Genomic DNA, 55,479 nt, shown 5'->3' on the forward strand with positions numbered 1-55,479 from the left:
CATGCTCAAGAAGGAAGGCGTCGAGGTGAAATACGCCATTCACCCGGTCGCCGGCCGCATGCCCGGCCACATGAACGTGCTGCTGGCCGAAGCCAACGTGCCCTATGACGAGGTGTTCGAGCTCGAGGACATCAACTCCGAATTCGCGCAGGCCGACATTGCCTTCGTGATCGGCGCCAACGACGTCACCAACCCGGCGGCCGAAGAGGACAAGACTTCGCCGATCTACGGCATGCCGGTGCTCCAGGTCTGGAAGGCCGGCACGGTGATGTTCATCAAGCGCTCGCTGGCCTCTGGCTATGCCGGCATCGACAATCCGCTGTTCTACCGCGACAACACCATGATGCTGCTCGGCGACGCCAAGAAGGTCACCGAGAACATCGTCAAGGCGATGTGACGGGGGGAGGGACCGTGGCCATCAATTAGGAATGGCACCAGTCCGATCGCATGCCGCCCAAGGCGTGCGCGAGCAGCGTGTCGCCTGGCACGCTGCCCACAAGGCGGCGTGCAGCTGCCGCGACGTTCCGGCGAGCCTGCGACCGACGTCATGAAATTGCTGCGGAGCCGTCGCAAGCCCTAGTCTCAAGCGAGGGAGCGGCCGCGCAATGATGAGCATTGTCAAGTGGATCGCCATCGTGCTCCTGACCGTCTATTGCGCCGGTCTCCTCGTGCTGTACGTCCGCCAGCGCGAGATGCTGTTTCCGATCCCGCCCGCCGGCCGCACCGCACCCGATGCTGCGGGCCTTCCCGAGGCGCAAGAGCATGTCCTGACCACGTCTGATGGCGAGCAGGTCATCGTCTGGCACGTGCCGGCCAAGCCCGGTCGTTCCGTGATCCTCTACTTCCACGGCAATGGCGATTTTCTCGCCGGCCGCGTTGGTCGTTTCAAGGCGATGACCGCCGACGGCACCGGCCTCGTTGCGCTGTCCTATCGCGGCTATGGCGGCTCGAGCGGGATGCCGAGCGAGCAGGGCCTGCTGCGCGACGCTGCAGCCGCCTACGCGTTCACCACCGCGCGCTATGCGGCGGAACGAATCGTCGCCTGGGGCTTTTCGCTCGGGACGGGCGTCGCGGTCGCGCTCGCCTCGGAGCATCGCGTTGGAAAACTCATCCTGGAGGCGCCCTATACGTCGACGGCCGACATTGCGGGGTCATCGTTCTGGTTCGTTCCGGTCCGCCTTCTGATGCGCGACCCGTTCCATTCGGACCAGCGCATTTCGCGCGTCACGGTGCCGCTGCTCGTCATGCATGGCACCAATGACCTTGTCATTTCGATCGTCTTCGGAGAGCGTCTGTTCGCGCTCGCCCGCGAGCCCAAGCGGTTCGTTCGCATCGAGGGCGGCGGGCACGACGATCTCGATCAATATGGCGCGATCGAAACGGCGAGAGGCTTCATTGGCGGCTGACGGCTTGGCTCAACGTTACATCCCCGCGCTCGCTGCCTCCTGCTTGACGCTTCTGCCGCAGAATGCGCTTGCCGCGACCGGCCTCGATGGTGCCGCGATGCGCTGGCCCTATGCGCTGCCCTTTGCCGGCTTGTTGCTGTCGATTGCAATGGGGCCGCTGCTGTTGCCGAAGATCTGGCATCACCACTACGGCAAGATCACCGCCGCCTGGTCGCTGCTGGCGCTCGCCGCGCTCGTCGTCTTTGCCGGCGGCGCGGCGACCTTGGCGGCGCTGGTCCATGCCATGCTCGCCGAATATCTCGGCTTCATCGTGCTGCTGTTCGCTCTCTATGTCGTGGCCGGCGGCATCCTCATCACCGGCGACATCAAGGGCACGCCGGCGGCGAATGTCGGCATCCTCGCGCTCGGCACGCTGGGGGCGAGCATCGTCGGCACCACGGGTGCCGCGATGATCCTGATCCGCCCCTTGATCCGCGCCAACCGGCAGCGGCGCCACAACACCCATGTCGTCATCTTCTTCATCATCCTGGTGGCCAATGTCGGCGGCGCGCTGAGCCCGCTCGGCGATCCCCCGCTGTTCGTCGGCTTCCTGCATGGCGTTGACTTCTTCTGGACCACGCGGACCATCTGGTTGCAGACCGCACTCGTCGCCGTCCTGCTGCTCGCGATCTTCGCCGTCGTCGACGTCTGGCGCTTTCGCAGTGAGCCGCCGCCCGCCGACACAGGCCGGGGAGAGCCGTTGCGCATCCGCGGCCTCGTCAATCTGGTGCTGATCGCAGCCATCGTCGCCAGCCTTCTCGCTTCGGCGATGTGGAGGCCCGACATTGCCTTCGACATTTTCGGTACCAAGCTGGAGCTGGAGGACGTCGCGCGCAACCTGGCGCTGCTGGCCATCGCGGCGCTGTCGGTGTGGCTGACGCCCGACGAGCACAGGCAGGCCAACGGCTTCACCTGGGAGCCGATCCGCGAGGTCGCAAAACTGTTCGCGGGCATCTTCGTCGCCATCATCCCGGTCATTGCCATGCTCAATGCCGGCCATCACGGCGCGTTCGCCTGGCTGCTGTCGGCGGTGACGGCGCCGGATGGCGCGCCGCGCGAGGTCGTTTATTTCTGGTTCACCGGCCTGATGTCCGCGTTCCTCGACAATGCGCCGACCTATCTGCTGTTCTTCGAGCTCGCCGGCGGCAATCCGCAGGTGTTGATGCATCAGCTCTCGGGCACGCTCGCCTCGATCTCCATGGGAGCGGTCTACATGGGAGCACTCACCTATATCGGCAACGCGCCGAACTTCATGGTGAGCAGCATCGCCCGCGAGAACGGCGTCGCGATGCCGAGCTTCTTCGGTTATCTCCTGCGCGCCGGCGCCGTGCTGATCCCGCTGTTCCTGTTGCTGACGTTCCTGCCGGTCGCACCGATCCTGCACTGGCATTGAATCCGCCGGCCGATTTGCTATTGCTCGCTTTGTAGTTGGAGCCGATGGATGAGCGCGCATGATCCGATGCCCCGGTCGGCCTGGGTCTTTCCGGCGCTGGCCCTGCTGTTGTTCGCAGCCGTCAGCGCCACGGATTACGTCTTCACGCTGTCGTTTGGCGGTCTTCTCTTCACCGTCGTCCTTCTGGTCATCCTGTTCGGCACGGTGTTCGCGGCGGTTCATCATGCCGAGGTGATCGCGGAGCGGGTCGGCGAACCCTACGGCACGCTGGTGCTGACGCTCTCGGTGACCATCATCGAGGTCGCGCTGATCACCACGATCATGCTGGGCGACAAGCCTGCCCCGGCACTGGCGCGCGACACCGTGTTCGCCGTGGTCATGATCGTCTGCAACGGCCTCGTCGGGCTCTGCATCTTCATCGGCGGCCTGCGCTATCGCGAGCAGGGTTTTCAGCTCTCTGGCGCCAACGTCTATCTCAGCGTCCTGTTCGCGCTCGCGACCATCACGCTGATCCTGCCGAACTACACCACCACCACGCCGGGGCCTGTCTATTCGGCGGTCCAGCTCGGCTTCGTCGACGTGGTCACGCTGGCGCTCTATGCGGTGTTTCTCTACACCCAGACGGTCCTGCACAAGGATTACTTCGTCCACGAGCGGGCGTACGCCGGCAGCGGCGAGGTGCATCTGTCGGGCAGGATGCTGGTGCTCAGCGTCGTGCTGCTGCTGATCGCGCTGCTGGCGGTCGTGCTGCTCTCCAAGAAATTCTCGCTGGTGGTCGACGCCGTCGCGGCCAAGATTGGCGCGCCGCCGGCCTTTGCCGGGCTTCTGGTCGCGCTTCTGATCCTGATGCCGGAAGGCGTCGCGGCCGTCTCGGCGGCCCGCCAGAACGACCTCCAGAAGAGCATCAACCTCGCTCTGGGATCGTCGCTGGCGACCATCGGCCTGACCATTCCTGCCGTCGGCGTCGCCACTTACGCGCTCGACAAGGAGCTCGAGCTCGGCCTCGGCGCCCAGGGCAGCGTGCTCCTGCTGCTGACCTTCTTCCTGAGCATGCTGACCTTCGGCACGGGCAGGACCAATGTCCTGTTCGGCCTGGTGCATATGGTGGTATTTGCCGTCTACGTGTTCATGGTTTTCGTACCCTAGAAGGAGCTCCCGGTGCTTGCCGCCCAGTCCGAGGTTCAGGTCGACAACGAAGAGGTCCGGGTGACGGAATGGCGGCTTGCCCCCGGCAGCGCCACCGGCCATCACACCCATGGCATGGACTATGTGATCGTTCCGCTCGCCGCCGGCGAGATGACCATCGTCGCGCCCAATGGCGAAAGGTCCAAGGCGCAGCTTGCCGCCGGGAAATCCTATTTCCGCAAGGCCGGCGTCCAGCATGACGTACTTAACGAAACCTCAACTGAGATCGTGTTCCTTGAAATTGAGCTGAAACGCTAGGGTCGCGCCACCGTTTGCCATCGATCCGTCGCAGTTGATCCCTCACAATGCCCTAAAGTTCCCGCATCAGGTCGCGCGGGGAGTGTGGTCGGAATGCTGAAATACCTCGCAAAAATTTCGATGGATATTTTCCCCTCGGTGCTCGCGACGATCATCGGGGCCTACATCGTCAATCATTACATCAACGCCAAGCCGGCCGCCGACACCCCAGCCGCCGTGACCGCGCCTGCCCAGACCGGCAGCGACGGCAAACCCACCGATACCGCCAACCTTCCCGCCTCCGGCGTCAAGGCCAAGGGCATCCCCGAGAAGAGCGTGACGGACAAGGCGGCGGTCGAGAAGCCGGTCGATCATCCGCCGGCCGCCGAGACCAAGGCCGCAGACGTGGCTCCCGCTGACACCGGTCCGCGCGGACGACCCTCTGCCCGCGACAAGGCCGCGGCGAAATCCGCACCGGCGGCTTCTGCTCCCGTGGTTGAGGCCAATTCGGCCCCGACGGCGGCTTCCGCGGCTCCCGACGCCAACGATCTGGCGCGTGCTGCGATCGAGCGCCTGCGCAAGTCGCCCGAGGGCAAGGCTGCCGAGGCCAGGTCGTCGGAAACCAAGCCTGCCGAGGCTCGCGCGTCGGAGACCAAGCCGGCTGAGCCTGCGGTGCGGGACGCCGCCCGCACGCCGGAGGCTCCGCGTGTCGTGAATGTGGAGCCGTCTCCAGTCCGTCCGCTGCCGCCGCCGATCAATGTCTCGACGCCCTCACCCGAGGCCTATGGCAATGGGGGCTCCAATCCGCCCTACACGGCCTCGATCGGCAACGATGATCCGAATCGGGTGACGCCGCCGGCCGACATTCCCGTGCCGGTCATCGCACCGCCGCTCGACCTGCGTGCCGATGCGGGCGCCGCCCTGCCGCGGCCGAAGAAGACCAATGTCGCCGACGAGATGCTGTCGGGCATGAAGTCGATGTTCAACGCCGTTCTGCCCAAGAGCGCCACGCCCGACTAGAACTCCGCTCAGCCTCCGCCAAACCGTCAGCCGCCGACGCGGGCGAGACCGCTGCGAGCGGGTTCGTCGCGTGGACGAAGCGCAACCGCCTTGGTGTAGGACGCCGCCGCCTTGGCTTTGTCGCCCAAGCGCTCATAGACCTGACCGCGCGCGGTCCAGACCTGGGCATTGTTCGGATCGGCCTCGGAGGCTTCGTCGAGATCGGCTGCGGCCTCCTTGACCTTGCCGAGCGCGAGATAGCTGTTGGCGCGGCCCAGCAGCGGCTCGGCCTTTTGCGGGTTGAGTCCGCTGGCGGCGCTGAAATCGGCGATCGCGAAGTCGTGCTGGTTGTTGCCCTGGTAGATCAGGGCGCGGCCATAGAGCGCCTGCGCATTGTAGGGATCGAGGCCGATCGCGCGATTGAACTCGTCGAGCGCTGCCGCGGCCTCGCCTGACTTCGCCAGAGACTGAGCCTTCGCGGTATGGGCCTGGGCTTCGGTGACGTTGCCGGCGCTCACCGCGCTCTCGGCCGGCGCGGCGGCCTTGGGGGCCTCCTGCGGCTTGTCCTTCTCCGGCATCAGTGATCCCAGATCGAACGAGCAGCCGCCCAGCACGATCCCCGTCAGGGCCGCCGCGAGCGGCGGCTGCCAGATCCGGCGCCGTCGCGGAAGGCCGCGCTGGGAGAAAGGGGAGGCCATCTACGGTTGGCTCGCGCTAGAGCTTGATCCGACAAGTCCTCAAAACAATAACGCGGGCCTGGGGCCCGCGTCATCGAAAACTAGAGTCTTGCTGAATCGGCTCAGCGCGGTCCGCGCGGACCTGCGCCGGGGCCGCCACGACCGCCGCGATCACCGCCCGGGCCGGCGCCGAACACCGGCTTCGGCTTCATCGGCAGCAGGCCTTCGCGCTGCAGCTTCTTGCGGGCCAGCTTGCGCGCGCGGCGCACGGCTTCGGCCTTTTCGCGGGCCTTCTTCTCGGAGGGCTTCTCGTAATGACCGCGGAGCTTCATCTCGCGGAAAATTCCCTCGCGCTGCATCTTCTTCTTCAGCGCCTTGAGGGCTTGATCAACATTGTTATCGCGAACGAGAACCTGCACGCGGCATCCTCTTCAGGTGGATCGGATTTGAATTCTGGTAAGTCAAAGGGGATGGCGAAACGCGCAAGCCCTTAACCTTGAGCGCGCGGATGTATCAGACAAAACCGCAGATGTCCACCTGCCAAGCGGATTTTCGGGCCAAGTTCGGCCATTAAATGCGGCGAAAATACCTCCATGCGGCCCCGATTTGGGCGATTTGGCGCCGAGGACGGGGCCGCACCGGAGCTTTGTTCCGGAATCTTTGCAATGAGGGACTACAATGGACATCAAAAAATATGCTGCCGAAGCCATCGGCACCTTCTGGCTGACATTCGCGGGCTGCGGAAGCGCGGTGATCGCCGCCGGCTTCCCGCAGGTCGGGATCGGGCTGGTCGGCGTGTCCCTGGCTTTCGGATTGAGCGTCGTCACCATGGCCTACGCGATCGGCCACATCTCCGGGTGCCATCTGAATCCGGCCGTCACGGTCGGTCTCGCCGCGGGCGGCCGCTTTCCGGCCGGCCAGATCCTGCCTTATGTGATCGCCCAGGTGGCGGGCGCGATTGTCGCCGCATCGCTGCTCTATGTCATTGCGAGTGGGGCGCCCGGCTTCGACGTCAGCAAGGGCTTCGCCTCCAACGGCTATGGCGCGCATTCGCCCGGTCAGTACAGCATGATGGCCGGCTTCCTCACCGAGGTGGTGATGACCATGATGTTCCTGTTCATCATCATGGGGGCGACCCATGGGCGCGCGCCGGCGGGATTCGCACCGCTGGCGATCGGGCTCGCGCTGGTGATGATCCACCTCGTCAGCATTCCCGTCACCAACACCTCGGTGAACCCGGCGCGCAGCACCGGCCCGGCGTTGTTCGTCGGCGGCTGGGCGCTGTCACAGCTGTGGCTGTTCTGGGTCGCGCCGCTGATCGGCGGCGCGCTCGGCGGGGTGATCTATCGCTGGCTCAGCGAGGAGCCCAGCGGCATCGTTGCGGGTGTGAAGACGGCGTGATCGCAATCACCCGACGGGATTGCAGCTCTTGCTGCGATCCCGTCACTTGTTCCGGGGCGGCCTGACTTCGGTCACGTGGCCCATCTTGCGGCCGGGGCGCGGCGCGCCCTTGCCGTAGATGTGCACGGTCGCGCCCGGCACGCTCAGCCACTTTTCGTAATCGTTGATCTCGTCGCCGATCAGGTTGGTCATGGTGACGACCTCGCCGTGGCGCACCGGCTTGCCGAGCGGCCAGCCGGCAATGGCGCGGATGTGCTGCTCGAACTGTGAGACGGAGGCGCCGTCGAGCGTCCAGTGCCCGGAATTGTGCACACGCGGCGCGATCTCGTTGACCAGCACCTTCGGTCCGGTGCCGCCTGCCAGCACGAACATCTCGACCGCGAGCACGCCGACATAGTCGAGCGCGCTTGCGATTTTGCTCGCGATGCTGCGCGCCTCCTCGGCGAGCGCGTCAGGAATCGGCGCGGGCGCACGTGATATCTTCAGGATGTGGTCGCGGTGCTCGTTCTCGGTGACGTCGAAGCACTCGACCTCGCCCGTGGCCGCGCGCGCGGCGATCACGGAGATCTCGCGCTCGTAGGGCACGAAGGCCTCCAGGATCGCCGATTTGGTGGCGAGGCTGGTCCACACCTTCGCGATGTCGTCGCCCTCGCGGATGATGGCCTGGCCCTTGCCGTCATAGCCGAAGCGGCGGGTTTTCAGCACCGCTGGAAGGCCGATCCTGGCGATCGCCTCGCGCAGCGAGGAGACGGAGGTGACGTCGGCGTAGGCGGCAGTGCCGATCCCGAGCTTCGTCACGAAATCCTTCTCGGCGAGCCGGTCCTGGGTCGTCTCGAGGATCTTGCGGTTGGGCAGCACCGGGCGGCGCGCGTCCAATACCAGCGCGGCTGCCGCCGGCACGTTCTCGAATTCGTAGGTGATGACGTCGACATCATGCGCGAACAATTCGAGCGCCTCGACGTCGGCATATTCGGCGCAGGTCGCGTTCAGCACGACGTCGAAGGCCGGCGAATCCGGATCGGGCGAGAACACCTGGCAGCGCAGGCCGAGTCGCGCCGCGGCCATGGCCAGCATCCGGCCCAATTGTCCGCCGCCGAGGATTCCGATGGTGTCACCGGGCTTCAGCTTCACGTGCCTGGTGTCCGTCACGCCTTGTCCTCCGGCCGCTCGGCGACCGCCTCGGTCTGGGCCTTGCGCCAGGCGGCGAGGCGATCCGACAGGGCCGGGTCGGACAATGCCAGCACGGCCGCTGCCAGCAGCGCGGCATTGATCGCGCCGGCCTTGCCGATGGCGAGGGTGCCGACCGGAATGCCCGCGGGCATCTGGACGATCGAATAGAGCGAATCGACGCCCTTGAGCGTCTTGGATTCGACGGGAACGCCGAAGACGGGAAGTTCCGTCAGCGCCGCCGCCATGCCGGGCAGATGGGCCGCGCCACCGGCGCCGGCGATGATAATCTTGTAGCCTGCGGCCTTGGCACCCTTGGCGAATGCGAACAGCCGGTCGGGCGTGCGGTGGGCCGAGACGATGCGGCTGTCGGCAGCAATGCCGAGCGCGTCAAGCGTGTCGGCGGCGTGCCGCATCGTGTCCCAGTCCGACTGGCTTCCCATGATGATGGCGATCGGCGCGGTCATGACGTCAATTGTGCCCAGAAAAACAGAGAGATAGGCCAGATTAATGATTCCGGCCGGCGGCTCGCAAGGCGGTGGCAAGGAGAAGGGAATCCACTATCCTGTCTTGGTGAATCCCCGCAAGCCTTCATTGAGCAGGATGCCCATGAAGAAACCGAAAAGGGCGAGCCCTGTGAAGGCCAGAAAGGGCCGGAACATCAGCGCCGCCCGATCCAAAGCCGTTTCGAGCCGCGCGGCCAAACCGGCCTTGCGCAGAGCGCCGGCTGCCGATGACGGCAAGGCGATCATCCGCGGCCTCAGGAGCAAGCTCAAGGCGGCCCTGCTGCGGATCTCGGAGCTCGAGGCGGCCGCCGATACCGATTTCCTGCTCGGGATTCCCAACCGGCGCGGTTTCGAGCGCGAGCTCGCGCGCGCCATCGCCTATATGAAGCGCTACCGCGCCAGCGGGGCGCTGATCGTGCTCGACGTCGATCGGCTGAAGCCGATCAACGATTCCTTCGGTCATGCCGCCGGCGATGAGGTGCTCAAGGCGATCGTCGCCACGCTGACGCGACAGGTCCGCGCCTCCGACGTGGTCGGCCGGCTCGGGGGCGACGAGTTCGCGCTGCTGCTCTGGAATCTCAGCGAGACCGATGCGAAGGTCAAGGCTGCGGCCTTGGAGCAGGCGATCGACGAATTGTCATTCGTTTTTCGCGGCCAGCACGTGGCCGCGGGCGCCTCGGCCGGCGTCGCGCTGCTCGGTCCGCAATCCGCTGCAGGCCGCGCCCTGGAGGAGGCGGATGCCGCCATGTATGTGCGCAAGGCGAGCCGCCGGCACGAGCCGCGGATCAGGCTGGTCGGCGGCGAGCGCTAGTCTAGAGGGTGGCAAGATCTTCCGGCACGTTGCCGAACTTGCGCAGCAGCGTCGCGTCGCCGAATTCGCCGGTCATGGGATCGCCGCTGCGGCTGAACGCGATCGCGCCGATATGGCCGGCGCCGCGCGCCAGCATCTCTGCGCGTCGCAGCGCCGCCGTCGAGGACTGACACTCCTCTGCAGCGCCTGCGACGGGTGATCCGTCGTCATCGATCAAGAAGGGCATTGCAACGTAATAGGTCACATCCGACACGGCGTTGCTCCAAGGTTGAAGATTATGCGGCGCTGCTCTTGCTCCGCATCTTGCTGCGCGAGATCTCCGGAATGCAGCCGGCTGAAATCGCCGCCTGCAATTCCTCCAGCTCGGCTTCCAGATATTCGTTGGCCATGATCAGCGCCTTGATGGTGCTGCGCAGATTGCCGTCGCACATCGCGATCGCCTGATCGCAGGCCTGTTCGTAATGGCTGTTGTCGAAAAGGGCGGTTGCCGACATCTGCGTTGTCCTCGTGTGTTGTCCTTGAGCGTTCTCTGAGGTGTGAGGCGCCCGCGAATGTTCCTATTTTGTTCTTATTGAGTCAAGCGGATTCGGAAGCGGCGGGGCGCCGCGCAAGACCGGCTCACGGTCAGGCGATGATGTCGGGGGTGATCTGGTCTTCGATGAACGCGATGCGGTCGCGCAACAACAGCTTGCGCTTCTTCAGGCGCTGTAACCGCAACAGGTCGGGGGCGGGCGATTGATGCAATGCATCGATCGCCGCATCGAGATCTCGGTGTTCCTGCTGCAACCGGGTGAGCTCGGCTTCGAGCTCACGCTCATCTTCATTGGTCATGTCTGCGGTGGCCGAAAACCGATAGGCGTGAGATCCGGGCTGTGGATGCCCTGTGGAAATTATCGTCCTTGCGCCGCGTGATCGCAAGCGATCTGCGATCCCTCGTCCCCGATCTCCAGCAACATATTTCTGCAGGGAGCTGCGGCGGTGCGTCGGCGTATTGATATCATGGATTTTTCCGGCGTGGTTCCCTTAGTCACGCTTCGTTACATATGAACTTTCAAAAATGACGCTGCAACGACGGATACCCATCGACAGGACGAATCGGTGATGTAGACTTGGTTGTCCGGATCGAATCCTAAAGGTTCAACCCTACCGAGGAGGTTTCGAATGACAATTCAGGCACATCTCGTTGAATTGGAACGGAAGCACAAACTTCTCGAAAACGAATTGCACGAAGCTCTCGTGCACCTTTCAACAGACGACCTGCAAATTGTTGAGTTGAAGCGCCGGAAGTTGATGGTCAAGGACCAGATCGAGCGTCTGAAGCAATCTGGCGACACGCTCCACTAGTAACCCCCGTGACAGTGTAGAGTTGATCACGTCCTTCACGCAGGGATGAGAGCATCCGTGCTCATCCCTGCTGCAAGGTGTGTACCGTGCAACACGGTTGTGCGGCGCTCACTCTTGCTTGGACCCGTGGCTCTCGACGCGCACACTTATCCGCTTCTCGAAACACTGTCGATATCTGCGAGCTCGGCGACGTGATCGGCGATCGCGAGCGAGGACGTCAGTCCCGGCGATTCGATGCCGAACAGATTGATCAGGCCTGCAACGCCGTGATCGCGCGGGCCCTGCATCAAGAAATCCTGCGTGGCCACGGCCGGCGGCACGATCTTCGGGCGGATGCCCGAATAGCTCGGCATCAGCGCGCCGTCAGGCAGCGTCGGCCAGTATTTGCGGATCGCGGGATAGAAGCGCTCGGCGCGTGACGGATCGACCTCGTAGTCGATCGTCTCGATCCATTCGACGTCAGGCCCGAAGCGCGCCTGTCCTGCCATGTCCAGCGTCAGGTGCACGCCCAGGCCGCCGGGCTCGGGCACCGGATAGATCAGGCGCGAGAACGGCGCCCTGGCGTTGCAGCTGAAGTAGTTTCCCTTGGCGAGATAGGCCGGCGGAATCCGGTCCAGCGGCATGCCGTCGATGCTGCGCGCCACATGCGTTGCCGACAGCCCCGCGGCGTTGACGAGGAGGTTGCATTGCAGCGTCATCGGTGCCTCGCCGCCGGCATCGATCTCGATGAGGCCGGCCGCCGCCTTGGCACGGATCAGCGGGGTGTGAAACGCGAAAGCTGCGCCGGCGTCCTCGGCTTCGCCGCGCAGCGAGAGCATGTAGGAATGGCTGTCGATGATGCCCGTCGACGGTGACAGCAGCGCGGCGTCGCAGGCGAGCGCCGGCTCCAGCGCGCGTGCGGCCTCGCCCGAGAGCAGCTGCATGTCGAGCACGCCGTTGGCCTCGGCATGCGCCTTGATCGATTGCAGCTTCTCGGTCTCCTTCGGGCTGGTCGCGACGATCAGCTTGCCGCAATTTTTGTGCGGGATGCCGCGCTCGGCGCAGTAGCGGTACAGCGCGTGCTTGCCTGCCACGCACATGCGCGCCATCCAGCTCCCGGCCCGGTAGTAGATGCCGGCATGGATCACCTCGCTGTTGCGCGAGGAGGTGACGGTGCCGATCGCCTCGGCTTCCTCGAGCACGATCACCTCGCGCCCGGCCTGGGCGAGCTTCCGGGCCACCGCGAGCCCGACCACGCCGGCTCCTATGACGACGCAATCGACCCTATCCATGGTTGTCCAGGATACCAGTTGGAAGCACCGGTGGCGCACGGTCCGGATGCGGCGGCGCAGGCGGGGCTTCCGTTAAGAAGTCGTTTATCATGTCAGGGCAATTGCCGCATTTTATGTCACATTATTCTGTTGTGTCGACAGGCGTTTACCCGATCCAAACCCGCGAGGCCAGACAATCCGACGTTGAAATCGCGGGTGGCTGATGGCTGAGAAGAACTGGCACGTGGGCAGCACGCTTTCGATTGCTGTGCACGCCCTCCTATGCCTGGCCGTTACGGGCGCGCCTGCGCGCGCCTTTGCGGCATCGGACAGCCTTGCCGTTCCGGGCGATCTCACCAGGCTTGATCCCGGCGTGATCTGGGAAGCCCTCATCGCGGGCATCGTGGTCTGCTCGTTCCTCGCCGCGATCGGGCTGTGGATCCATTCCTCGCTGCGCCGGTCCAGCCGTTTGCAGCTGCGTCGCAACGCCTTCATCTCCTCCGCCATGAACAACCTCAACCAGGGCGTGGTGATGACGGATGCGCAGCGCCGCGTCATCTTCTGCAATGACCGCTATCTAGAGATCTATGGCCTGACGCGATCCGACCTCCGGCCCAACATGACCGGTTGCGACATCCTGAGGCTGCGCCGCGAGCGCGGAGTGCTCGGCGTCACCGATGACGAATTTTACCAAAAGGCATCGAGCGCCAATGGCCTGACCACGGAACTGCCGGACGGACGGGCTATCCTGGTGAAGTATTTCGTGTTGCCGAACGGCGGCTCGGTGGCGACCCATCTCGACGTCACCGAGCAGCGCAACCTGTCGCGGCAGCTCGCCTCCACCAAGCAGTTCCTGGAATCGGTGCTCGATCATGTGCCGGCCTGCGTGGCGGCCAAGAACATCGAGGACGGCTGCTACATCTTCGCCAACAGCGCCTATGAGAAGTTCTGGGGATTGTCGCGGGACTTCGCCGTCGGCAGGAATGCACGGGAGCTGTTTGCGTCGGCCTCGGCGGCCAGCATCGAGGCCGCTGACCAGGCCGCGCTCAATTCGCCGGATGGCCAGCACCGCAATGAGTTCGAGGTGGATCGTGCCGGCGCGCGGCGCATGGTCGCCTCGATCCGGATCGTGGTCCGCAACGAGAGCAACAAGCCCGAATTTCTGCTCATCCTGTTCGAGGACATCACCGACCGCCGCTCGCTGTCGCAGGAGCTGGAGAGCACCAAGAAGTTCCTCGAGCTCGTGGTCGACAACATCCCGGTTGCGCTGATCGTGGAGCAGGTCAAGGACGGCCGCTATCTGCTCGCCAACCGCAGCGCGGAGACGATCCTCAACCGCAGGCGCGAGGAAGCCACCGGACTGACCGCGTCCGACATCTTCAACGCCAAGGAAGCCAAGCTGATCGTCGCGCGCGACGAGGCCGCGATCAAGAAGCGCGGGATGATCACCGAGGAGCATCCGATCTCCACCAAGGGCGGCCTGCGGCTGTTCCTGACCCGCCGCGCCACTGTGGTCAACGATGCCGGCGAGCCGCAATATCTGATCAAGACCCACGAGGACGTCACCGACCGCCGGCAGACCGAGTCGCGCATGGCGCACATGGCCTATCACGACGGCCTCACCGATCTGCCGAATCGCGCCGCCTTCCTGCAGGCTCTGACCCAGATGATCGAGGCTTGCGAGGGCACCGGCGAGGAGTTCGCCGTGCTCTGCGTCGACCTCGACGGCCTCAAGGAGGTCAACGACGTCTTCGGCCATGCGCTCGGCGACAAGCTCCTGATCGAGGTCGCCCATCGGCTCCAGGATTCCGCACGCGGCGGCGTGGTGGCGCGCCTGTCCGGGGACGAGTTCGGCCTGATCATCGACGGCAAGCAGCCCGAGGCCGGCCTCGCGCTGGCGCAGCAGATCGGCGAAGCCGTCGCGAAGGATTTTCAGATCGACGGCCGGCCGGTCCGCGCCGGCATCACCACGGGCATGTCGGTCTTTCCCCACAATGGCACCGATGGCGCCTCGCTGCTCGCCAATGCCGGCGCGGCGCTGTTCCGCGCCAAGCAGAAGTCGCGCGGCACGATCAGCCTCTACCAGCCCGAGATGGACCAGCAGATCCGCGACCGCCGCGTGCTGCACCAGGACCTCTCCATGGCGGTCAAGAACGGCGAGCTCTCGCTCGCCTTCCAGCCGCAGGGGGCCGCGGGCCACAGCGTCGCCGAGAGCGAGATCATCGGCTTCGAGGCGCTGGCGCGCTGGCAGCATCCGGTGCGCGGCCAGGTTTCGCCGGCCGAATTCATTCCCATCGCCGAGGAGAGCGGCCTCATCGTCGAGATGGGCGAGTGGATCCTGCGCGAGGCCTGCCGCGAGGCGGCGTCCTGGCCGAAGCCGCTGCAGGTCGCGGTCAATCTGTCGCCGGCGCAGTTCATGCACGGCGACGTGGTCGGCCTCGTCCATTCGATCCTGATCGAGACGGGCCTCGCACCCGGCCGGCTCGAGCTCGAGATCACCGAAGGTGTTCTGATCGAGGATTTCGATCGCGGCCTTGCGCTGCTGCGCCGCCTGAAGGCGCTCGGCGTGCGCATCTCCATGGACGATTTCGGCAGCGGCTATTCTTCGCTGAGCTATCTCCAGGCGTTCCCGTTCGACAAGATCAAGATCGACCGCGCCTTCATCATCAATCTCGGCCGCAACCCGCAATCGGCGGCGATCGTGCGCGCCGTCATCGACCTCGGCCACGGCCTCGAAATGTCGATCATCGCCGAGGGCGTCGAGACGCTCGACCAGCTCGCCTTCCTCGCCAAGGAAGGCTGTGACGGGGTGCAGGGCTATCTGCTCGGCAAGCCGTTGCCGATCGGCAAATATGCCGGGCTCGTCGGCCGCGCCGAAGCCATGGAGCTTGCGCTGAAGACCGGTTAGAGCGTTTTCGAGCGAAGTGGACAGCGGCTCGCGTCAAGAAAACGCGTCAGAATATGAATCTAGAGCCACCGTTCCGATTTCATCGGAACGGAAATCGCTCTAGTGGATGGGAGTGCTTCGCTCCCATTCGACGGCTTCATGGCGGATTACGACCTCGCGATCATCGGCGGCGGCCTGAACGGCGTCAGCCTCGCCCGCGATGCGGCGGGCCGCGGCCTGCGGGTGATCCTGTTCGAGCAGGGCGATCTCGGCGGCGCGGCGTCGTCGGCCACACCGCGGCTGATCCACGGCGATCTCTCGGTGCTGGAGCGCCGCGGCTTTTGGCGGGTGCGCCGGGCACTGGCCGAGCGCCGGACCTGGCTCGCCATCGCGCCGCATCTGGTGCGGCCGATGCGTTTCGTGATTCCTGCACATGTGGACGAGCGTCCGCCGTGGCTGCTGCGGGCCGGCCTGTTTCTTTATGACGTCCTCGCCGGCCGGAGCGGCCTGCCCGGATCGACGACCCTCGACATCACCCATCACCCGGTCGGCAACGCGCTGAAGCGCCCGTTCGGCACGGCGTTCGAATATTCGGACTGTATCGTCGACGATTCCCGCCTTGTCGTGCTCACGGCGCTGGACGCCGCCGAGCGTGGTGCGACGATCCGGACCGGGGCGCGCTGCGTGCGTGCCGACCGAACCGACATCTGGCGGCTCGCCGTGGTCGATCGCGGCCACCGCCGCTCCGTTACAGCAAGGGCGCTGGCCAATACCAGTGGCGGCTGGACCTCGATCGTCGCGGAGACCGTCCTGCGCCAGCCGCAGCCCGCCGCGACGGCCATGCAGATGAGCCAGATCATCGTGCCCAGGCTGTTCGATTCAGACAATGTCTACGTGTTCCAGAACAACGACGGCCGACTGATCTTCGCAAGCCCGTTTGAGCGCGCGTTCACGCTGATCGGCACAGTCACGCACGATTTCACCGGCGACCCCGCCATCGTGGCGGTGCGAGGGGCCGATGTCGGTTATCTCTGCGAAGCGGCGAGCCGCTACTTCCGCGAGCGCGTCGCCCCGACCGACGTGGTCCGGACGGTCTGCGGCGTCAATCTGAGGCCCGCGTCCGCGCGGCAACGCGAGGGCACAACCCTGTTCCACGCGCGCCGGCGCAAGGCACCGCTGATCACGATGTTCGGCGGCGACCTCACCACCGCGCGCCGGCGCGCCGAGCGGACGGTGACGAGGCTGACGCCGTTCTATCCGATGTCGCCGCCCTGGACCGCCGGCGCAGCGCTGCCAGGTGGAGATTTCGCCTGGGATCGTTTCGACACCGAGGTCGACCGCGCACGCGAGCGCTGGCGCTTTCTGTCCGAGCCGGAAGCCCAGCGCCTGGTCGCGGCCTACGGCTCGCGATTGGCGGCCGTGCTCGGTGAAGCAAGGACGCGCAAAGAGCTTGGCCCAGCCTTCGGTCCCGAACTGACCGGCGCGGAGGTGCGATATCTCATGACCTGCGAGTGGGCGCGTTTTCCGGATGACGTTCTGTGGCGCCGTTCCAAGCTGGGCCTGACAATGCCTGCGGCGGACCACGACGCGCTGGCGGCGTTCATGGCGGATGTGAGCCGGTCACTGGTGTAGCCCGGATGGAGCGAAGCGAAATCCGGGAGAGTCTCTGCGCCGGCGAACAGCCCCGGATTCCGCTTCGCTCCATCCGGGCTACGGCGGCGCGATGTAAGTTTTCCCCGAACCGGTTGAGCTAAACACGATCGGCCGCTAGCGTGCGGCGGAATCGGGGTTGGCAGGGACCATGGCGGAAGAATTGCCCGGAACGAACGTTGCGGCTGAAACGGCTGGCGGAGACGCATGTCCGGCGGCCGGCCAGCCGCTGCTGCGCATCGAGGGCGTCGCCAAGACCTTTGGCACGTTCCGCGCCGTCGACGGCGTGTCGCTCGATATCAAGGCCGGCGAGTTCTTCGCGCTGCTCGGCCCGAGCGGCTGCGGCAAGACCACGCTCTTGCGCATGCTCGCGGGCTTCGAGGCGCCGGACGAGGGGCGTATCCTGCTCGGCGGCAAGGATATCGCGCAGGCGCTGCCGCACGAGCGCCCGATCAACATGATGTTCCAGAACTATGCGCTGTTCCCGCATCTGTCGGTACGCGACAACATTGCCTTCGGCCTGAAGCGCGCCGGCATGCCGCGTGCCGACATCGCCACGCGCGTCGCGGAGATGGTGGCGCTGGTCAAGCTCGAGGGATTGGAGAAGCGCAAGCCGGACCAGCTGTCCGGCGGTCAGCGCCAGCGCGTGGCGCTCGCCCGCGCCTTGGCGCGCCGGCCGCAGCTCCTGCTGCTCGACGAGCCGCTCGCAGCGCTTGACAAGAAGCTACGCGAGAGCACGCAAGCCGAGCTGATGGAGCTGCAGCGGCGGCTCGGCATGACCTTCATCATCGTCACCCACGACCAGGAGGAGGCGATGACGATGGCTGATAGAATCGGCGTGATGAACGCCGGAAAGCTCGCCCAGGTCGCCAGCCCCCGCGAGCTCTACGAGGCGCCGCGTTCGCGCTGGGTCGCCGAGTTCGTCGGCGACATCAATCTGTTCGACGGCGAGTCAAAATTGCGCGACGGTCATCGTCTGGTCATCGGCACGCGCGATGCGGGGGCGCTGGTGGTGGCCGAGCCGCGTGAGGCGGTCGGCACCGGAAAAATGGCGGTCGCGATCCGCCCCGAGAAAGTCAAGCTGTCGCGGCGCGGCCCGGCCAACGAGGCCGGTCGCGAGACGGCGATCAACACCCTCGAGGGCGTGATCGCGGACATCTGCTATCTCGGCGGCACCACCACCTATAAGGTGAAGCTCGACACCGGCGGGATGCTGCAGGCGTCGGTCGCCAACAGCGCGCGGCTGGACGTCGACGCCTACAGCCTGAACCAGCATGTCGTCGCCTGGTTCACGCCCGACGATTGCGTGGTGCTGCAATCATGAGCTCGCGCCGCATCTTCGCAAAGCCGGCGCGCTTCGCGGCCATCGCGCCCTATGTCTGGATGGTGCTGTTCTTCCTGGTGCCGTTCGGCTTCGTGCTCAAGATCAGCCTGTCGCAGACCGCGATCGCGCAGCCGCCTTACGAGCCGGTGTTCGACCTCACGGCGGGATGGGACGCGCTGAAGGCGGCGTTCGCTGCGCTCTCGGTCGACAATTTCAAGCTGCTCGCCTCCGACGACATTTACGTCTTCGCCTATGTCCGCAGCCTCACCGTCGCCCTCACGGCCACCGCGCTGCTACTCCTGATCGGCTATCCCATCGCCTACGGGATGGCGCGGCTGCCGCAGCGCTGGCAGGCGGTGGCGATGGTGCTGGTGATCGTGCCGTTCTGGACCTCGTTCCTGATCCGCATCTACGCCTGGATCAACATCCTCCAGCACGACGGCCTGCTGAACCAGGTCCTGCTGGCGCTGCATCTTTTCAGCCAGCCCGTGGTGTGGCTCTCCACCGACACCGCGATGTATATCGGCATCGTCTATTCCTATCTGCCGTTCATGATCCTGCCGCTCTACGCGACGCTCGCCAAGATGGAGCCGGTGCTGGAGGAAGCGGCTGCCGATCTCGGCGCGCCGCCCTGGCAGGTGTTCTGGCTCGTCACCTTCCCGCTGTCGCTGCCCGGCGTCGGCGCCGGCGTGCTCTTGTGCTTCATCCCGATCGTCGGCGAGTTCGTCATTCCCGACCTTCTGGCCGGCTCCAACGCGCTGATGATCGGCCAGACCCTGTGGCTCGAATTCTTCACCAACAAGGACTGGCCGGTTGCCTCGGCTGCCGCGATCGTGCTGCTGGTCGTGCTGCTGGTGCCGCTCTTGCTGTACGAGCGGCTGCAGAAGCGGCAGCTGGAACAGGGAAGATAGCGCGATGCGCAAGGTCTCCCGCCTGTCCCGCTTCAACATCGCCTCGCTCGCGCTGGGGCTGGCGTTCCTCTATTTGCCGATCCTGATCCTCGTTCTCTATTCCTTCAACGCTTCGCGCCTGGTGACGGTGTGGGGCGGCTGGTCGCTGCGCTGGTATCATGAGTTGTTCAACGATCGCGCCATGATCGAGGCGGCCTGGATGAGCCTGCGGGTCGCTGTCGCCTCCGCGACGATCGCGACGCTGCTCGGCACGCTCGCAGCGGTGGCGCTGTCGCGCGGTGAACGCTTTCGTGGTCGCACCCTGTTCTCAGGCATGCTCTACGCACCGCTGGTGATGCCGGAGGTGATCACCGGATTGTCGCTGCTCTTGCTGTTCGTTGCGCTGAACGCCGAGCGGGGTTTCTGGACGGTGACGATCGCCCACACCACGCTCACCATGTGCTTCGTCACGGTGGTCGTGCAGTCGCGCCTCGGCTCGCTCGATCGCTCGCTGGAGGAGGCGGCGATGGATCTCGGCTGCAATCCCGTCGGTGCGTTCGTTGCCGTAACGCTGCCGCTGATCGCCCCTGCAATCGTCGCCGGCTGGATGCTGGCGTTCACGCTGTCGCTCGATGATCTCGTGATCGCGAGCTTCACCACGGGCCCAGGCTCGGCGACGCTGCCGATCCGCATCTATTCGGAGGTGCGGCTCGGCGTGAAGCCCGAGATCAACGCGATCTGCACGCTGGTGATCGCGCTGATCGCGGTGGTGATCGTGATCGCTTCGCTCGCCTCCAAGCTGTCGAGCTCGCAGGGCGAGAGCGCGGCGCCGCTGTAGAGGAGAGCGTCACTCCGGAGCGATACGCAGCATTGAACCATGGTGCGGAATAGCGCACCTGAGAAGCTCGAGATTCCGGGTCTGGTCCTTCGGACCATCCCGGAATGACAGCCTATTTACGACTTCACCGCACCCGCCGTGAGCCCGCCCACCATGTAGCGGCGGAAGGCGTAATAGACCGCGGCCGGCGGCAGCGCGTAGATGAAGCCCGTCGTCATCAGCAGCTCCCAAGGCGAGTCGTCGGCGGCGAGGAAGTTGCCGAGCGCGACGGGGAGGGTGATGTCGCGGTCGTTCGACAGCAGCAGGAACGCGTAGAGATACTCGTTCCAGGCCAGCAGCACCGCATAGGTGCCGATCGCGACCAGCGAGGGCATCATCAGCGGCAAATAGACCAGGCGGAAGATCTGCAGCGTGGTGGCGCCGTCCATCACCGCGGCTTCGTCCAGCTCCACCGGCAGCTTGTCCGAGGCCTGCTTCAGCACCCAGATCGCGTAAGGCGAGGCGATCGTCACCATGGCCAGGATCAGCGACCAGTGATTGTTGAGCAGGCCGTAATTGCCCATCGTGCGATACATCGGGACCGCGAGGAACGCCGCCGGAATGAAATAGGTGAAGAGCGCGAGGTTCAGCACGGCGCGGCCGCCCGGCACCTTCAATCGCGAAATCGCGAACGCCGCGGCGGTCGCGATGAACAGCGTGAGCACGCCCACGGAGACTGCGATCAGCGTCGAATTCCAGAACTGGGCGTAGAAGTCGCGCAGGAAGTAGTGCTGCTGCTTGAACACGATTTCGAAGTTGTGCAGCGTCGGATGGTCCGGCCACAGCTTGCCCGAGAACGCGTCCTCCTTCGGGGAGATCGCGAACAGGAACATGTGGTAGATCGGGATCATCGTCCACAGGAAGACGGGAATGCCGATCAGCAGCAGCCGCGCTTCCGTCGCGACGTCACGGAGGGAGGGAAGCTTCATCGCGACAACCGTTTCATCATGAAGTAAACCAGTGGCAGGACGAACGGCATCGCGCAGACGATGGATGCCATCGCGAGCGAGAGCTGGTCGAGCCGAAGATAGCGGATGCCGAGCGTCGCCAGCACGTGCGTGAGGTCGGCAGGTCCGCCGCCGGTGAGCAGGTAGACGCTGTTGAAATCGCCCAGCGTCCAGATCATCGAGAGCAGCGTGCAGGTGACGTAGAGCGTCTGCATCGACGGCCAGGTGATGTAGCGGAATTTCTGCCACCAGCTGGCACCGTCGACCTCGGCGGCCTCGAACAGATCGTGCGAGATCGCAAGGCGCCCGGTGATCAGGATCAGCGTCCAGAACGGCAGCGACTTCCAGATGTGCACGGCGATCGCCATGCAGAGCGCGACGGTCGGGTCGTTCAGCCAGTTCGGACCGTCATCGCCGGTCAGGGAGAAGATGAAATGGTTGACCATGCCCCATTCGGGATTGAGCATGAAGCGCACCGACAGGATGGTCGGGATCGACGGCACCGCCCAGGGCAGGATGAAGATCACCGACAGCCATCTGATCCAGGTGCGCTGCTGCGCGAAGAAGCCGGACAGGAACAGCGCAATCATCATCTTGATGTTGATGCCGACGACCAGGAAGATCAGCGTGTTGATTGCAGCGCGCGCGAAGATCGGGTCGTGATATAGCGCCACATAGTTTGCCGGATCGCGTGCCAGCCAGAGCCCGTAGCAGACGGGATAGACGACGAAGGCAAGGAAGACGAGCAGATAAGGTGTTAGCAGGAGGATGCCCCAGACCTGCGCCGGGGTCAGCCGCGACGACAGGGGCGGGCCGGGTATTGCCTGATCGCCAGAGAGCGTGATCGCCATTCTTTCGGACTCTTCAAAGAGAAGCCGGCCGCGAGACGCGGCCGGTGTTGTTGTTGCACTCTCCCCCGCAACGCGGAGAGATCGGCGGACGACTCAGCCCGCGACCTGCTTGATGCGGGCGATGAGTTCGTCGACCGCCTTGTCGACCGGAACCTTCTCACTGACGACGCGGTTCATCGCCTTCGCCCACACGTTCTCATTGTTCAAGATCGTGAACTTCCAGTTCCTGGTAAAGTCGAACTGAGAGGTGCCGCCCTTGAACTGGGTGTAGACGGCCTTGCGGTGCTTGTCGGCCTGCCAGAACGGGCTTTCCTGGCTTTCTTTCGTCACCGGGAACCAGCGGCCGAGCGCGCCCTCGATGTAGGGACGGATGTTCTCTTCCTGCAGCAGGAAGTTGAGGAACTGCTTGCCCTCGGCCTTGTTCTTGGCCGCGGTGAAGATCAGACCCGTCTTGACGTCGGAGCGATACTTGATGGTCGAGCCATCGGGAGCCTTGGGGAAGGACGCCGTGACGATGTCCTGCTCATAAGCCTTTTTGCCGGCCTCGCGCTGTTCCGGCGTGAGGTTCTGGTTCTGTGACTCCTCGTACCATTTTGCTGCGATCGAGATCGTGAAGTTGTGGGTCATCACGATCGTCTTGTTGTGGAAGGCGACATTGTTGTCCGGGTCCTTCCAGGTGGTCGCGGAGGGCGGGGCGCAGCCCTTGGTGTAGGTGTCGGTGTAGTCCTTCAGCGCCTTGATCAGGCCGTCGCGGACCTTGGGGTCGTCGACCAGCAGCTTGCCGTCGTCGTCGACCAGCTTGACGTGGTAGGCGTCCATGAAGGTGTAGAACGATTGGAACGAGTCGGTGGATTCCACGCCCATCGGCTGGCCGACGGCATAGATGCGCTGGCCCGTGGCCTTACGGATCGCCGGCTGCACCTTGTCGCACCAGAAGCTCCAGTAGCCGGTCCAGTCGTTCGGGATGTCACTCTGCTTGAAGCCGGCTTTCTCCAGCATGTCGTTCCAGATCTGGACGTGCATGCTCTGCTGCTTCAGCGGGAAGCCGTAATAGGCCTTCTTCTTGGCGACGTCGTTGTAGAGGATCGAGGCGTCCAGCGTGTTCTGCACGAACCGGCCCTTGATCGGCTCCATGACGTCGGTGAGGTCCTCGAGCTTGCCCTCATAGGCCCACTTGCCCTGTACCTGCACGTCGTAGCTGTCGGAATAGGCGACGTCGGGCACGGTGCCCGCATCGAGCGCTGCGACGGTCTTCGGAATCATGTCCTGGATCGCGTATTGCGACAATTCGACCTTGATGCCGGTCTTGGCTTCAAACTTCTTGATCGTCTCGGCGAGCGCTTCGTCCTCGGACTTGTAAAAGCCTTTGACCCACCAGACCGTGATCGTCTTCTGTTGCGCAAATGCGGGCGCAGTGGCGGCAAACAGCCCAACCGCAGCGACCGCCAATGAAACCGCGCCAATAACCTTGGATTTCACGTTTTTCTCCCTCAAACGGCCGGTGTTTTAACCGGTCGTATAAAACACTAGCGCATGGTGGTAGCGCAATCAACGCATCTTGTCGGACCAAGGTCGTAGCGCGTCGGAGATGCATCATGCGCGCATCGATCCAATCGCCGCATCAATTCACCGGGATCAATTCGCGCGCGCTCCACGGCGCACAATCGTCAGTTCGACTTCGCGCCCTCTTTCGCATTTTCGGCGGTCGGCGATCCCTCCGGGCGCTTTCCCCCCGTGATGCGCTGCTTGAGGAGATCGAGGAAGGGAGACGCCGCCGGCGACTGCCGGATCAGGCTTTCGGGATCGGGAAAGATCAGGGGATCGTCCCAGGGGCCCTGCACCATGAAGGGCAATTGAAAGCCGGACGCCGTGTTGAGGCTCGCCACGCCCTTCATGTCGTATTCGCGGGTCGGCACCGAGGCGGTGCCGGTCAGCGTGATCTTGGCCGCCGGGCCCTCGATGCGGATGTCTTCGGCGGTTGCGATGCCGTCGGAGAATTTCACGGCGATCGTGAGCTTGTCGTATGGCGTCGAGCCGCTGCGGAAATTGCCGCCGCCCGACAGCGGCCGCCGCTCCAGCCGCTTCAGCAGCTGCTCGGCATTGAAGCCCGCGATCGCGCCGTTATGCCCGGTCACGGTGGCGCTGCCGTCGAGCGACTGCACGAGGCCGAACGGGCTCGAGCCCGAGGCGAACAGCGAGACGTTGATGTTGCCGCGGCCGGACAGCTTGTTGAGGCCGAACAGCTCGGTGGCGCAGGCCTGCAGATCAACGTCGGTGAACTGGAATTGCGCCTTGATGTCGGCGACCGTATCGGACCGCGCGATGCCGAACGAGCCTTTCGCGATACCGCCATAGACCTGCGCCTCGCCGACCGAGAGCGCCAGCGTGCCATTCCGCAAATTGGCGCCGATCGCGGTGCGGCCGAGCCGCGTGGGCCCGACCGTCAGCTTGGCCGCCGACAGGCGCATGTCGAGGTCGGTGGTCGACAATCCCTGGAGGTCGAACAGCTGCCTGTTCCAGTCGCGCGCGCCGCTCGCGAGCAGGCGGAACGTCGAGATATAAGGTGTGAAGTCGAGCGCGTCGGCGGCGAGCGTGGCCTGCAGCGTCTGCCGGCCGTTATTGGCGTAGGTCATGACGCCTTCGGCGGCATTGCCGTCGAGCTCGACGTTGACATTGGTGAGCGCGATCGAGGCGCCGACGACGTTGGCGCGCGCCTTCAGCACGAAGCGGCCGAAGCCGCCGCTGCCGGGCTGCGGCTGTCCGGTCCAGCGCAGCGCGTTGCGCAAGGACGGGCTGTCCACAGTGAGCGTGCCCTCCATCATCGCGCTGGTGCGATTGGCGACGCTGCCGTCGAAGGCGAGCTTGAGCGGCGCGCTGGCGATGCGCGCCTTCAGGCCGGAGCGGTCGCCGGAGAGGGCGGCGACGAAATCGGAAAAGCTGATCGAGCCGTCGACGCGCTCGCCGCGCCAGTCGAACTGCCCGGTCGCGGCAAAAGAGCGCGAGATCGAAGGCCAGGCCAGCGACAGGTCGATGTCCTCGAGCTTCTCGTTGGCACGCGTGGCAACGTCCTCGTAATCGAGCACGCCGTCCTGGATGCGGATTTCGGAGAACGAGACCTGGTTCTCGGCCCCGGGCTTCATGGTGCGTGCGATGGTCTGGATGAAGGGCGTCCAGTTGCTCTCGCCGTCCGGCTTCAGGCTGACGTGGATGCGCGGCCGCAGCAGCGTCAGGTCGGCGATCTCGAAACGCTGCAGCAGGAGCGGCAGCAGCCGCAAATTCGCGGTAAGCACGTCGACCTGGAGCGCGGGAGCGCTCGTGCCGCCGCCCTTGAGGCCGACGTCGCGGAAGGAGATGTAGCTCGCCGGAAGCACCGAGATCTCGATGCTGCCTGCGACATTGAGCTCGAGCCCGGTGACGTCGCGGATCTGCGCTTCGACCGCCTTGCGCAGCGCGTCGCGGTTGATGAGCCAGGAGGTCGCGATCAGGGCGATCAGCGCGACGCCGAGCAGCGCCGCGATCGGCGTCCCGAGGCGCTTCATTCCTTGGGCCATGGTCAATGGCATGTCCTGATCGGGTTGGTCGTTGGAGCCAGAAAGGCGGGCCGCGAAACGTGTGTGCCGAACGCCCAGATCCTATGGTGTTAAGTACCGCAACTTGATGGGTTTTCTTGACGCTTTCAAGGCCGCTGCGCGGTTATGCCCACGGCATGGGCAGCTTCTATCACCCGGGGGCGGAGCGGAGAACCCCGTATCATTGACGGCTTCGGACGATTTCGCCTAATAATCGCCGCCAATGAGGCGCGACGCCCGCCAGCCCAAGGTTCAGTCGAGGTTTTTTGTATGAACAAGGTCTATCCCGACGCCAAGTCGGCGCTGTCAGGCATTCTAAAAGACAATATGATGATCATGTCGGGTGGCTTCGGCCTCTGCGGCATTGCCGAGGAGCTGTCGGACGCGATCCGGGATTCCGGCGTCAAGGGCCTGACCGTGGTCTCCAACAATGCCGGCGTCGACGGCATCGGCCTTAGCCGCCTGCTCGAAACCCGCCAGATCAAGAAGATGATCTCGTCCTATGTCGGCGAGAACAAGCTGTTCGCCCAGCAATACCTCGCCGGAGAGCTGGAACTCGAATTCAATCCGCAGGGCACGCTGGCCGAGCGCATCCGCGCCGGCGGCGCCGGCATCCCGGCCTTCTACACCAAGACCGGCGTCGGCACGCTGATCGCCGAAGGCAAGGAAGTGAAGGAATTCGACGGCGAGAAGTACCTGATGGAGCGCGGCCTGTTCGCCGACCTCGCCATCGTGCACGCCTGGAAGGGCGACACCGCCGGCAACCTGATCTACCGCAAGACCGCGCGCAACTTTAACCCGATGATGGCGACCGCCGCGAAGATCACGGTGGCCGAGGTCGAGCATCTGGTTCCCGCCGGTGAACTCAATCCCGACCACATCCACACGCCCGGCATCTTCGTGAAGCGCATCGTCGAGGTCGGCACGGCCAAGAAGCGCATCGAATTCCGCAACACCCGCCCGCGTACCGCCGCTTAAGCGCAACAGGAGACTCACATGGCCTGGACCCGTGAACAGATGGCCGCGCGCGCCGCGAAGGAATTGCGCGACGGCTACTACGTCAATCTCGGCATCGGCATCCCGACGCTGGTCTCGAACTACATCCCCGATGGCATGGACGTCTCCTTGCAGAGCGAGAACGGCATGCTCGGCATGGGGCCGTTCCCCTATGAGGGCGAGGAAGACGCCGATCTCATCAACGCCGGCAAGCAGACGGTGAGCGAGCTGCCGTCGACCTCGTATTTCTCGAGCGCGGATTCCTTCGGCATGATCCGCGGCGGCCACATGGATCTCTCGATCCTCGGCGCCATGCAGGTGGCCCAGAACGGCGATCTCGCCAACTGGATGATCCCCGGCAAGATGGTCAAGGGCATGGGCGGCGCGATGGATCTCGTCGCCGGCGTTAAGCGCGTCGTGGTGGTGATGGAGCATTCGGCCAAGGACGGCCCGAAGCTCCTGAAGAGGTGCAATCTGCCGCTGACCGGTGAGCGCGTCGTCGACATGGTCGTCACTGATCTTGCCGTCTTCACCATCGACAAGCACGGCGATGGCGGCATGGCGCTGATCGAGCTCGCCGACGGCGTCACGCTCGACGAGATCAAGTCCAAGACCGAAGCCGAATTCCGCGTCGCGCTGAAGAACACGTAGGGTCGTCGTAAAGGGGCGCGCATGACGATACGGTCCGCGCGTCCCGAAGATGCCGTATTCATCGCACAAACCATCCTGAATTCGATGCGCGGCCACCGGCCGCGCGGCTGGTTCGACGTGGCGCTCGGCTGGCCGGAAGCGGACTGCCTCGCTTTCGTCGCGCGCGTCGCCGTCGCACGGGCGGTGTCGATGTGGCGTTTTTCGCAGTTCCTGGTCGCCGAGATTGATGGCAAGCCCGCTGCTGCACTTTGCGCCGTGCCGGCAGCCGGCACCGGACCGGCGGCATGGCGCGCGGTCGAAGAGGTCGGTCTCTCCATTGGGCTGACGGCGTCAGAGCTCGACGCCATCCGCCAGCGCGGTGCCTATTCGCGAGCTTGCTGGGTCCAGGGCGGCGAGGGCGACTGGATGATCGAGCATGTCGCGACCGACCTTGCCTATCGTGGTCGTGGCTTGATGCAGGCGTTGATCGCGCATGCGCTGGACAAAGGGCGCGCAGCTGGGTTTGCCCGGGCGACGATATCGTTCCTGATCGGCAACGAGCCGGCCGAGCGCGCCTACGCGAAGGCGGGTTTTGTCTTCGCGGAAGAGAAGCGCGACCCGAATTTCGAGGCAATCATCGGCGCGCCCGGTTTTCGCATGTTCGCGCGGAAGATTTGAGCAGGTTGCAGGCACCGGCGACAACCAAGCGTTTGCTATCAATTGGTCGAAGCGCCATGAATGTGCGGACGATGTGCCCCTTCAAGCGGGGCCGCTCGGCACCTCGGAGAACCGGGTCAGCCAGGCAACTGGGCCGATGCTCGCGGCGATGATCAGGAGGGCCGCGAGCGCGCCGTCCTCGAAATTGCCGCGGCTTGCGTACTGGTAGATCGACGTGGACAGCGTTTCGACGTTGAGGGGCCGCAGGAGCAGCGTTGCCGGCAGCTCCTTCAGGCAGTCGACGAACATGATGATGACGGCGCCAAGCATCGCGGGCCGGAGCAACGGCAGATAGATCTGCCTCAACATGACCCCCTGGCCGGCGCCGACCGCGCGCGCGCTCTCGTCATAGTCGCTCGGAATGCTGTCGAACCCGGCCTTGATCATGCCGACCGGCACAGCCAGAAAACGAATCGTGTAGGCGATCACGACGGCCATCCCGGAGCCGACCAGGACCAGACCCGGAAGCGAACGTCCGGTCCAGGTCGCGACCGCGCTCAGCGCATTGTCGACCGCCAGCACCGGGGTGAGCAGGCCGAGAGCGATGACGAGACCCGGCAGCGCGTATCCGGCCTGCGCGATGCTCAGCGCGACATATCGCAGAGGATCCGGCCGCAAGCGATGCGCGATCGTCGTGGCGAGCGCAAGCATCAAGGCCATGAGCGTTGCGAGCCCTGCAAAGGCAAACGAATGGAAGGTGTGGCGCCACAGCAGCGGGTCGAAATTTGCAAGCAGGCCGCGGCCGAGAGCCTGATGCGCCAGATAGAGCAGCGGGACCACGAAGCCGATCAGCACCGGCAGCACGCAGACCGCGAACGCGATCGACGCTCTTGCGCCCGACAGCGGGGTTCGCCGCCTCACATGCGGGCTTTCGGCCGAGAATTCGATGCTGGCGTTGCGACGGCCGTAACGCTCCATCGCGATCAGGCCGGCGACGATCGCAAGCATCAGGCATGCGAGCTGCGCTGCACCGGCAAGGCTGCCGCGGTTGAGCCAAGTGGTGAAGATCGAGACCGTCAGCGTGCGGATGCCGAGATATTCGCTGGCTCCGATGTCGTTGAGCGTTTCCAGCGCGACCAGCGCCACGCCGACCGCCAGCGCCGGCCGCGCCATCGGCAGTGAAACGCGCCACAAGATGGTCCATCGGCCGGCGCCCAGCGTCGTGGCCGCTTCCGCGAATTCGGCTGACTGAACCTGGAACGTCGCACGCGCCGAGAGATAGACGTAAGGGTAGAGCACGAGCCCGATCACGAAGATGGCGCCCGGCAACGAGCGGAGGTTGGGCAGAAGGCCGAGGGCATCGCCCAGCGGCAGCCAGGTCGCCAGGGTGCGATGCACCAGGCCTAGCGGTTCGAACAGATCGGCATAGACGTACGCCGCAAGATAGGTCGGAATCGCCAGCGGCAGCGGCATCAGCCACAGCAGCATGCCCCGGCCGGCAAAATCGTGGCGCGACATCACCCATGCAGTGCCGGCGCCGATCAAAAGTGTGACCGCGCCGACCCCGACGAGCAGAAGGGCAGTGTCGAGAAGGGCGGCCGGCAGCACGTAGTTGATCAGGTCGTGCCACACATCCGATGCCGGCTGCAAAGCCAGCGAAACGATCGAGATCACGGGCGCCGCGACCAGGACCGCGGTTGCGATCGCGATGGCGGTTGCGGCGCGACCGGCCCGCACACGGCCCCTCGATCGAGGCCGTGTGCTCGTAGCTTCCAGCAGTTCGATAGACGTGGGCCGCCAGAGATCAGTTGTCAAAGCCGACCTTGTCCACCAGCGAGGCCGCAGCCTTGCGGTTGGCGGCGATCTTTGCGATCGGCAACGGATCCGGGACGAGCTTGCCGTAGCCGGCGATGGTCGCATTGACGGCGACACCGCTCCGAACCGGATATTCGTAGTTCTGGTCGGCATACATCTGCTGGGCCTGCTCGCTGACGAGCCACTCGATCAGCTTGGTACCGTTGGCCTTGTTGGGCGCGTTCTTGGCGAGCAGCACGCCGGAGAGGTTGACGTGGGTGCCGCCGCCCTCGAAGGTCGGCAGGATGACGCGGGTCGCCTCCGCCCACGGCTTCTTCTCGGGATCGTTGTTCATCATCAGCGCCCAGTAATAGGTGTTGCCGATGCCGATATCGCATTTGCCGGCGGCGACGTCACGCGCGGCTTCGCGATCGCCGCCCGACGGCTTCTGCGCGAGATTGGCCTTCAGGCCGCGCAGCCATTCCTCGGCCTTGGCTTCGCCGTACTTGGCCGCGTAGGCCGCGAACAGCGCGTTGTTATAGATGTGCTGGCCCGAGCGAATGCAGATCTTGCCCTTCCACTTGGGATCGGCGAGCTCCTCATAGGTGATCTTGTCCTGCTTGACGCGATCCTTCGAGGCATAGATCACGCGCGCGCGCATGGAGATGCCGGCCCAGTGTCCGTCCGGATCGCGATATTGCGCCGGCACGACCTTGTCGACCGCCTCCGACTTGATCGGCTGGGTGACGCCGGCCTGCACGGCCTCGTCGATGCGGCCGATGTCCACCGTCAGCAGCACGTCGGCCGGACTGTTGGCCCCTTCCGCCTTCATGCGCTGCTCCAGACCGGAGCTTGCGGAGACGACGTTGACCTTGATGCCCGTGTCCTTGGTGAACGCATCGAACAGCGGCTGGATCAGCTTGGTCTCGCGGTAGGTATAGACGTTGACCTCGCCATTGGCGGCGGCCTCCGACACGAAAGACGTGGTCAGGCTCAACACCGCCGCAGACGCGGCGAGGACGCGAAGATAGATCATAAGGGCTGCTCCCAGGCGCGAGATTGAACGCCGATTGAGTAGCGCAGGCGGGGGGCCAACGTTAGCGACGCGATGTCGCGAGAGCATAAGCTTAGAGCAATTCCAAAGTATCTTTTAGACTCATTCTAATACTGAAGCGACGGTCATGGGAAATAATTGGCGCCCTATGATCCTGCCGGCCTCATCTTGCTCAGGCGCTGCGAGACGCTGGCCAGCCACGACCTCTCCTCGCGCACCAGGCGGAAGCCGAGATTGGCGGGCGGCACGCCCTGGGCGCAGCCGCCGGCACGGGCGTCGCGGATGAAGTCGGTGACATAGGCGCGGTGCGCACCCTCGGCGACGCGCACGCCGCAATTCACGGTCGCGCGGCCGGGATTGCCGGAATCATCGACACGCGAGCGCACGAAGCACGTCGCGGTCCACTCCCAGATATTGCCGGCGAGGTCTTCGACGCCATGCTCGTTCGGGCCGAACTTGCCGAAGCGATGAGCCGTGGTGTCGGAGAGGTCGCGTTCGGATTCGCGCTCATAGCGGCTGATCCAGCGCTTCGAAGGGTCGCTTGCATCGACCGGTACCCCGTCATCCCGGAATCTGGAGCCGGCGGCAAAGGCCCATTCCTCGTCGCTCGGCAGGCGGTATTGATGGCCGGTCTCGCGCGATAGCCAGCCTGCGTAGGCCTCGGCATCGTGCCAGCTCACCTGCACTGCTGGGCGATCGGGGGCGATTGCGACGTCGCGATCGAGTGCGCGGCAGGCGCCATCCTGCACGCAATGCTGATAGTCGGATGAAGCGACCTGATTCCGCATGATGCGCAGCGGCCGGTTGATCCGGATGGTGCGCATCGGCGCTTCCGCCTGCTGTCCGCCGCGGGTGAAATCGCCGGCCTCGCGATAGGCGAAGCTGCCCGGGGCGACCTCGACCAAGGCCGGCTCGCCGACGGCATGGCGCATCGTCAGCTCCGAGACCAGAGGCGCAACGGCCAGCGGCCCCGCAAGCCCGGCCGCGCAGGCAAGTGCCAGCTTGAGCTTGAATGCGATCAGCACAATCATTCCTCCGCAGAAGGAAAAAAGGGGCCGGCGATGACCGGCCCCTTCGTCGCGTCTAGTTGGTGCTGGCGGGAGGTATTTCGGCAGGCGCCTTCACTTGCATCATCAGATCGTCGTTCCACTTGCCTTCGACCTTGAAGTGCGCGGTGGCGCCGAGACTGGCCGCCTCGATCAGGTTATGCGTGACATAGGCGTAGATGCCGGGCTGCTGGAACTTGTACAGCGCAGCTCCCGCCGAGCCGCCGCGGATGAACCAGGTCTCGAGCCCGACCTCGGGCGCGTTGCCGAACTTGCCGGTCTCCCAGACATAGTCCCCGTGGCCACCGATCAGATGCGGACGGCTGTCGCGATTGGCCTGCGAGTGCACGATCAGCACGTTCTCGCCGACCTTCGCGGTGAGCGCGTTCTTGCCGGTGAGCGCGCCAACCTTGCCGTTGAACACGACGTGGGTCGGGGTCAGCTTCTTCATCACCTCTTCGGTCTCGGTGAAGGCTTCGCCCGGCGATTCGTAGGACTTGAAATTGCCCTTCTCGTCGCGCGGCACGTACATGTCCTGCTCGCCGATATAGTAGATCTTGTCGTATTTCAGCGCGCGGCCCTTGCCGTCGTTCAGCCCCTCACGCGGCAGCACCATCACGGCACCGTTCATGCCCGAGACGACGTGCCAGGGGGTCATCGGGCCGCCCGGTGCGCAGTGATACACGAACACGCCGGTCTTGGTCGCCTTCCAGCGCAGCACGACCTGCTCGCCGGGATTGATGAGCGTGAGCTCGCCGCCGCCGAGCGCGCCGGTCGCGGAATGGAAGTCGATGTTGTGCGGCATGGTGTTCGTCGCGGGATTGACTAGTGTCAGCTCGACATAGTCACCCTCGTGCACGACCATGAGCGGGCCCGGCATCGAGCCGTTGAACGTCATCGCCTGGAAGGTGGTGCCCTTGTCGTCGATGACGAATTTCTTCTCCTCGATCGTCATCCTGAACTCGACGATCTTGGGGCCCTGTGTCGTGGCCTGCTCGTGCGCGTGCACGAAGGGCGGAGCGACCAGCTCTACCTTCTGACGCGGCAGCTTGAGATCGCCGGCGGCGAAAGCCGGGATCGCCAACATCAGGGCGGTCGCGGCGGCGCTGATCAATGCGGCTCTGCGGGTGAACATCGGAAGCATCCTTCATCTGAAATGGTTTTGATGACGGAGTGCAGTGTGCGCCGATTGCGGCAAGCGTGTTTGTGCTGCGACAAGCTTCCGCCGGATCGCGTTCGGCAACATGACCTAGATTTCTCGAAGGAGCGGGATCGGCGATGGCAACTCACCGCGTCCGCAGGCGCGATGCCGATCGAGGCCGAGCGTCAACTCAGCGGCAACTCGTTTGCATGTTCAAGCTGGATGACGATCTCGGTTGCCCCGCTCATGCGCGTGGACGAGATCGCAAGACAGGCCTTGGCGAAGGCGCGTCCGTTCAGAGCAGGTTCACGGCGAGCCAGACCAATCCCCAGATCGCCAATGACAGCGCGACGAAGACGGCGATCGCGGCCGCCAGGGCGCGCACCGCGCCGGCGGGGGCCGGCGCGGCCGGGGCCAGCCGGAAGTCGTCGAAACGCGGGATATGGCCGCGGACGTCGAGCAGGGAGAGAATGAGTTCGAGTGCGAAAAGCCTCATGGCGAACGCTCCGGATGGCCGCGATTTTTTCTCACCATGGCCGGGAACCGGTATCCGCGCTTTGCGCGAGCGCAAAGCCGCGTCCGCCGATCCGGGTTATTTGAATCATTCCGTGATTTGCCGCGATGTCTCGCGCGCGGCGGGCATTTACGAATGGGTAACTTATGAGAGCTGATCTTGCGGCGATCTACGGCGAGGAACGCCTGCCACGCTATACCAGCTATCCGACCGCACCGCATTTCACGCCGGCGATCGGTCCGGACGCCTATGCCCGCTGGCTGGCGGAGCTGCCCGTGGCCGCCAGCGCCTCGCTCTATCTGCACGTGCCGTTCTGCCGCGAGATGTGCTGGTACTGCGGCTGCCATACCCAGATCGTCCGCCGCGACGAACTGATCGCCGGCTACCAGCGGACGCTGCGCAGAGAGATCGCGCTGACGGCCGAAACCATCGGCCACCGCATCAAGGTCGAGCACATTCATTTCGGCGGCGGTACGCCGACGATCATGGCGCCGGACGCCTTTGCCGAGCTGATGGCGACGATGCGCCAGGAATTCTTCGTGCTGCCCTCGGCGGAAATCGCGGTCGAGATCGATCCCCGTACATTGAGCGCGGACATGGTCGAGGCGATGCGGCTCTCCGGCGTCAACCGCGCGAGCCTCGGCGTGCAGAGCTTCGACCCGGTGGTGCAGCGGGCGATCAACCGTGTGCAGAGCTTCGCGCAGACGGCCTCCGTGGTCGAGATGCTCCGCGGCGCTGCGATCGAGGGTGTCAACTTCGACCTGATCTACGGACTGCCGCACCAGACAGTGGCTTCGTGCCTGGAGACGGTGCGACGCAGCCTCGCGCTTTCACCCAGCCGCTTCTCGGTGTTCGGCTATGCTCACGTGCCAGCCTTCAAGAAGCACCAGCGCATGATCAATGAAGGCGTGTTGCCCGACGGCCTTGCGCGCCACGACCAGGCCTGCGCCATCGCCAATGCCTTGAAAGAGGCCGGCTACGTGCAGATCGGGCTCGATCATTTCGCGCGGCCCGACGATGCCATGGCCGTGGCGTTCGAGCAGGGCACGCTGCGGCGCAACTTCCAGGGCTACACCACCGACCGGAGCGAAGTCCTGCTCGGCTTCGGCGCCAGCGCGATCGGGCACCTGCCGCAGGGCTATGTCCAGAACGAGGTGCAGATCGGCGCCTATGCGCAGAGCATTGGTGCCGGCCGCCTCGCCACCGCGAAGGGTTACGGCCTCACCGATGACGACCGGCTGCGCGCCGACATTATCGAACGCATCATGTGCGAGTTCGGTGCCGATCTCGGTGACATCTGCGCGCGCCATGGCGCGGAGGCCGGCGCCATGCTGAAATCTGCCTCGCGTCTGAAGCCGCTGATTTCCGACGGCGTCGTGAGGGTGGAGGGCGATCGACTCGCTGTCGCCAAGGACTCGCGCTTCCTGGTCCGCAGCGTCGCCGCTGCGTTCGATGCGCATCTGGATCCAGGCAAGCAGTTGCACAGTCGGGCGGTGTAGCCCGCCGTCATTCCGGGGCGCGCCTCTTGGCGCGAACCCGGAATCCATTTCACTGCACTGGTTGCTGCTCGATGGATTCCGGGTTCACGCTACGCGCGCCCCGCAATGACGAGCCAGCTTGCGCTCCAACAAAGAAACTCGGTCCCGCGTCGCTATCGTCGATCGGAATGGAGTTGTCCATGTCCTTCCGATCCGACGATCTGGTCGATGACATCATGCATTCGGCGCCGCACACGATCCGCGTGTTTCTCGCCTTCAGGATGGCTTGCGTCGGCTGTCCGATCGCGACCTTCCACACGGTCGATGACGCCTGCCGCGAGCATGGCATTGACCGCGACAAGTTCCTCGCCGCGCTGATCGAGTGCGTGCCGGCGTGAAACGATCAGGAATCGCGCAGGTGTGCGTGGGTTCCCGGATGATGAGCGCGCTTTCGCCGTAAGCGGAAGCGCGCCTCATCCCTGACTTGAGCAGAGAGGTGTCTCTCACGCCGTGCCGCTGTCGACGCTCCGCTCCGCCAGAACCACAATCTTGTGCGGCTCGCGCAGAATGATGCGCTGGCGGCCGCTCTCGACCAGGCCCTGGCTCTCCCAGCCGCTCAGGATGCGGCTGACGGTGTGCAGCGTGGTGCCCGTCATCTGCGCGATGTCCTGGCGGCTGATCGGGAAGTCGATCTCGATGCCGTGGTCGAGCTTCTTGCCGGATTGCTTGGCGAGGCGAAGCAGCGCGTGCGCGACGCGTTGCTCGACCTGCTGGGTCGACATTTCCAGGATGCGGGTGTGACTTTCCTGCAGCCGCGTGCCGACGGTCTGGAGCGTGTTGACGGCAAGCGCCGGAAACCGCTCGATCAGCCGCGGCCAGGCCGAAGTCGGCCAGATCAGCACGACGCTGTCGTCGACCGCCATGGCCGTCGCCGGATACCGCGCGGCTCCGATCGCCATCGCGAGCCCGAACGTCTCGCCGGGCGTGACATAGCGCACCACGATCTGCTCGCCGGCAGGTGTGGTCTTGGCCGCGCGGACATGGCCGTGCAGCAGCAGGAAGAAGGACTGCGCGTCCGCTCCCTGCTCGAAGATCGCACTGTTCTTGGGATAGCGCGCCGAGCGGGCCTCACGCAGGATCTCGTCCAGAGCTTCCGGCGTCATCCCCGCAAACAGCGGCAAATGCGCAACCAGCGATGTGTCGACCTTGGCCATTCTGCCTCCCCTGGCATCAGGGAGTGTGATGGCACCTGCAATCGTCAGGTAGTTTGCGTTAGCGCAAAACGAGGCCGCCCGGTGGCAGTATTTTTCCAAGCAACAGTCTGATTTGATTGGAGTTGACCCATGGCTGGCGCTCGATCCCGCAACTTTGCGGGCTGGCCGCTGTTTGCGAACAGCTTTCGCCCCTTTTTCCTGCTCGCCGCAATCCAGGCGGCGTTGTCGATCCTGGTCTGGCTGCCGATGTTCTACGGCGAATTGCCGGTGAGCTCCGCATTCGCGCCGCGCGACTGGCACATCCACGAGATGCTCTATGGCTTCCTGCCGGCCGTCATCACCGGCTTCCTCTTCACCGCCATCCCGAACTGGACGGGGCGCCTGCCGATCCAGGGCGCGCCGCTCGCAGGCTTGGTGACGGTCTGGCTTGCCGGACGCGTCGCGGTGACGCTGTCGGCGAATACCGGTTGGACGTTTGCACTGGTCGTCGATGCCGCGTTCCTGGCATTGGTCGTTGCCGCCGCAACGCGCGAGATCATCGCGGGCGGCAACTGGCGCAACCTGCCGGTGGTGGGGCTGGTGCTGGTTCTGCTCGCCGGCAACGTCGCCTTCCATGTCGAGACGCATTACGCAGGCGCGGCCGACGTCAGCATCCGCGTCGGCATCGGCGTGGTCGTCCTGCTGATCGGCTTGATCGGCGGCCGCATCATTCCGAGCTTCACCCGCAACTGGCTGGTCAAGTTCAATCCCGGCCGCCTGCCGGTGCCGTTCGGACGATTCGATGGCGCGGTGATCGGCTTGAGCGCGCTGGCGCTGATCGCATGGATCGCGGCACCGCTGAACATGATCACCGGCGTCGCGATGGCGGCAGTCGGCGTGCTGCATCTGGTTCGGCTTGCACGCTGGGCCGGCGACCGCACTACGCGGGAGCGGCTGCTGCTGATCCTGCATGTCGGTTATGTCTTCGTGCCGCTCGGCTTCATCCTGAACGCTGTGGCCGCCTTCGGCGAGCTGCCGCCGAGCGCCGGCATCCATGCCTGGTTGGCGGGTGCTGCGGGAACGATGACGCTCGCGGTGATGACCCGCGCCAGCCTCGGCCATACCGGACAGGCGCTGACGGCTTCGCCGGCGGTCCAGGCAATCTATGCTGCAATCGTCATCGCGGCTCTGGCCCGAATCGGTGCCGTCGTGTTGCCCGCGTATGGCGACGTGCTGCTGTACGTCGCTGCCTGCGGCTGGATCCTCGCCTTCCTCGGATTTGCCGTCGCGTTCGGTCCGCTGCTCGCCGGCAGCGGGCGGCGGGCGCTCGCCACGATGGGCGTGCCCGCCCCCGCGCGCTGAAGTCAGGCTGCACCTGCCGAGGGCGGTGCGGAGCGAGGCCGCACGCCCTTGCGCCAATCGGTGATGGTGCAGCCGAAGCGGCCGCGAAACCAGCGCGCCATGGCGCTCTGCGCGGAGAAGCCGAGCTGCACCGCGATGTCGGCCAGCGGCCGGGTGTGATCCTCGATCAGCTGCACCACGAGATCGGCGCGCTGCGCGTCCAGGATGGCCGAGAAGCTGGTGCCCGATGCGGCGAGGCGGCGGTGGATGGTGCGGCGGGTGCAGGCCAGATGCTCGGCGACGCGCTCGACCGTGCAATCGCCGCTGGCGAGCAGGGTCCGCACCACCTCGTCGACCTTCGCCTCCCAGCTTGCCGGCCTGCTCTCGATCGCCTCGATCCGCTTGCGCAAGTAACTCGCGATCAAGGGATGCGCGCTTGGGATCCGGCGCTGCATGTCGTGCGCCGACAACAGGATCGCATCGTCGTCCGCATTGAAGATCACCCGGCAGCCGAAGAAGTCGCGGTAGCGCTTGCGGTCGAGCGGCTGCGGGTAGTGCAGATGCACCTCCAGCGGCCGCCAATCGCTGCCGAACAGCGACTGGATGATGCGGTGAACGCTGCCGAGGGCCATGTCGATCGACTGCCGCGGCGCGCGCGGCCGTCGGCCGCGCAGGTACAGCGTGATGGTCACGGTCCGCTCGTCGCGCGTGACGTCGAGCCGCATGCCGTCATGATGGATGTGGATGAAACGCGAGAACGCCTCGATCGCTTCGCCGACGGTCGCCTGTTCGCGCACGATTAGGCCGACCGCGCCGAAATTAGTGAGGCCGCCGCGCTCGGCGAGACGCAGGCCGAAATCCTCTGCACCGGACGCCTTTGCCGATAGTTCGAGCAGGCGGCGCAGGCCGGTGACGGCGATGGGGATGTCCGGCTGGTCGAGGCAGGCCAGCGGGAGCCTGACCTTGCGCATCATCTGGCTGGGGTCCAGCCCGACCGACCGCGCGACCTCGGGGTAACAGCTCAAGCCAGCGCTGCGAATGAGGTCGGTCATGCAAACCGTTCCTGCCAGCCATACCCGCAGATGTCCCGAAATGTAAAGTTTCTGTCTCAATACGTCAAATCGGGGAACCCGGTGGCGCATACATAAGGAAAACCGATGCACTGGCGTGAATGCCGTGCGCATTGACGGCGGGCGCGACGGGGCCCGGCCGTCTCGGGCCATTTGACCAAGACATTGCTGGATCGGGACTATGCCGGGGAACATGCATTCCAAGGGCGAGGTATTCGTCATCGACGCTGACGCCGCCTTCCGCGAACAACTTTCCGCCGCGCTCGAACAGAGCGCCTATGACGTGATCTGCTTTGCCGATGGTGCCTCTCTGCTCTCGGAAGCCAAGACGCGGATGCCGGCCTGTGTGCTGCTGGAAATGCCGCCGGATCGCTCCGCTCTCGAGGTGCTCAGGCAGCTGCGCGAGGAGAATTGCATGGCGCCGGTGCTGGTGACGTCGGCGAATGGCAGCATCGCCATGGCGGTTGACGCCATCAAGAGCGGCGCGACCGACTTCATCGAAAAGCCGTTCCGCACCCACGACATCGTCAACCGGATCGATGCCGCCATCGATCAATTCGCGCAACCCGGGGCGATCGGGCAACGCTGGCTGCCGGGCTGTGAGCCTCTGACCGCGCGCGAAGCCGACGTGCTCGAGCATCTTGCCGCCGGCCTCACCAACAAGGGGATCGCCCGGCGGATGCATCTGAGCGCGCGGACGGTCGAAGGTTACCGTGCCAGCGTCCTGAAGAAGGCCGGCGCCAAGAACGTGACCGATCTGCTCCGGCGCATTTTCGGTCAGGGCTCTTAGGCCCAGGCCTGAAGCCGCCCGGACCACCGAGCCTTCCACAGACATGGTGCCGCCGCGGCGGCGCCCCACGGAAGTCTCAATCGAACCGGTTCCTTCCCTGCCGCGTCCAACCACGATGGCGAGGCATCTCATCGCGCGCGTCCGGCTGGCGGCGCGGCGATACCGGCAGGAGGGACTTTATGGGCATCACCGCAAGATATTTGGCAGCCACGGGCCTGGTCCTGGTGACCACGGCGCTCGCATCGCCGTTATGGGCGGCCAATGTGGACGCCAATTCGACGATCGACACGGTCACCGTCTATCCCGACGGTGCCACCGTCACCCGCGTCATTTCGCTAGATCTCGCCTCCGGCGATTCGACATTGGTGGCCAAGGATTTTCCGCTCTCGCTCGATCCATCTTCCCTCCGCGTCGAAGGCGAGGCGGGCGCCAAGCTCACCATCGGCACGATCGACGCACGCCCACCGAAGGCCGCGCCGCCGGTCAACCTGCCCGAGCTCGACAAGCGCATCGAAGCGCTGAGGGATCAACGGGCCGACCTGCAGGGTGCGATCGACTCGGCCAATGCCCGGCGCAAGTTCGCGCAGCATTTTGCCGAGGCGTCGCCGGCCGGCCTCGGCGAGAAGGGCGAGGCGCGCCCGATTGCTGAATGGCGCGCGGCCTTTGCCGCGGTCGCCGAGGAGATCGCGACCGCCGACAGCGCAATTCGCGATGCCACGCGAAAACAGCGCGAGCTCGACCGCCAGATCGCGCAACTGGAAGCCGAGCGCTCGGCCAAGCCGCCGAGCAAGCTGGAAGTGCGGATCGACGTCGCCTCGGCCGCCGCGACCAAGGCGACGCTGCGCGTGACCTATGCCGTGCGCAACGCGCGCTGGGTGCCGCTCTACGATGCGCGGCTCGATACCGGCGCCAAGGATCGCAAGCCGCAGCTCGAACTGGTTCGTCGCGCCGAGGTGACGCAGGCCACCGGCGAGGACTGGTCGAACGTGACGCTCGGCGTCTCCACCGTGCGCATCAGCCGCGGCGGCAGTGCTCCGGAGCTGCATTCGCTGATCGCGCAATATCCACAAGTGCCGAAGCCCATGGCCCTTGGCACGGCCTCGGATCTAGCGCGGCCTGCGCCAACTGTTCGCCAGCGCTCCTACGAGCCCATGTCCAAGGCTGCCGAAGCGACCGAGTCGCGCGAGCGCGCCGACGAGCAGCAAGCGGTCGCCGAGATCGGCGACTTCCAGGCCACCTTCAGAATTCCCGGCCGCGTCAGTCTCGGCGCCGCCGAGGGCGCCAAGAGCCTGCGGATCGCTTCGGTCAATGTGCCCGCCGATCTCGCGGTGCGCGCCGCGCCGGTGCTGGATCCGACCGCGTTCCTCGAAGCCAGCTTCAAGCAGACCGACGAAACCACCCTGCTGCCGGGCAAGGTCGCGATCTACCGCGACGGCACCTTCGTCGGCCGCGGCAAGATCACCGCATCCGCCAAGGACGATATCGTGCGGCTCGGGTTCGGCGCCGACGACAAGGTGAGAATCGAACGCGCGGTGCTCAAGCGCAACGAAGGCTCGGCAGGCCTCCTGGTCACGACGTCGAAGACCGACGAGCGTTCGTTCAAGACCACGATCCGCAACGGGCATGATTTTCCGATTCGCGTCGCGATCGAGGATCAGCTGCCGGTCAGCGAGAACGAGGACATCGTCGTCGAGATGCTGCCCTCGAGCACCCAACCGACCGCAAGCAACATTCGGGACAAGCGCGGCGTGCTGGAATGGTCTTTTGACGCCAAGCCTGGCGAGGCCCGCGACATCAACTTCGCCTGGCGCATCCGCTGGCCGAAGGACAAGAGCATGGTGATCGTCCCGGCGGGGTAGCCCCGGTCGCCGCCACAAAGGAGGTGGGCTCCCTCTCCCGCTTGCGGGAGAGGGCTGGGGTGAGGGCTCTCTCCTCTGGGAGATTGTCCCGTTGTGGAGACACCCTCTCCCCAACCCTCGCCCGCAAGCGGGGAGGGAGCGCACCTTCACCGTGGCGGCAAAGCCGCCCGCATCGACTGCGGCAGCACATACGGCACGCCGTCGGCTTGATGCACGAGCGCGTCGATCTCGAAGATATCCCGGATCCTCTCCGGCGTGACGACCTGGGCGCGCGGGCCGTCCGCGGCGAGCCTGCCGCCGGCCAGCACGACCAACCGGTCGGCGAAGCGGATCGCGAGATTGAGATCGTGCAGGATCGCGATGACGGCGGTGCCGGCAGCCGCGCGGCGGCGCGCCGCATCGACGAGGTCGATCTGGTGACGCAGATCGAGGCTCGAGGTCGGCTCGTCCAGCAGCAAGAGCCCAGGGCCGTGCTCGGCCTCGCCGCAGGCGAGCTGCACCAGCACGCGGGCGAAATGAGCGCGCTGCTGCTCGCCGCCCGACAGCGTCGGCAATTGCCGCTCGCGGAAATGCGACAGTCCGACCTCGTCCAGCGCGGCGTCGACGAGCGGGCCGGCCTCGCGCAAGCTGCGCTCGCCCGCGCCCATCAGCACGATCTCCTCGACGGTGAAGGGGAAGGTGACGTTGATGTGCTGAGACAGCATTGCACGGCGCGCGGCGAGCTCGCGCGGCGCGAAGCTGCCGATGTCGCGCTGCTTGAGCCGCACCTCGCCGGCGCTCGGGCGGAGATCGCCGGAGAGCAGCCGCAGCAGCGTCGACTTGCCGGCGCCGTTCGGGCCGATGATGGCGATCATCTCGCCGGCCGCAACCGTTAGGCCGACGCCGTCAAGCAATGTCGCGCGGCCGGCGCGCTTGCCTAGGTGTCGTGCATCGAGCACTGCGGTCATAGCGCGGCGAGCCCGCGCTGCCGCAGCAGGATGAAGAGAAAGACGGGTGCGCCGACGGCCGCCGTCAGGATGCCGATCGGCATCTCCGCGGGCGCCACGATGGTCCGCGCCAGCGTGTCGGCCCCGACCATCAGGATCGCGCCTGATAGCACCGAGGCCGGCAGCAGCAGGCGATGCGCCGGGCCGATCACGAGACGGAGCAGATGCGGCACGACGATGCCGACGAAGCCGATCACGCCGCTGATCGACACCGCGACGCCGGTCATGGCCGAGACCATCACGATCGAGATCCGCTTCAGGCGCTCGACGTCGACGCCGCCGTGAAAGGCGTCGGCCTCGCCGAGCACCAGCAGGTCGAGGCCGCGCGCGATGAAGGCGCAGCCTGCGAGTCCGGCAATGAGCACCGGCGCGAGCACGGCGGCCTTGGTCCAGGTCGCGCCGCTCATCGAGCCCAGCATCCAGAACGTGATGTCGCGCAGCTGACGGTCATCGGCGATGAATACCAGCAGGCCAATGCCCGCATTGGCAATCGCGGTGATGGCGACGCCGGCGAGCAGGAAGATCGCGATCGAGGTGCGTCCCGAGCGGCTGGAGATGCCGTAGAGGATTGTGGTGGTCGCCAGCGAACCTGCGAAAGCCGCGAGGGGCAACAGCTCGGTCTGGAGAAAGCGCAGCGCCTCGCCGAAGCGGGAATCGGTGAAGACGATCGCGCTCGCGGCTGCGAGCGCGCCGCCACTGGAGACGCCGACCAGGGCGGGATCGGCGAGCGGGTTGCGAAACAGCCCCTGCATGATCGCGCCGGCCGCGGCAAGCAGGCCGCCGATCATCGCCGCCGCCGCGATCCGGGGAATGCGGATCGACCACAGCACGAGCTGGTCGCGGGCCGTCATGGCCGCGCTTTCGCCGGCCAAGCCCAGCGCGGCTGGCAGCCGGGAGAGCGGGATGCCGGCGGCGCCGACCGTCAGGGCGGCGATCGCGGTGACCAGGAGCACCACGAGCAGAAGGGGAATCGCGAACGATGCTGCTCGCCGTCCCGCGCTGTGTCGCGGGCTCCGTGTTTCGATCCCGGCGGCCACGCTCATTGCCGGCAATTCGCCGTCGACAGCGCCGACGCGAACGCGCCGCCCTCGGCCAAGGCCGGATAGAGCTTGACTGAGAGATCGCGCGCCGCTGCCGCGGTGCGCGGCCCGAAGCCGAGCAGATAAAGCCCATCCATGCTGATGAAGCTCTTGTTGGCGGCGACCGGCGTCAGCGCAAAGCCGGGGTGCGTGTAGACTGCATCGGCCTGCAGCGAATCCTTGCCGCGCTCGATCGACAGCACGACATCGGGCTTTGCGGCCACGATCGCCTCGTCGCTGATGACCTTGTAACCATCGTAATCCTCGACCGCGTTGGCCGCGCCCGCGAGCTGGATGATCTCATCCGCCGCGGTCTTGTGGCCCGCCACCATCGCCCGCCCGTTCTGGAGCGACATCACGAACATCACCCGCACCGGCTTCGTCACCTTGGCGCGCAGGGCACGGAGCTGTGCAAGATCGGCGCCGACCGCGGCGCTGAGACATTCGGCACGCGCATCGACGCCCATGGCGTGGCCGACCAGCTTGATCTTCTCGATCAGGCCTTCCTCGGAAAAGGTCTCGGGCACCAGCACCAGCGGCACCTTCGCCGTCTCCAGGATGTCCATGGTCTCGCGTGGGCCCGAGCCCTGGATCGCCAGGATCAGCGTCGGGTTGAGACCGAGCACGCCTTCGGCCGAGATCTGGCGCACGTAGCCGACATTCGGCTTGTCTTGCAGTGCCGCCGCCGGATAGAGGCTCGTCGTGTCGACGCCGACCAGCCGGCTTTCCAATCCCAGCGCATAGAGGATCTCGGTGATGGCGCCGCCGATCGACACCGTGCGGGCAAAATCGGTAACAGTGACGTGGCGATTGCGCGCGTCATGCACGGTGATGCCCGCGGCGTGCGCAGCAGACGCGAACGCGAGTCCGCCGGAGAGCAGGAGACGGGTGAGGGTGCGGCAACATGTCATTGCAGTTACTTCGTCAGGATCAGCTTGTTCTGCGAGGTCAGGCGGAGACGATAGCTGTCCTCGCCATGCGCAATGATGATCTCGCGCTCGGCGGCAAACAGCTCGCGGCTATCGATGCGGCTGCCGCGCATGGTGAGAGTTCGGGTTGCCGCAGAAGGGCTTTGTGCCGGTCCTGCCGCGCTGCCGCTGCTGTCTCCTGATGTGGCTGACATTGTCGGTGTGATGCGCTTTCGAAAGCTGGAGTACCGCCCGTTTGTACAGGTGGCGCCAAGCGCATTCCAACCATCGCAGTTTACAATCGATATAAACTGTAACCCGATGTCATTGACCGTCAGAGTGTTGCCACGTAACCATTTCTGACGGCGGGGAACTCGCCCGCCTCTTGGAACAATCAGCCAGCCAGTCGCTCGCGTTGCGAGCGCGCGCCAGCCAGACGACATCAAAAACTAAAGTGAAGTGCAGGCTGGGGCTGATATGGCTGACGGGGCTAGGTATTCGCGCGCCCTGATTTTGGGCGCGTCGGTGGTTTCAATTGCGGCAATGACGGCGGAGGGCAGTCTCGCGCAGACCGCATCGCCGCAGAGTGAAAACGCGTCGTCGGAAAGGCCGAAGCAGGCCAAGCGCAAGCAGGCGCCGCAAGTTGCGCAGCAGGCCGCGCCGGAGGTGATGAACGCCCGCGCCCAGGCCGGCGGCGCAGCGCCGGTGCAAACGCTCGATGCGATTACGGTCGCGGCAACGAAGACCGAGGAGCGTGCCGTGGATGCGCTGGCACCGGTCAGCGTCGTGACCTCGGCGCAGATCGAGGGACGTCAGGCCAGCACGGTTGGTGACCTCATCTATAATGTGCCGGGCGTATGGGTCCAGAATCGCGGCGACGAGCCGTCGACCTCGATCAACATTCGCGGCCTGCAGGATTTCGGCCGCGTTGCTGTCGTCGTCGATGGCGCGCGGCAGAACTATCAGCGCACAGGCCACTTCGCCAACGGCTCCTTCTTCCTCAATCCGGAGCTGATCAGCGGCATCGACATCGTGCGCGGCCCGACCGCGAACATCTACGGCTCCGGCGCGATCGGCGGCGTGGCCTCGTTCCGCACCAAGGACATCGAGGACGTTGTCCGCGCGGGCGAGCGCTGGGGCGTCGATGTCAAGACTATCCTTGGCAGCAATTATGGTCGCGCACTCGGCTCGGCCTTCGGCGGCGTGCACGTCAATCCGAATGTCGACGTGTTCGCAGGCGGCACCTATTCGACGCAGGAGAGCTACAAGGACGGCACCGGCTTCGAGGTCGCCAATACCGGCAATCGGCTCAGCAGCGGCATCGCCAAGCTGACGGTGCGGCCGGCGGACGGCCACGAGGTCAAGCTCGGCGCCATCTTTCAGGAAGACATCTACAGTCTGGGCCAGCCGCCGCGACGCGCCGGCGATCCCAATTCGACCAATGCGAACGGCACGAACAATCTGAACGGCACGTCCATCTACGCCTCCAACGTGAAGAATTACACCACGACGCTCGGCTGGAAATACTCGCAGCCGGATGATCAGTGGTTCGACTGGGATGCGAAGATCTACTGGAATCGCACCGAGAACGACCAGACTAAGACCAGGCACACCACCACGACGCCGTCAGTTTATTGCGGTGGCGTGCCGGGCAATGCCGTTTCGGGGTGCATCGGGAGCAACCGCGGATATCTGCTCGATACGATCGGTATCGACGTGCACAACACGACACGCTTCGAAACGGGAAGCTGGCGCCACGCGGTGACTTACGGTCTGGATGCGTTCCAGGACAAAGTATCTACCCAGGATAGGACGGGTACCGGCGAAGTGACTACGCCGGGCGGCCAGCGCACGGTGTCTGGCGGCTTCGTGCAGTGGAGGGCGAACTACACCTCGATGCTCGAGGTGATCGGTGCGCTCCGTTACGACAATTATCAGCTTTCCTCGGCATCCTCGTCGTCGGGCGGCGATCGCCTCTCGCCGAAGATCACCGTTGCTCTCGTTCCGACCGCGGTCGTGACCCCCTATGCCAGCTACGCGGAAGGCTATCGGGCGCCCTCGATCACGGAGACGCTGGTGAGCGGGCCACATGCCGGCGCGACGGTCAACGACTCGTTCTTCCGCTGTCCGTCGGGCACGCCGGGACCGGGCGCGGACTCGACCTTCTGCTTCGTGCCCAATCCAAACCTGCGCCCCGAGGTCGGCAAGAACAAGGAGATCGGTTTCAATATCAAGAAGAACGATCTGTTCACGGCGGGCGACACGCTGCGCGGCAAGATCAACGTGTTCCGCAACGACATCAGCGACTTCATCGATCAGGTCGCTTACGGAAACCCGCTCGTGGTCCCGACCGGGCCGCCACCGGCGCCGTCGATCACGGTGCTCCCGTTCCTGCAGTATCAGAACGTGGCGTCCGCGCTCATACAAGGCGTCGAGGCCGAGGCGATGTATGACGCGAACCTGTGGTTCTTCGGCCTCTCCGGGACCTATCAGAGCGGAAAGAATCTGCAGACCGGCTTCGGCCTCTACAGCATTCCGCCGCAGAAGATCACGACGACGGCCGGCGTGCGTCTGCTCGACCGCACCCTCATCCTTTCGATGATGTGGACGTCGGCAATCGCCAACTACGACATCCCCAGGACCTACACGCCCGCGACGTCGTACGATCTCGTCAATCTTTACGCGCAGTATCACCCGACGCCCGCTCTCACGCTCAACTTCTCCGTCGAGAACCTCTTCAATCGCTACTATCGTCCGTACGCCATTCCGGTCGGTAGCACGGGCGACACGCAAAACGACGTGAAGTGGGCGAGCGCCGGTGCTGGGCTCGTGATCAAGGGAGGTCTCAAATACCACTTTGGCGGCACCTGAGGAAGACACCGCAGGTTATGCCTTGCTGATCTCGAAAGCCACGCTGATGCGTCAGCGTGGCTTTCGACCCGTTCTGAAATATCCGGTCGGCAATTGCCGATCTACAAGTCACAGGAGAAAAGTCGAATGTTCATCGCCATGAATCGCTTCCAGGTGAAGCCCGGCTCGGAAGCCGCGTTCGAAACCGTCTGGCGGACCCGTGAGTCCTATCTCGGCAGCATGGCGGGGTTCGTCGAATTCCATCTGCTCAAGGGGCCGGTCGCCGAGGACCACACGCTGTATTCCTCGCATACCGTGTGGGTCGACAAGGCGGCTTTCGAGGCCTGGACGCGCTCGGAGGAATTCCGCCGCGCTCATGCGCGCGCCGACAACAAGACCGGCGAGAGCCTCTATCTCGGTCACCCCAAGTTCGAAGGTTTCGAGGTCATCATGACCGAGCGCAAGGCGAGCGCGGCCGCTTGAGGCGCCGGGGTTGAGGAGCCAGATATGCTGAGCACCGATCTCGCCGACCTCAAGGCGCATATGGCGGACAATCCGGGTGCCGTGATCGAGGACGTCGCGCGCGAGCGCAGCGCCACGCCGCGCGCGGTGATCGAGGCGTTGCCGCCGTCAATGGTGCGCATCGGGAGCGGCGAACATTTTGCCGCCGCCATGCAGGACATCGCGGAATGGGGCGAGGTCACGCTGATCGTCCACACCGATGATGCGATCTTCGAGTTCACCGGGACCATTCCCGCGGGCGAGATCGGCCGCGGCTATTTCAACCTGATGCAGCCAAAGGGCCTGCACGGCCATCTCCGCCACGAGCGCTGCGCGGGAATTGCCTTCGTCGAGCGGCCCTTCATGGGCAAGTCCTCGGCCTTCGTCGCCTTCGTGAACGCCGACGGCGGCATCATGTTCAAGGTCTTCGTCGGCCGCGACGAGACGAGGGCGCTGCGGGCGGATCAGCTGGCGCGGTTCCGGCGGCTCGCGGACCGGATCGCGGCGAAGCTTTCGGCGTGACTTCCATTTGTCGGGAGATCAGGATGCAGAGCAATTCCACGCTAGGGCACGTGATCCTCACAATCGCACTGGCGCTCGTGCCGGCGCCGGCCTTTGCGATCGACGCGGCGCTGTTGCCGCGCAATCTGTCGCCCTGGGGCATGTTCCTCGGTGCCGACATCGTCGTGAAGGTCGTGATGGTCGGGCTTGCCGTTGCCTCGCTGGCGACATGGACGGTCTGGCTCGCCAAGACCATCGAGCTGCGTCGCAAGGGCTCGCTCGCCTTGCAGCGGACGCGCACCCTCGAAGGCAACATGACGCTGGCCGAGGCATCCGCGCGGACCGGCGACGCCCGCGACGCAGTCGCGCAGCTGATTCAGTCCTGCGCCAGGGAGGCCGAGCTCTCCGGCGGCATCCTCGACGACGGTCTGCAGGAGCGCGTCGCGTTGCGGCTGGAGCGGGTCGAGGCGGCGATGTCCAGGCAGATCGCGCGCGGCACCGGCGTGCTCGCGACCATCGGCGCGATCGCGCCGTTCGTCGGTCTGTTCGGCACCGTCTGGGGCATCATGAATTCCTTCATCGGCATCTCCGAGAGCCACACCACCAGTCTGGCGGTGGTCGCGCCCGGCATTGCCGAAGCGTTGCTCGCGACCGCGCTCGGTCTCGTCGCCGCGATTCCGGCGGTGGTGATCTACAATCATCTCGTCCGCGGCATTGCCAATTACCGCGCTTTGCTCGGCGACGCCTCGGCGCAGCTCATGCTGCTGGTGAGCCGCCAGCGCGACCACGGCCATTTCCGTCTGGCGCGGGCAGCGGAGTAGCCATGGCCGTCAAGCTCGGAACATCGAAGCTCGGCTCGCGCGGCGAGACGAGCGATTTCGACGTCACCCACGAGATCAACGTCACGCCGTTCATCGACGTGATGCTGGTGCTCCTGATCATCTTCATGTTGGCCGCACCGCTCGCCACCGTCGACATCGGCGTCGATCTCCCGGCGACCGCCGCCGAGCCGGCACCGCGGCCCGACAAGCCGGTCTTCGTCACCGTCAAGCCGGATCTTTCGATCGCCGTGGGTGAGGATATCGTCGCTCGCGACGGGCTCAGCACCTCGCTCGATGCGGCCACCAGGGGCCGCAAGGACGAGCGCATCTATCTGCGCGCGGACAAGGCCGTCTCCTATGGCGACCTGATGGAGGTGATGAATACCTTGCGCAATGCCGGCTATCTCAAGGTCGCACTGGTCGGCCTCGACGGACGCAGCTGATGACCGCGAACGCCTTTGCCCTGCACCAGCCGGTCGACGAGCGGGAGGGTGCGCGCTGGGGCGCCTCGGCGGCGATGATCGTGGCGTTGCATCTCGGCGCCGCGTTGCTTGCAACGAGCTGGCTGAAGCAGCTGCCGGACGAGGGCGTCAACATGCCGGCCATCCTGATCGACATGACGCCGGAGACTTCGGCACCGCAGTCGACGCCGCTGGACATCGCGCCGGGACCGATGATGCAGCAGGCGGATGCGTCACCGCCCGAGCCGGTGCAGCAGCAGGCTGTCGAGGAAATGATTCCGCCGACACCGCCGCAGGAGCAGCCGGATGTGGTGGCTCCACCGGAACAGAGCCTCAAGCCGAGCCCGTCGGAGCCCGAGGCTGCGAAAGTTACACCCGTGGAGAAGCTCGCCCCGGCGAAGCCCAAGGCGGTCCGCCTCGACGTCCGGAAGCCGTCGGATGCCCTTTCGGCGCCGCGCACCAGCGCACCGCCGCGGGCGGAGCGGCAGGCTCCGCTGGCCTCTGCCGTCAATGCCGGCTCGCTCGCGTCTGCGATGGCGACCTATTATCAGCGCGTCCGCGCGCATCTCATGCGCTTCCACCAGTATCCGACGAGCGCGAATGGCCAGAGGGGCGTGGTCAAGGTGAGCTTCACGCTCGGCCGTAACGGTCAGGTATTGTCCAGCCGCCTCGGCGGCTCCTCGGGCGTCGCAGCGCTCGATGCCCAGGCGATGGCCATGGTGCGCCAGGCCCAACCATTCCCGCCGGTGCCGGCCGAGATCACTTATGCAACCATACCCATCAACGTCCCGGTGATTTTCGGGAAGTAGCCATGGGCAATGACTCTCCCTCCCGCGGAAAAGCGGGAGGGAGAGAGAGCGAGCCTCGCCTCACTTCGCCTTCAGGAAATCCGCGACCTCGAGCAGCACGAACTCGTTGTCGTCGGCCTTGTTGGGATCGCGACTGGAGGAGAACGGCAGGTTGTTGTCGTTGCCGACGATGATGTGGGTGTCGTCGACGCGATCGACGTTCTCGATGGTGAAGAACGGGAAGGTGTAGACGCCGTCGTTGAGCGGCTTCCGCGCCTTCTTGTCGGGATCCCTGATCTTCATCAGGTCGATATAGCCGATCTTGCGCACGGGCTTGCCGACATTGGCGTCGGTCAGCTCGATCTTGTAGACGCGCTTGAACTTGGCGAGGTCGGGGAAGCAGTTCTCGCCGCGCTGGCCTTGCGGGCAGGCCTTGTCGGCGGTGCCCTCGCCATTGTCGCGCTCGATGACGAGGCCGGAGGCCTGGTCGATCATGTTGAAGTCGCCGATGGCGTTGCCGTTCTGCTCGAACACATAGTGCCAGTAGCGGCCGGTGAATTTCTCGGCGGCGACGTCGAATTCGAGGATGCGGGCGGCTTCCTTGCCGTCGACCTTCTCCCACTCCTTCTTCTCCGCGTCCCACAGCGGTCCCTCGAGCAGGCCGTAGAGGAACTTGCCGTCCTTGGACGCGGCGAAGCCCTCATAGCCCTTGGAGCGGCGGAGATTGACGTTGGTATAGGTCGCGCCCGGCGCGGCCGGCGTCCCCACCGCCCAATTGTCGGGCGAGCGCACCGGCTTGCCGTCGGCGACCGTATCGAACACGCCGAGGATTTTGCCTGACTTGTCCGCCTTCAGGACATAGGGGCCGAACTCGTCGCCGATCCAGAAGGTGTCGCCGACGATCTGGAAACCTTCGGTGTCGAAATCGGAGCCGGTGAGATAGCGCTTCTGGGTGTCCTCGTGCACGATGCGGAAGGGGACGCGTTTGTCGGGGTCGTGCAGGAAGATGGTCTCCAGCCGCTCCATCTTGCCGCTGGCCCAGTCCATCTTGTAGCGGTTGAGGTACAGCATCGAATCCGGCGAGTTGGCGCGCGCGCCCATGCCGTTGTCGGTGAGGACCCAGAACGTGCCGTCGGGCATGGTCTTGATGCCGGAATGGCCTTGCAGCGGCTGGCCCTTGAACGGCAGCGACACGCCGGTCGGACGCTCGAAGGACTTGCCCATCACGGTGCCGAGCGCGTCGACCCGCTTGCCGGTGGTATATTTGCCCGCCGCCTTGAGATCGGCGGGGGCATCAGCCGGCGCCTGGATGAAGGTTTCGGCCGGCATCACCGCGTGGCCGGCGAGCTTGGCGGGGAATTCGCCCTCGCTCTGCGCGAGCGCTGTGCTCGCGGTGAGGATGATCGTGGCGACGGTGCAAAGAAAAGTCGCGCGCATGTGCGTCTCCTGTTGGCGGACGCAACGCTTATGCGGATCGCATGTTGCAGTATTGTGAAGCCGGGCCAAAGGCCGCAGCGCTCTTCGCCTCTCCCCGCCTGCAGACCGTGAGAACGGGGAGAGGGGGACGAGAGAGCGGGGCTACTCCTTCACCGCACCCGTCAGCGAAGAGACGTAGTAATCCACGAACAGCGAGTAGAAGATCGCGACCGGGAGCGAGCCGAGCAGCGATCCCGCCATCAGCGCACCCCATTGATAGACGTCGCCGGTGACGAGCTCGGTCAGGATCGCGACCGGCACGGTTTTGTTGGCGCCGCTCTGGATGAAGGCCAGCGCGTAGATGAACTCGTTCCAGGACAGCGTGAAGGAGAAGATGCCGGCCGAGATCAGGCCGGGCACCGCGAGCGGCAGCGTGATCCGGCGCAGGATCTGCAGCCGCGTGGCGCCGTCGACCAGCGCGCATTCCTCGAGCTCGTAAGGAATCGACTTGAAATAGCCGATCAGGAGCCAGGTGCAGAACGGCACCAGGAAGGTCGGATAGACCAGGATCAGGGCCAGCGGCGAGTCGAACAGGCCGAACTGCACGACGACTGTCGCGAGCGGAATGAACAGGATCGACGGCGGCACCAGATAGGCGAGATAGATGCCGAGGCCGACATAGGGGCTGCCGCGGAAGCGCAGGCGCTCGATCGCGTAGGCCGCCAGCGTCGACGCGATCAGCGACAGCGTGGTCGAGCCGATTGCGACCAGCATCGTCGTCTTCAGCCATTGCGGATAGGCGGTGTTGAACAACAGATGCTTGATGTGCGCCAGGGTCGGCGAGGAGATCCAGAACGGGTTGTTGTCCCGGTAGTTCATCAGCTCCGCGTTCGGCTTGAACGAGGTGATCGCCATCCAATAGAACGGAAACAGCAGGATCAGAACGAAGCAGCCGAGCGGCAGGTAGATCATCATCAGCCGCCGCAGCCCGGAATCCCAGGCCATGGTGTCGGGCGGCGCTTTTGCGTCCGCGACGGTCGATTGCGCGACGGTTTCAGTCATTGGCCTCTCCCTGCTGCCATTTGCGGCGTGCTAGGCCGAAATAGGAGAACAGCGTCGCGAACACCAGGAACGGGATCATCGACACCGCGATCGCCGCGCCTTCGCCGAGCTCGCCGCCGGCGATGCCGCGCTGGAACGCCAGCGTCGCCAGCAAATGCGTCGAGTTCACCGGACCGCCGCGGGTAATGGCGTAGACCAGCTGGAAGTCAGTGAAGGTGAAGATGATCGAGAACGTCATGACGATGGCGAGGATCGGCAGCATCATCGGGAAGGTGATGTAGCGGAAGCGCTGCCAGGCGCTGGCGCCGTCCAGCATCGCGGCCTCGTAGAGCGAGGGCGAGATGGTCTGCAAGCCCGCCAGCAGCGAGATCGCGACGAAGGGAATGCCGCGCCAGATGTTGGCGGCGATCAGCGAGAAGCGCGCCGGCCAGGGCGAGCCGAGGAAATCGATATTGCTGTCGCGCCAATGCAGAACGTCGACCAAGAGGTACGAGATGATCGAGAACTGCGGATCGTAGATCCACCAGAACGCCAGCGCCGACAGCACCGTCGGGACGATCCAGGGCAGCAGCACGATGGCGCGCAGCAGGCTCTTGAACGGGAAATGGTTGTTGAGCAGCAGCGCGAGCCAGAAGCCGAGCGCGAATTTTCCGAAGGTCGCCACGGCCGTGTAGAACACGCTGTAGAACACCGCGTTCCACCACAAGGGGTCCGTGAGCAGGTACTGGAAATTCTCGATCCCGACATAGATGCCGCGCCGGCCGATCGTGGTGTCGGTGAAGGCGAGCCAGACGCCGAGGCCGAGCGGGTAGGTCAGGAATACCGTGAGCAGCCCGAGCGCGGGCGCGAGGCACATCACGATCAGGAACGGCTTGTAGTCGAACAGGCGCACGATCCAGTTCGGCTGCCGTTGCGCCAGTGCGTGGGAGGAGAGGGTGGTCACGGACATAGATTGGTTTGTCCCGTCTGAAGTGTCACGACACCGTCATTGCGAGCGAAGCGAAGCAATCCAGTCTGTCTCCGCAGTGATCGTCTGGATTGCGTCGTCGCAAGTGCTCCTCGCAATGACGGCGGCTCTGTCGTCGTCGCTCTACCGCTGTCGCCGGAAGTAGCGCTTGCAGCGCTGCTCGGCTTCGGCGGCCGCGGCCTCCGGCGTGGCGGCGCCTGTGGCGACGGAGGCGCACATCTGAATCAGCACGTAATCGGCGCTGACCGCGCCGGTCGCCGTCGAGATCGGCCCCTTGTAGCCGTCATAGTAAGTGCTGTTCATCGTGTTCTTGAACAGGCTCACCTTCGGATCCTGCGACCACACGGCGGCCTCGGCATAGGCGGCCAGCGGCTGCGACCAATAGCCGGAATTGGCGTTGAGCCACGGCTCGTATTGGTCCTTCTCCAGCATGTACTGCAGGAAGGCCTTGGCGGCATTGGGGTACGGGCTGTGCTTGAACACCATGGCGTTCAGCGTCAGGCCCGCCATCGGCGAGACCTTGGCGAGGCCCTTGGGCAGCAGCTGATGCTCGCTGTCCTCGGCGATGGCCTTGGTGGCCGGATCGTTCTTCAGCGAGAAGTACAGTGAGACGCCGTTGGCCGTCAGCGCGATCTCCTGCGAGGAATAGGCCCGGTTGTTGCTGACGTCGTTCCAGGACGGCGTGCCGGCGATGAAGGTCGGATACAGCTCCTTGACCCAGTTCAGTGCGGCGATCGTCTCTTTGCTGTTGATGGTGACGTTGCCCTCCTCGTCGAGCAGGGAGGCATTGTGCGACCACAGCGCCCAGTTGGCGAAGCCGTTGCCGTCGCCCTTGGCGTTGCCGAGTGCGAAGCCGGCCGGCTTGCCTGCCTTTTGCAGCTTGCGGCAGAGGTCGAGCACGCCGGCATGATCTTCCGGAACCTTGTCGAAGCCGACCGATTGCAGGACCGACTTGCGGTAGATCAGGGGACCTGCGGTGGCGCCGAACGGCAGTCCGATCCAGGACTCGCTCTTGTTCTTCTTGCCGTAGCGTTGCGCCAGCGGCAGCCAGCCGCCGTACTTCTTGCCGAGATAGTCGGCGACGTCGGTGAGCTCGATCAGCTTGTCGATGTAGATGTGAGGCGCGTCGGAGAAGCCGATGATGATATCGGGGCCGGCGCCGGAATTCGAGGTCACCGCGGTCTGCTGGTTGATGTCCTCCCAGCCGACGAAGTCGACCTTGACCTCGACCCCGGTGTCCTTGGTGAACTTTGCCGCATTGGCGCGGAACACGTCCTCGTCCGCCTGGACGAAGCGCACCGGGCGCAGCATGCGCAAGGACGCGCCCTTTTCGATCTCGCGCTTGGGTGCCGGGACGTCGGCAGCCTTGATAGCGGATGTTTGCGCTGCAGCACCGGTGGCCGCGAGCGTTGCAGCGGACAGGCCCAGCGCCAAGGCATCACGACGTGTGATGTCGTTCCTCATCAGTACCTCCCTATGATGTCTCCCTTCCCGGCGTTGATCGCCGGTGAAGGGCCGTTTCGGTCGTGGGCGCTTGCTGCGCCGCCCGCCTAGCTGTTCGGCCCGCGGTCCATGCTGACGGGCTGCCAGCGGCGGAGCGCGGTGTTCTGCAGCACCGACGGATTGACGCAGCTTACCGGCCACATGCCCTGGAGCACCAGTGACAATTCGTAGCCCACCCGGCGCTTGCGCGCCTCGTCGAACCGTGCCGAGGCCGAGGCGACATGGGCGGTCAGGGTCACGTTCTCCATGCCGAGCAGGGGATTGTTGTGCGAGGGCGGCTCCTTTTCCAGCACGTCGAGAGCGGCGTGCGCGATCCAGCCCTCCTGCAGCGCCTTGATCAGGCTCTCCTCGTCCACGGTGGCACCGCGGCCGGTGTTGATGAAGATCGAGCCTTTCTTCATCTGTCGGAAGTGCTTCTCGGTCAGCATGTGATGCACCTCGGGCCGCGCCGGGGCATGCATCGAGACGAAGTCGGATTGCGACAGCACCTCGTTCAGCGTCGCCGGGATCACGCCGTGTTCGTACATCAGCGTTTCCTGGATGAAGGGATCGTAGGCCATCATGCGCAGGCCGAAAGGCGCGGCGCGTCTCGCGACCGCACGCGCAACCCGGCCGAACGAGATGAAGCCGAGCGTCTGGCCCATCAGCCTCGGGATTTTCAGC

58 protein-coding genes (2 of these 58 only partly in view) are annotated in these 55,479 nt (G+C 65.1%); 29 read left to right on the plus strand and 29 right to left on the minus strand.

The features are described from left to right. The 6 genes from I6F21_RS23615 to I6F21_RS23640 form a co-directional block, all read left to right on the plus strand. A protein-coding gene (locus I6F21_RS23615) for an NAD(P)(+) transhydrogenase (Re/Si-specific) subunit beta (RefSeq protein WP_057028050.1) crosses the window boundary here: on the plus strand, positions 1–397 show its end. Its footprint begins 1,001 nt before the window's first position; 397 of the gene's 1,398 nt are visible here — the last part of the coding sequence; its start codon lies off the left edge, out of view; its stop codon occupies positions 395–397. Between the two features lie 211 nt (positions 398–608). Further along, positions 609–1,406, plus strand: coding sequence for an alpha/beta hydrolase (locus I6F21_RS23620; protein WP_225183526.1), 798 nt, complete (start codon positions 609–611; stop codon positions 1,404–1,406). Between the two features lie 4 nt (positions 1,407–1,410). Continuing rightward, on the plus strand, positions 1,411–2,838 hold the full coding sequence (locus tag I6F21_RS23625; protein WP_225139249.1) for a sodium:proton antiporter: 1,428 nt from the start codon (positions 1,411–1,413) through the stop codon (positions 2,836–2,838). Positions 2,839–2,886: 48 nt separating this feature from the next. Next, positions 2,887–3,984, plus strand: a complete 1,098-nt coding sequence (locus I6F21_RS23630) for an ionic transporter y4hA (protein ID WP_035998688.1) — start codon at positions 2,887–2,889, stop codon at positions 3,982–3,984. Positions 3,985–3,996: 12 nt separating this feature from the next. Beyond that, positions 3,997–4,281, plus strand: a complete 285-nt coding sequence (locus tag I6F21_RS23635) for a cupin domain-containing protein (protein WP_035998690.1) — start codon at positions 3,997–3,999, stop codon at positions 4,279–4,281. Between the two features lie 93 nt (positions 4,282–4,374). Then, positions 4,375–5,280: a hypothetical protein gene (locus I6F21_RS23640; RefSeq protein WP_036021950.1), complete on the plus strand. Its 906-nt coding sequence runs from the start codon at positions 4,375–4,377 to the stop codon at positions 5,278–5,280. A gap of 26 nt (positions 5,281–5,306) precedes the next feature. Here I6F21_RS23640 and I6F21_RS23645 read toward each other — a convergent pair whose 3' ends face one another. Beyond that, on the minus strand, positions 5,307–5,957 hold the full coding sequence (locus tag I6F21_RS23645) for a tetratricopeptide repeat protein (RefSeq protein ID WP_074447704.1): 651 nt from the start codon (positions 5,955–5,957) through the stop codon (positions 5,307–5,309). A 101-nt stretch (positions 5,958–6,058) separates the two neighbouring features. After that, positions 6,059–6,355 carry a 30S ribosomal protein S21 gene (gene rpsU / locus I6F21_RS23650; protein ID WP_008546194.1) on the minus strand — a complete coding sequence of 99 codons (297 nt, stop codon included), beginning with the start codon at positions 6,353–6,355 and terminating at the stop codon, positions 6,059–6,061. A gap of 259 nt (positions 6,356–6,614) precedes the next feature. On the opposite strand from rpsU, the gene aqpZ reads away from it, so the two are divergent. Next, a complete protein-coding gene (aqpZ, locus tag I6F21_RS23655) occupies positions 6,615–7,337 on the plus strand; it encodes an aquaporin Z (protein ID WP_225183501.1) in 723 nt (240 codons plus the stop codon). 42 nt (positions 7,338–7,379) lie between these two features. Here the strand turns inward: aqpZ and I6F21_RS23660 are convergent, their stop codons facing one another. From I6F21_RS23660 to I6F21_RS39050, 3 genes are all read right to left on the minus strand, one after another. After that, positions 7,380–8,486, minus strand: a complete 1,107-nt coding sequence (locus I6F21_RS23660) for a 5-(carboxyamino)imidazole ribonucleotide synthase (RefSeq protein WP_225183502.1) — start codon at positions 8,484–8,486, stop codon at positions 7,380–7,382. Further along, positions 8,483–8,971, minus strand: coding sequence for a 5-(carboxyamino)imidazole ribonucleotide mutase (gene purE / locus I6F21_RS23665; protein ID WP_035998720.1), 489 nt, complete (start codon positions 8,969–8,971; stop codon positions 8,483–8,485). The genes I6F21_RS23660 and purE overlap by 4 nt, the downstream gene beginning before the upstream one ends. Before the next feature lie 93 nt (positions 8,972–9,064). Beyond that, positions 9,065–9,208, minus strand: coding sequence for a hypothetical protein (locus tag I6F21_RS39050; protein ID WP_225183528.1), 144 nt, complete (start codon positions 9,206–9,208; stop codon positions 9,065–9,067). Between I6F21_RS39050 and I6F21_RS23675 the strand changes: the two genes are divergently transcribed. Then, complete coding sequence (locus tag I6F21_RS23675; protein WP_225183527.1) at positions 9,141–9,821, plus strand: GGDEF domain-containing protein; 681 nt, start codon at positions 9,141–9,143, stop codon at positions 9,819–9,821. The two genes, I6F21_RS39050 and I6F21_RS23675, sit on opposite strands and share 68 nt — an antisense overlap. A 1-nt stretch (position 9,822) precedes the next feature. Here the strand turns inward: I6F21_RS23675 and I6F21_RS23680 are convergent, their stop codons facing one another. The 3 genes from I6F21_RS23680 to I6F21_RS23690 form a co-directional block, all read right to left on the minus strand. Beyond that, positions 9,823–10,074 carry a hypothetical protein gene (locus I6F21_RS23680; RefSeq protein WP_036021965.1) on the minus strand — a complete coding sequence of 84 codons (252 nt, stop codon included), beginning with the start codon at positions 10,072–10,074 and terminating at the stop codon, positions 9,823–9,825. Between the two features lie 22 nt (positions 10,075–10,096). Then, on the minus strand, positions 10,097–10,315 hold the full coding sequence (locus I6F21_RS23685; protein ID WP_035998725.1) for a hypothetical protein: 219 nt from the start codon (positions 10,313–10,315) through the stop codon (positions 10,097–10,099). A 130-nt stretch (positions 10,316–10,445) separates the two neighbouring features. Beyond that, positions 10,446–10,652 carry a DUF465 domain-containing protein gene (locus I6F21_RS23690; protein ID WP_008546179.1) on the minus strand — a complete coding sequence of 69 codons (207 nt, stop codon included), beginning with the start codon at positions 10,650–10,652 and terminating at the stop codon, positions 10,446–10,448. A gap of 330 nt (positions 10,653–10,982) precedes the next feature. On the opposite strand from I6F21_RS23690, the gene I6F21_RS23695 reads away from it, so the two are divergent. Further along, a complete protein-coding gene (locus I6F21_RS23695; protein WP_008546178.1) occupies positions 10,983–11,165 on the plus strand; it encodes a DUF465 domain-containing protein in 183 nt (60 codons plus the stop codon). Between the two features lie 146 nt (positions 11,166–11,311). Here the strand turns inward: I6F21_RS23695 and I6F21_RS23700 are convergent, their stop codons facing one another. Beyond that, positions 11,312–12,436: an NAD(P)/FAD-dependent oxidoreductase gene (locus tag I6F21_RS23700; RefSeq protein ID WP_225183503.1), complete on the minus strand. Its 1,125-nt coding sequence runs from the start codon at positions 12,434–12,436 to the stop codon at positions 11,312–11,314. A 202-nt stretch (positions 12,437–12,638) separates the two neighbouring features. On the opposite strand from I6F21_RS23700, the gene I6F21_RS23705 reads away from it, so the two are divergent. The 5 genes from I6F21_RS23705 to I6F21_RS23725 all read left to right on the plus strand — a co-directional run bounded on the left by I6F21_RS23705 (position 12,639) and on the right by I6F21_RS23725 (position 20,004). Further along, positions 12,639–15,323: an EAL domain-containing protein gene (locus tag I6F21_RS23705; protein WP_225139248.1), complete on the plus strand. Its 2,685-nt coding sequence runs from the start codon at positions 12,639–12,641 to the stop codon at positions 15,321–15,323. 138 nt (positions 15,324–15,461) lie between these two features. After that, positions 15,462–16,934 (plus strand): glycerol-3-phosphate dehydrogenase, encoded by a 1,473-nt coding sequence (locus I6F21_RS23710; protein WP_225183504.1) that lies wholly within the window; start codon positions 15,462–15,464, stop codon positions 16,932–16,934. A gap of 169 nt (positions 16,935–17,103) precedes the next feature. After that, on the plus strand, positions 17,104–18,276 hold the full coding sequence (locus I6F21_RS23715) for an ABC transporter ATP-binding protein (RefSeq protein WP_225183505.1): 1,173 nt from the start codon (positions 17,104–17,106) through the stop codon (positions 18,274–18,276). Continuing rightward, positions 18,273–19,187, plus strand: a complete 915-nt coding sequence (locus I6F21_RS23720; protein WP_225183506.1) for an ABC transporter permease — start codon at positions 18,273–18,275, stop codon at positions 19,185–19,187. The genes I6F21_RS23715 and I6F21_RS23720 overlap by 4 nt, the downstream gene beginning before the upstream one ends. Positions 19,188–19,191: 4 nt before the next feature. Next, complete coding sequence (locus tag I6F21_RS23725) at positions 19,192–20,004, plus strand: ABC transporter permease subunit (RefSeq protein ID WP_036041161.1); 813 nt, start codon at positions 19,192–19,194, stop codon at positions 20,002–20,004. 116 nt (positions 20,005–20,120) lie between these two features. On the opposite strand, the gene I6F21_RS23730 is transcribed toward I6F21_RS23725, so the two are convergent. From I6F21_RS23730 to I6F21_RS23745, 4 genes are all read right to left on the minus strand, one after another. After that, positions 20,121–20,972 carry a carbohydrate ABC transporter permease gene (locus I6F21_RS23730; RefSeq protein ID WP_035998760.1) on the minus strand — a complete coding sequence of 284 codons (852 nt, stop codon included), beginning with the start codon at positions 20,970–20,972 and terminating at the stop codon, positions 20,121–20,123. Next, positions 20,969–21,841, minus strand: coding sequence for a sugar ABC transporter permease (locus I6F21_RS23735; protein ID WP_035998764.1), 873 nt, complete (start codon positions 21,839–21,841; stop codon positions 20,969–20,971). The genes I6F21_RS23730 and I6F21_RS23735 overlap by 4 nt, the downstream gene beginning before the upstream one ends. Before the next feature lie 93 nt (positions 21,842–21,934). Next, positions 21,935–23,320, minus strand: coding sequence for an ABC transporter substrate-binding protein (locus I6F21_RS23740; protein WP_109142529.1), 1,386 nt, complete (start codon positions 23,318–23,320; stop codon positions 21,935–21,937). Positions 23,321–23,508: 188 nt separating this feature from the next. Continuing rightward, a complete protein-coding gene (locus I6F21_RS23745) occupies positions 23,509–25,392 on the minus strand; it encodes an AsmA family protein (RefSeq protein WP_225112929.1) in 1,884 nt (627 codons plus the stop codon). Between the two features lie 288 nt (positions 25,393–25,680). Here I6F21_RS23745 and I6F21_RS23750 point away from each other — a divergent pair, with 288 nt between their 5' ends. Genes I6F21_RS23750 through I6F21_RS23760 form a run of 3 tightly spaced genes read left to right on the plus strand, consistent with a single transcriptional unit; the run spans position 25,681 to position 27,714 of the window. Further along, positions 25,681–26,388 carry a CoA transferase subunit A gene (locus I6F21_RS23750; RefSeq protein ID WP_035998773.1) on the plus strand — a complete coding sequence of 236 codons (708 nt, stop codon included), beginning with the start codon at positions 25,681–25,683 and terminating at the stop codon, positions 26,386–26,388. A gap of 18 nt (positions 26,389–26,406) precedes the next feature. After that, on the plus strand, positions 26,407–27,057 hold the full coding sequence (locus I6F21_RS23755; protein WP_035998776.1) for a CoA transferase subunit B: 651 nt from the start codon (positions 26,407–26,409) through the stop codon (positions 27,055–27,057). A gap of 21 nt (positions 27,058–27,078) precedes the next feature. Beyond that, a complete protein-coding gene (locus I6F21_RS23760; RefSeq protein ID WP_225183507.1) occupies positions 27,079–27,714 on the plus strand; it encodes a GNAT family N-acetyltransferase in 636 nt (211 codons plus the stop codon). Between the two features lie 81 nt (positions 27,715–27,795). On the opposite strand, the gene I6F21_RS23765 is transcribed toward I6F21_RS23760, so the two are convergent. The 5 genes from I6F21_RS23765 to I6F21_RS23785 form a co-directional block, all read right to left on the minus strand. Beyond that, positions 27,796–29,430, minus strand: coding sequence for an iron ABC transporter permease (locus I6F21_RS23765; protein WP_035998781.1), 1,635 nt, complete (start codon positions 29,428–29,430; stop codon positions 27,796–27,798). 67 nt (positions 29,431–29,497) lie between these two features. After that, positions 29,498–30,523, minus strand: coding sequence for a Fe(3+) ABC transporter substrate-binding protein (locus I6F21_RS23770; RefSeq protein ID WP_035998784.1), 1,026 nt, complete (start codon positions 30,521–30,523; stop codon positions 29,498–29,500). A gap of 164 nt (positions 30,524–30,687) precedes the next feature. Next, the gene (locus I6F21_RS23775) at positions 30,688–31,566 is read right to left on the minus strand and encodes an SUMF1/EgtB/PvdO family nonheme iron enzyme (RefSeq protein WP_225183508.1); all 879 of its coding nucleotides are present in this window, start codon (positions 31,564–31,566) and stop codon (positions 30,688–30,690) included. Between the two features lie 58 nt (positions 31,567–31,624). Then, the gene (gene nirK / locus I6F21_RS23780; protein ID WP_225183509.1) at positions 31,625–32,722 is read right to left on the minus strand and encodes a copper-containing nitrite reductase; all 1,098 of its coding nucleotides are present in this window, start codon (positions 32,720–32,722) and stop codon (positions 31,625–31,627) included. 301 nt (positions 32,723–33,023) lie between these two features. Next, positions 33,024–33,224, minus strand: coding sequence for a hypothetical protein (locus I6F21_RS23785; RefSeq protein ID WP_225183510.1), 201 nt, complete (start codon positions 33,222–33,224; stop codon positions 33,024–33,026). Here I6F21_RS23785 and I6F21_RS23790 point away from each other — a divergent pair. From I6F21_RS23790 to I6F21_RS23800, 3 genes are all read left to right on the plus strand, one after another. Next, positions 33,223–33,399, plus strand: coding sequence for a hypothetical protein (locus I6F21_RS23790; RefSeq protein ID WP_225183511.1), 177 nt, complete (start codon positions 33,223–33,225; stop codon positions 33,397–33,399). The two genes, I6F21_RS23785 and I6F21_RS23790, sit on opposite strands and share 2 nt — an antisense overlap. Continuing rightward, a complete protein-coding gene (hemN, locus tag I6F21_RS23795; RefSeq protein ID WP_225183512.1) occupies positions 33,389–34,741 on the plus strand; it encodes an oxygen-independent coproporphyrinogen III oxidase in 1,353 nt (450 codons plus the stop codon). The genes I6F21_RS23790 and hemN overlap by 11 nt, the downstream gene beginning before the upstream one ends. Positions 34,742–34,920: 179 nt before the next feature. Next, entirely contained in the window at positions 34,921–35,118 is a 198-nt protein-coding gene (locus I6F21_RS23800; RefSeq protein WP_035998817.1) for a DUF1858 domain-containing protein, read from the plus strand. Between the two features lie 105 nt (positions 35,119–35,223). On the opposite strand, the gene I6F21_RS23805 is transcribed toward I6F21_RS23800, so the two are convergent. Next, positions 35,224–35,934 carry a Crp/Fnr family transcriptional regulator gene (locus tag I6F21_RS23805; RefSeq protein ID WP_225183513.1) on the minus strand — a complete coding sequence of 237 codons (711 nt, stop codon included), beginning with the start codon at positions 35,932–35,934 and terminating at the stop codon, positions 35,224–35,226. A 129-nt stretch (positions 35,935–36,063) separates the two neighbouring features. On the opposite strand from I6F21_RS23805, the gene I6F21_RS23810 reads away from it, so the two are divergent. Continuing rightward, positions 36,064–37,275, plus strand: a complete 1,212-nt coding sequence (locus tag I6F21_RS23810) for an NnrS family protein (protein ID WP_225183514.1) — start codon at positions 36,064–36,066, stop codon at positions 37,273–37,275. A gap of 2 nt (positions 37,276–37,277) precedes the next feature. On the opposite strand, the gene I6F21_RS23815 is transcribed toward I6F21_RS23810, so the two are convergent. After that, a complete protein-coding gene (locus I6F21_RS23815) occupies positions 37,278–38,306 on the minus strand; it encodes an AraC family transcriptional regulator (RefSeq protein ID WP_225183515.1) in 1,029 nt (342 codons plus the stop codon). A 199-nt stretch (positions 38,307–38,505) separates the two neighbouring features. On the opposite strand from I6F21_RS23815, the gene I6F21_RS23820 reads away from it, so the two are divergent. Then, a complete protein-coding gene (locus I6F21_RS23820) occupies positions 38,506–39,114 on the plus strand; it encodes a response regulator (RefSeq protein ID WP_225183516.1) in 609 nt (202 codons plus the stop codon). A 179-nt stretch (positions 39,115–39,293) separates the two neighbouring features. After that, on the plus strand, positions 39,294–40,973 hold the full coding sequence (locus tag I6F21_RS23825) for a mucoidy inhibitor MuiA family protein (RefSeq protein ID WP_225183517.1): 1,680 nt from the start codon (positions 39,294–39,296) through the stop codon (positions 40,971–40,973). Between the two features lie 146 nt (positions 40,974–41,119). Here I6F21_RS23825 and I6F21_RS23830 read toward each other — a convergent pair whose 3' ends face one another. The 4 genes from I6F21_RS23830 to I6F21_RS23845 are packed head-to-tail and all read right to left on the minus strand — an operon-like array spanning position 41,120 to position 44,161. Continuing rightward, the gene (locus I6F21_RS23830) at positions 41,120–41,920 is read right to left on the minus strand and encodes a heme ABC transporter ATP-binding protein (RefSeq protein WP_225183518.1); all 801 of its coding nucleotides are present in this window, start codon (positions 41,918–41,920) and stop codon (positions 41,120–41,122) included. Continuing rightward, a complete protein-coding gene (locus I6F21_RS23835; protein ID WP_225149219.1) occupies positions 41,917–43,002 on the minus strand; it encodes an iron ABC transporter permease in 1,086 nt (361 codons plus the stop codon). The genes I6F21_RS23830 and I6F21_RS23835 overlap by 4 nt, the downstream gene beginning before the upstream one ends. Next, positions 42,999–43,949: a hemin ABC transporter substrate-binding protein gene (locus I6F21_RS23840; RefSeq protein ID WP_225183519.1), complete on the minus strand. Its 951-nt coding sequence runs from the start codon at positions 43,947–43,949 to the stop codon at positions 42,999–43,001. Before I6F21_RS23840 ends, I6F21_RS23835 begins: the two co-directional genes overlap by 4 nt. A 5-nt stretch (positions 43,950–43,954) precedes the next feature. Beyond that, positions 43,955–44,161 (minus strand): hemin uptake protein HemP, encoded by a 207-nt coding sequence (locus tag I6F21_RS23845; RefSeq protein WP_036022033.1) that lies wholly within the window; start codon positions 44,159–44,161, stop codon positions 43,955–43,957. A 262-nt stretch (positions 44,162–44,423) separates the two neighbouring features. Between I6F21_RS23845 and I6F21_RS23850 the strand changes: the two genes are divergently transcribed. The 6 genes from I6F21_RS23850 (at position 44,424) to I6F21_RS23875 (ending at position 49,889) form a co-directional block, all read left to right on the plus strand. Then, positions 44,424–46,817 (plus strand): TonB-dependent hemoglobin/transferrin/lactoferrin family receptor, encoded by a 2,394-nt coding sequence (locus I6F21_RS23850; RefSeq protein WP_225183520.1) that lies wholly within the window; start codon positions 44,424–44,426, stop codon positions 46,815–46,817. Positions 46,818–46,943: 126 nt separating this feature from the next. Beyond that, complete coding sequence (locus tag I6F21_RS23855; protein ID WP_035998838.1) at positions 46,944–47,279, plus strand: antibiotic biosynthesis monooxygenase; 336 nt, start codon at positions 46,944–46,946, stop codon at positions 47,277–47,279. Between the two features lie 24 nt (positions 47,280–47,303). Beyond that, entirely contained in the window at positions 47,304–47,819 is a 516-nt protein-coding gene (gene hutX / locus I6F21_RS23860) for a heme utilization cystosolic carrier protein HutX (protein WP_035998840.1), read from the plus strand. 23 nt (positions 47,820–47,842) lie between these two features. Beyond that, a complete protein-coding gene (gene exbB / locus I6F21_RS23865; RefSeq protein ID WP_128264129.1) occupies positions 47,843–48,619 on the plus strand; it encodes a tonB-system energizer ExbB in 777 nt (258 codons plus the stop codon). 2 nt (positions 48,620–48,621) lie between these two features. Next, positions 48,622–49,062, plus strand: a complete 441-nt coding sequence (gene exbD / locus I6F21_RS23870) for a TonB system transport protein ExbD (RefSeq protein WP_225183521.1) — start codon at positions 48,622–48,624, stop codon at positions 49,060–49,062. Then, positions 49,062–49,889 (plus strand): energy transducer TonB, encoded by an 828-nt coding sequence (locus I6F21_RS23875; RefSeq protein ID WP_225183522.1) that lies wholly within the window; start codon positions 49,062–49,064, stop codon positions 49,887–49,889. Before exbD ends, I6F21_RS23875 begins: the two co-directional genes overlap by 1 nt. Before the next feature lie 60 nt (positions 49,890–49,949). On the opposite strand, the gene I6F21_RS23880 is transcribed toward I6F21_RS23875, so the two are convergent. The 5 genes from I6F21_RS23880 to I6F21_RS23900 form a co-directional block, all read right to left on the minus strand. Beyond that, positions 49,950–51,305: an esterase-like activity of phytase family protein gene (locus tag I6F21_RS23880; RefSeq protein ID WP_225183523.1), complete on the minus strand. Its 1,356-nt coding sequence runs from the start codon at positions 51,303–51,305 to the stop codon at positions 49,950–49,952. Between the two features lie 141 nt (positions 51,306–51,446). After that, positions 51,447–52,289, minus strand: coding sequence for a carbohydrate ABC transporter permease (locus tag I6F21_RS23885; protein WP_225112986.1), 843 nt, complete (start codon positions 52,287–52,289; stop codon positions 51,447–51,449). 49 nt (positions 52,290–52,338) lie between these two features. After that, on the minus strand, positions 52,339–53,295 hold the full coding sequence (locus I6F21_RS23890; protein ID WP_035998865.1) for a sugar ABC transporter permease: 957 nt from the start codon (positions 53,293–53,295) through the stop codon (positions 52,339–52,341). A 141-nt stretch (positions 53,296–53,436) separates the two neighbouring features. After that, positions 53,437–54,777, minus strand: a complete 1,341-nt coding sequence (locus I6F21_RS23895) for an extracellular solute-binding protein (protein WP_057028022.1) — start codon at positions 54,775–54,777, stop codon at positions 53,437–53,439. An 86-nt stretch (positions 54,778–54,863) separates the two neighbouring features. Next, positions 54,864–55,479, minus strand: the 3' portion of a protein-coding gene (locus I6F21_RS23900) for a C-terminal binding protein (RefSeq protein ID WP_057028021.1). The gene runs 428 nt beyond the window's last position; the window shows 616 of its 1,044 coding nt (coding positions 429–1,044); its start codon lies beyond the right edge, outside the window; the stop codon is at positions 54,864–54,866.

The sequence above is a fragment of the Bradyrhizobium sp. NBAIM03 genome, assembly GCF_020194055.1.
In the GTDB taxonomy this organism is placed as follows: domain Bacteria; phylum Pseudomonadota; class Alphaproteobacteria; order Rhizobiales; family Xanthobacteraceae; genus Bradyrhizobium; species Bradyrhizobium yuanmingense.

Bases quoted from the DNA above. Each gene is read 5' to 3' on its own strand.
- I6F21_RS23895 (WP_057028022.1), bottom strand. From the start codon at position 54,777: ATGAGGAACGACATCACACGTCGTGATGCCTTGGCGCTGGGCCTGTCC.
- I6F21_RS23855 (WP_035998838.1), top strand. From the start codon at position 46,944: ATGTTCATCGCCATGAATCGCTTCCAGGTGAAGCCCGGCTCGGAAGCC.
- I6F21_RS23745 (WP_225112929.1), bottom strand. From the start codon at position 25,392: ATGGCCCAAGGAATGAAGCGCCTCGGGACGCCGATCGCGGCGCTGCTC.
- I6F21_RS23830 (WP_225183518.1), bottom strand. From the start codon at position 41,920: ATGACCGCAGTGCTCGATGCACGACACCTAGGCAAGCGCGCCGGCCGC.
- I6F21_RS23835 (WP_225149219.1), bottom strand. From the start codon at position 43,002: ATGAGCGTGGCCGCCGGGATCGAAACACGGAGCCCGCGACACAGCGCG.
- I6F21_RS23810 (WP_225183514.1), top strand. From the start codon at position 36,064: ATGGCTGGCGCTCGATCCCGCAACTTTGCGGGCTGGCCGCTGTTTGCG.
- I6F21_RS23645 (WP_074447704.1), bottom strand. From the start codon at position 5,957: ATGGCCTCCCCTTTCTCCCAGCGCGGCCTTCCGCGACGGCGCCGGATC.
- I6F21_RS23750 (WP_035998773.1), top strand. From the start codon at position 25,681: ATGAACAAGGTCTATCCCGACGCCAAGTCGGCGCTGTCAGGCATTCTA.
- I6F21_RS23815 (WP_225183515.1), bottom strand. From the start codon at position 38,306: ATGACCGACCTCATTCGCAGCGCTGGCTTGAGCTGTTACCCCGAGGTC.
- aqpZ (WP_225183501.1), top strand. From the start codon at position 6,615: ATGGACATCAAAAAATATGCTGCCGAAGCCATCGGCACCTTCTGGCTG.
- hutX (WP_035998840.1), top strand. From the start codon at position 47,304: ATGCTGAGCACCGATCTCGCCGACCTCAAGGCGCATATGGCGGACAAT.
- I6F21_RS23760 (WP_225183507.1), top strand. From the start codon at position 27,079: ATGACGATACGGTCCGCGCGTCCCGAAGATGCCGTATTCATCGCACAA.
- I6F21_RS23695 (WP_008546178.1), top strand. From the start codon at position 10,983: ATGACAATTCAGGCACATCTCGTTGAATTGGAACGGAAGCACAAACTT.
- I6F21_RS23715 (WP_225183505.1), top strand. From the start codon at position 17,104: ATGGCGGAAGAATTGCCCGGAACGAACGTTGCGGCTGAAACGGCTGGC.
- I6F21_RS23700 (WP_225183503.1), bottom strand. From the start codon at position 12,436: ATGGATAGGGTCGATTGCGTCGTCATAGGAGCCGGCGTGGTCGGGCTC.
- I6F21_RS23825 (WP_225183517.1), top strand. From the start codon at position 39,294: ATGGGCATCACCGCAAGATATTTGGCAGCCACGGGCCTGGTCCTGGTG.
- I6F21_RS23630 (WP_035998688.1), top strand. From the start codon at position 2,887: ATGAGCGCGCATGATCCGATGCCCCGGTCGGCCTGGGTCTTTCCGGCG.
- I6F21_RS23640 (WP_036021950.1), top strand. From the start codon at position 4,375: ATGCTGAAATACCTCGCAAAAATTTCGATGGATATTTTCCCCTCGGTG.
- I6F21_RS23730 (WP_035998760.1), bottom strand. From the start codon at position 20,972: ATGAAGCTTCCCTCCCTCCGTGACGTCGCGACGGAAGCGCGGCTGCTG.
- I6F21_RS23790 (WP_225183511.1), top strand. From the start codon at position 33,223: ATGGCGAACGCTCCGGATGGCCGCGATTTTTTCTCACCATGGCCGGGA.
- hemN (WP_225183512.1), top strand. From the start codon at position 33,389: ATGAGAGCTGATCTTGCGGCGATCTACGGCGAGGAACGCCTGCCACGC.
- I6F21_RS23705 (WP_225139248.1), top strand. From the start codon at position 12,639: ATGGCTGAGAAGAACTGGCACGTGGGCAGCACGCTTTCGATTGCTGTG.
- exbB (WP_128264129.1), top strand. From the start codon at position 47,843: ATGCAGAGCAATTCCACGCTAGGGCACGTGATCCTCACAATCGCACTG.
- nirK (WP_225183509.1), bottom strand. From the start codon at position 32,722: ATGTTCACCCGCAGAGCCGCATTGATCAGCGCCGCCGCGACCGCCCTG.
- I6F21_RS23890 (WP_035998865.1), bottom strand. From the start codon at position 53,295: ATGTCCGTGACCACCCTCTCCTCCCACGCACTGGCGCAACGGCAGCCG.
- I6F21_RS23845 (WP_036022033.1), bottom strand. From the start codon at position 44,161: ATGTCAGCCACATCAGGAGACAGCAGCGGCAGCGCGGCAGGACCGGCA.
- I6F21_RS23850 (WP_225183520.1), top strand. From the start codon at position 44,424: ATGGCTGACGGGGCTAGGTATTCGCGCGCCCTGATTTTGGGCGCGTCG.
- I6F21_RS23690 (WP_008546179.1), bottom strand. From the start codon at position 10,652: ATGACCAATGAAGATGAGCGTGAGCTCGAAGCCGAGCTCACCCGGTTG.
- I6F21_RS23710 (WP_225183504.1), top strand. From the start codon at position 15,462: ATGGCGGATTACGACCTCGCGATCATCGGCGGCGGCCTGAACGGCGTC.
- I6F21_RS23840 (WP_225183519.1), bottom strand. From the start codon at position 43,949: ATGACATGTTGCCGCACCCTCACCCGTCTCCTGCTCTCCGGCGGACTC.
- I6F21_RS23770 (WP_035998784.1), bottom strand. From the start codon at position 30,523: ATGATCTATCTTCGCGTCCTCGCCGCGTCTGCGGCGGTGTTGAGCCTG.
- I6F21_RS23720 (WP_225183506.1), top strand. From the start codon at position 18,273: ATGAGCTCGCGCCGCATCTTCGCAAAGCCGGCGCGCTTCGCGGCCATC.
- I6F21_RS23805 (WP_225183513.1), bottom strand. From the start codon at position 35,934: ATGGCCAAGGTCGACACATCGCTGGTTGCGCATTTGCCGCTGTTTGCG.
- I6F21_RS23755 (WP_035998776.1), top strand. From the start codon at position 26,407: ATGGCCTGGACCCGTGAACAGATGGCCGCGCGCGCCGCGAAGGAATTG.
- I6F21_RS23820 (WP_225183516.1), top strand. From the start codon at position 38,506: ATGCCGGGGAACATGCATTCCAAGGGCGAGGTATTCGTCATCGACGCT.
- I6F21_RS23875 (WP_225183522.1), top strand. From the start codon at position 49,062: ATGACCGCGAACGCCTTTGCCCTGCACCAGCCGGTCGACGAGCGGGAG.
- exbD (WP_225183521.1), top strand. From the start codon at position 48,622: ATGGCCGTCAAGCTCGGAACATCGAAGCTCGGCTCGCGCGGCGAGACG.
- I6F21_RS23725 (WP_036041161.1), top strand. From the start codon at position 19,192: ATGCGCAAGGTCTCCCGCCTGTCCCGCTTCAACATCGCCTCGCTCGCG.
- I6F21_RS23785 (WP_225183510.1), bottom strand. From the start codon at position 33,224: ATGAGGCTTTTCGCACTCGAACTCATTCTCTCCCTGCTCGACGTCCGC.
- I6F21_RS23685 (WP_035998725.1), bottom strand. From the start codon at position 10,315: ATGTCGGCAACCGCCCTTTTCGACAACAGCCATTACGAACAGGCCTGC.
- I6F21_RS23620 (WP_225183526.1), top strand. From the start codon at position 609: ATGAGCATTGTCAAGTGGATCGCCATCGTGCTCCTGACCGTCTATTGC.
- purE (WP_035998720.1), bottom strand. From the start codon at position 8,971: ATGACCGCGCCGATCGCCATCATCATGGGAAGCCAGTCGGACTGGGAC.
- I6F21_RS23885 (WP_225112986.1), bottom strand. From the start codon at position 52,289: ATGGCCTGGGATTCCGGGCTGCGGCGGCTGATGATGATCTACCTGCCG.
- I6F21_RS23880 (WP_225183523.1), bottom strand. From the start codon at position 51,305: ATGCGCGCGACTTTTCTTTGCACCGTCGCCACGATCATCCTCACCGCG.
- I6F21_RS23735 (WP_035998764.1), bottom strand. From the start codon at position 21,841: ATGGCGATCACGCTCTCTGGCGATCAGGCAATACCCGGCCCGCCCCTG.
- I6F21_RS23800 (WP_035998817.1), top strand. From the start codon at position 34,921: ATGTCCTTCCGATCCGACGATCTGGTCGATGACATCATGCATTCGGCG.